General features: G+C 60.2%; 53 protein-coding genes (1 of these 53 only partly in view). 29 read left to right on the forward strand and 24 right to left on the reverse strand.

Going from position 1 to position 56,952, the window contains the following annotated elements:
- Nucleotides 1-45 precede the first annotated feature (45 nt).
- The 7 genes from tauD to KW838_RS22960 all read right to left on the reverse strand — a co-directional run bounded on the left by tauD (nt 46) and on the right by KW838_RS22960 (nt 8,474).
- Nucleotides 46-897 carry a taurine dioxygenase gene (gene tauD / locus KW838_RS22930; RefSeq protein WP_102700218.1) on the reverse strand — a complete coding sequence of 284 codons (852 nt, stop codon included), beginning with the start codon at nt 895-897 and terminating at the stop codon, nt 46-48.
- A gap of 145 nt (nt 898-1,042) precedes the next feature.
- Complete coding sequence (gene tauC, locus KW838_RS22935) at nt 1,043-1,876, reverse strand: taurine ABC transporter permease TauC (RefSeq protein ID WP_102700219.1); 834 nt, start codon at nt 1,874-1,876, stop codon at nt 1,043-1,045.
- Entirely contained in the window at nt 1,873-2,667 is a 795-nt protein-coding gene (tauB, locus tag KW838_RS22940; RefSeq protein WP_102700220.1) for a taurine ABC transporter ATP-binding subunit, read from the reverse strand. Before tauB ends, tauC begins: the two co-directional genes overlap by 4 nt.
- Before the next feature lie 16 nt (nt 2,668-2,683).
- Nucleotides 2,684-3,661, reverse strand: coding sequence for a taurine ABC transporter substrate-binding protein (gene tauA, locus KW838_RS22945; protein WP_102700221.1), 978 nt, complete (start codon nt 3,659-3,661; stop codon nt 2,684-2,686).
- Between the two features lie 234 nt (nt 3,662-3,895).
- On the reverse strand, nt 3,896-5,479 hold the full coding sequence (gene gshA, locus KW838_RS22950; RefSeq protein WP_218503679.1) for a glutamate--cysteine ligase: 1,584 nt from the start codon (nt 5,477-5,479) through the stop codon (nt 3,896-3,898).
- Nucleotides 5,480-5,766: 287 nt separating this feature from the next.
- Nucleotides 5,767-6,150, reverse strand: coding sequence for a PaaI family thioesterase (locus KW838_RS22955; RefSeq protein WP_007972875.1), 384 nt, complete (start codon nt 6,148-6,150; stop codon nt 5,767-5,769).
- Complete coding sequence (locus KW838_RS22960; RefSeq protein ID WP_102700223.1) at nt 6,150-8,474, reverse strand: Tex family protein; 2,325 nt, start codon at nt 8,472-8,474, stop codon at nt 6,150-6,152. Before KW838_RS22960 ends, KW838_RS22955 begins: the two co-directional genes overlap by 1 nt.
- A 361-nt stretch (nt 8,475-8,835) precedes the next feature.
- Between KW838_RS22960 and ompR the strand changes: the two genes are divergently transcribed.
- Both ompR and KW838_RS22970 read left to right on the forward strand, forming a co-directional pair.
- Nucleotides 8,836-9,576 carry a two-component system response regulator OmpR gene (gene ompR, locus KW838_RS22965; protein WP_007972873.1) on the forward strand — a complete coding sequence of 247 codons (741 nt, stop codon included), beginning with the start codon at nt 8,836-8,838 and terminating at the stop codon, nt 9,574-9,576.
- 115 nt (nt 9,577-9,691) lie between these two features.
- Nucleotides 9,692-11,005 (forward strand): ATP-binding protein, encoded by a 1,314-nt coding sequence (locus tag KW838_RS22970; RefSeq protein WP_218503680.1) that lies wholly within the window; start codon nt 9,692-9,694, stop codon nt 11,003-11,005.
- A gap of 85 nt (nt 11,006-11,090) precedes the next feature.
- Here the strand turns inward: KW838_RS22970 and rimK are convergent, their stop codons facing one another.
- Together rimK and KW838_RS22980 are read right to left on the reverse strand one after the other, a co-directional pair.
- Nucleotides 11,091-11,996 carry a 30S ribosomal protein S6--L-glutamate ligase gene (gene rimK / locus KW838_RS22975; RefSeq protein ID WP_007972871.1) on the reverse strand — a complete coding sequence of 302 codons (906 nt, stop codon included), beginning with the start codon at nt 11,994-11,996 and terminating at the stop codon, nt 11,091-11,093.
- On the reverse strand, nt 11,993-12,454 hold the full coding sequence (locus KW838_RS22980) for an ATP-dependent zinc protease (protein ID WP_172435679.1): 462 nt from the start codon (nt 12,452-12,454) through the stop codon (nt 11,993-11,995). The genes rimK and KW838_RS22980 overlap by 4 nt, the downstream gene beginning before the upstream one ends.
- Before the next feature lie 234 nt (nt 12,455-12,688).
- Between KW838_RS22980 and KW838_RS22985 the strand changes: the two genes are divergently transcribed.
- The 3 genes from KW838_RS22985 to KW838_RS22995 all read left to right on the forward strand — a co-directional run bounded on the left by KW838_RS22985 (nt 12,689) and on the right by KW838_RS22995 (nt 16,090).
- The gene (locus KW838_RS22985; RefSeq protein WP_007972869.1) at nt 12,689-13,096 is read left to right on the forward strand and encodes an RNA-binding S4 domain-containing protein; all 408 of its coding nucleotides are present in this window, start codon (nt 12,689-12,691) and stop codon (nt 13,094-13,096) included.
- A gap of 369 nt (nt 13,097-13,465) precedes the next feature.
- On the forward strand, nt 13,466-14,368 hold the full coding sequence (gene hslO, locus KW838_RS22990; protein WP_102700226.1) for an Hsp33 family molecular chaperone HslO: 903 nt from the start codon (nt 13,466-13,468) through the stop codon (nt 14,366-14,368).
- A gap of 180 nt (nt 14,369-14,548) precedes the next feature.
- Nucleotides 14,549-16,090 carry a phosphoenolpyruvate carboxykinase gene (locus tag KW838_RS22995; protein ID WP_015093023.1) on the forward strand — a complete coding sequence of 514 codons (1,542 nt, stop codon included), beginning with the start codon at nt 14,549-14,551 and terminating at the stop codon, nt 16,088-16,090.
- 136 nt (nt 16,091-16,226) lie between these two features.
- Here KW838_RS22995 and KW838_RS23000 read toward each other — a convergent pair whose 3' ends face one another.
- From KW838_RS23000 to KW838_RS23015, 4 genes are all read right to left on the reverse strand, one after another.
- Nucleotides 16,227-16,583 (reverse strand): DUF1493 family protein, encoded by a 357-nt coding sequence (locus tag KW838_RS23000; protein ID WP_218503723.1) that lies wholly within the window; start codon nt 16,581-16,583, stop codon nt 16,227-16,229.
- Nucleotides 16,584-16,876: 293 nt separating this feature from the next.
- A complete protein-coding gene (locus tag KW838_RS23005; RefSeq protein WP_218503681.1) occupies nt 16,877-17,176 on the reverse strand; it encodes a hypothetical protein in 300 nt (99 codons plus the stop codon).
- Between the two features lie 353 nt (nt 17,177-17,529).
- On the reverse strand, nt 17,530-17,868 hold the full coding sequence (locus tag KW838_RS23010; protein ID WP_104451210.1) for a hypothetical protein: 339 nt from the start codon (nt 17,866-17,868) through the stop codon (nt 17,530-17,532).
- Between the two features lie 395 nt (nt 17,869-18,263).
- The gene (locus tag KW838_RS23015) at nt 18,264-19,328 is read right to left on the reverse strand and encodes a S8 family peptidase (protein WP_218503682.1); all 1,065 of its coding nucleotides are present in this window, start codon (nt 19,326-19,328) and stop codon (nt 18,264-18,266) included.
- Nucleotides 19,329-19,591: 263 nt separating this feature from the next.
- Here KW838_RS23015 and KW838_RS23020 point away from each other — a divergent pair, with 263 nt between their 5' ends.
- The 3 genes from KW838_RS23020 (at nt 19,592) to KW838_RS23030 (ending at nt 23,582) form a co-directional block, all read left to right on the forward strand.
- A complete protein-coding gene (locus tag KW838_RS23020; protein ID WP_218503683.1) occupies nt 19,592-21,526 on the forward strand; it encodes an ATP-dependent DNA helicase RecQ in 1,935 nt (644 codons plus the stop codon).
- 230 nt (nt 21,527-21,756) lie between these two features.
- Nucleotides 21,757-22,983 carry a 3-hydroxyacyl-CoA dehydrogenase gene (locus KW838_RS23025; protein WP_218503684.1) on the forward strand — a complete coding sequence of 409 codons (1,227 nt, stop codon included), beginning with the start codon at nt 21,757-21,759 and terminating at the stop codon, nt 22,981-22,983.
- A gap of 176 nt (nt 22,984-23,159) precedes the next feature.
- The gene (locus tag KW838_RS23030; RefSeq protein WP_218503685.1) at nt 23,160-23,582 is read left to right on the forward strand and encodes a thioesterase family protein; all 423 of its coding nucleotides are present in this window, start codon (nt 23,160-23,162) and stop codon (nt 23,580-23,582) included.
- Nucleotides 23,583-23,648: 66 nt separating this feature from the next.
- Here KW838_RS23030 and KW838_RS23035 read toward each other — a convergent pair whose 3' ends face one another.
- The 4 genes from KW838_RS23035 to KW838_RS23050 form a co-directional block, all read right to left on the reverse strand.
- Nucleotides 23,649-24,140 (reverse strand): glycine zipper domain-containing protein, encoded by a 492-nt coding sequence (locus KW838_RS23035; protein ID WP_102700234.1) that lies wholly within the window; start codon nt 24,138-24,140, stop codon nt 23,649-23,651.
- A 283-nt stretch (nt 24,141-24,423) separates the two neighbouring features.
- Nucleotides 24,424-26,772, reverse strand: a complete 2,349-nt coding sequence (locus tag KW838_RS23040; protein WP_218503686.1) for an FdhF/YdeP family oxidoreductase — start codon at nt 26,770-26,772, stop codon at nt 24,424-24,426.
- Nucleotides 26,769-27,608: a formate dehydrogenase accessory sulfurtransferase FdhD gene (gene fdhD / locus KW838_RS23045; RefSeq protein WP_218503687.1), complete on the reverse strand. Its 840-nt coding sequence runs from the start codon at nt 27,606-27,608 to the stop codon at nt 26,769-26,771. The genes KW838_RS23040 and fdhD overlap by 4 nt, the downstream gene beginning before the upstream one ends.
- Before the next feature lie 92 nt (nt 27,609-27,700).
- Nucleotides 27,701-28,588 (reverse strand): LysR family transcriptional regulator, encoded by an 888-nt coding sequence (locus tag KW838_RS23050; RefSeq protein ID WP_116580868.1) that lies wholly within the window; start codon nt 28,586-28,588, stop codon nt 27,701-27,703.
- Nucleotides 28,589-28,717: 129 nt separating this feature from the next.
- Here KW838_RS23050 and lysM point away from each other — a divergent pair, with 129 nt between their 5' ends.
- Nucleotides 28,718-29,158: a peptidoglycan-binding protein LysM gene (gene lysM / locus KW838_RS23055; protein WP_218503688.1), complete on the forward strand. Its 441-nt coding sequence runs from the start codon at nt 28,718-28,720 to the stop codon at nt 29,156-29,158.
- A gap of 129 nt (nt 29,159-29,287) precedes the next feature.
- Here the strand turns inward: lysM and yrfG are convergent, their stop codons facing one another.
- Nucleotides 29,288-29,950: a GMP/IMP nucleotidase gene (yrfG, locus tag KW838_RS23060; protein WP_218503689.1), complete on the reverse strand. Its 663-nt coding sequence runs from the start codon at nt 29,948-29,950 to the stop codon at nt 29,288-29,290.
- Between the two features lie 88 nt (nt 29,951-30,038).
- Here yrfG and nudE point away from each other — a divergent pair, with 88 nt between their 5' ends.
- Together nudE and cysQ are read left to right on the forward strand one after the other, a co-directional pair.
- A complete protein-coding gene (nudE, locus tag KW838_RS23065; RefSeq protein WP_007972833.1) occupies nt 30,039-30,605 on the forward strand; it encodes an ADP compounds hydrolase NudE in 567 nt (188 codons plus the stop codon).
- A complete protein-coding gene (gene cysQ / locus KW838_RS23070) occupies nt 30,602-31,429 on the forward strand; it encodes a 3'(2'),5'-bisphosphate nucleotidase CysQ (RefSeq protein ID WP_218503690.1) in 828 nt (275 codons plus the stop codon). The genes nudE and cysQ overlap by 4 nt, the downstream gene beginning before the upstream one ends.
- A gap of 154 nt (nt 31,430-31,583) precedes the next feature.
- Here the strand turns inward: cysQ and KW838_RS23075 are convergent, their stop codons facing one another.
- From KW838_RS23075 to rfbC, 4 genes are all read right to left on the reverse strand, one after another.
- On the reverse strand, nt 31,584-32,039 hold the full coding sequence (locus tag KW838_RS23075) for a YiiD C-terminal domain-containing protein (protein ID WP_095964528.1): 456 nt from the start codon (nt 32,037-32,039) through the stop codon (nt 31,584-31,586).
- 41 nt (nt 32,040-32,080) lie between these two features.
- The gene (locus tag KW838_RS23080; RefSeq protein WP_218503691.1) at nt 32,081-33,475 is read right to left on the reverse strand and encodes a sigma-54 dependent transcriptional regulator; all 1,395 of its coding nucleotides are present in this window, start codon (nt 33,473-33,475) and stop codon (nt 32,081-32,083) included.
- Nucleotides 33,472-35,280, reverse strand: coding sequence for an ATP-binding protein (locus tag KW838_RS23085; protein WP_218503692.1), 1,809 nt, complete (start codon nt 35,278-35,280; stop codon nt 33,472-33,474). Before KW838_RS23085 ends, KW838_RS23080 begins: the two co-directional genes overlap by 4 nt.
- Before the next feature lie 93 nt (nt 35,281-35,373).
- Nucleotides 35,374-35,919, reverse strand: a complete 546-nt coding sequence (gene rfbC, locus KW838_RS23090) for a dTDP-4-dehydrorhamnose 3,5-epimerase (RefSeq protein ID WP_218503693.1) — start codon at nt 35,917-35,919, stop codon at nt 35,374-35,376.
- A 157-nt stretch (nt 35,920-36,076) separates the two neighbouring features.
- Here rfbC and KW838_RS23095 point away from each other — a divergent pair, with 157 nt between their 5' ends.
- The 3 genes from KW838_RS23095 (at nt 36,077) to KW838_RS23105 (ending at nt 40,828) form a co-directional block, all read left to right on the forward strand.
- Nucleotides 36,077-38,989 (forward strand): aminotransferase, encoded by a 2,913-nt coding sequence (locus tag KW838_RS23095; RefSeq protein WP_218503694.1) that lies wholly within the window; start codon nt 36,077-36,079, stop codon nt 38,987-38,989.
- A gap of 275 nt (nt 38,990-39,264) precedes the next feature.
- Nucleotides 39,265-40,371, forward strand: a complete 1,107-nt coding sequence (gene aguA / locus KW838_RS23100) for an agmatine deiminase (RefSeq protein WP_116580862.1) — start codon at nt 39,265-39,267, stop codon at nt 40,369-40,371.
- A gap of 244 nt (nt 40,372-40,615) precedes the next feature.
- Nucleotides 40,616-40,828 carry a hypothetical protein gene (locus tag KW838_RS23105; protein ID WP_007972820.1) on the forward strand — a complete coding sequence of 71 codons (213 nt, stop codon included), beginning with the start codon at nt 40,616-40,618 and terminating at the stop codon, nt 40,826-40,828.
- Nucleotides 40,829-41,005: 177 nt separating this feature from the next.
- Here KW838_RS23105 and KW838_RS23110 read toward each other — a convergent pair whose 3' ends face one another.
- Nucleotides 41,006-43,099 carry a TonB-dependent siderophore receptor gene (locus KW838_RS23110; protein WP_218503695.1) on the reverse strand — a complete coding sequence of 698 codons (2,094 nt, stop codon included), beginning with the start codon at nt 43,097-43,099 and terminating at the stop codon, nt 41,006-41,008.
- A 263-nt stretch (nt 43,100-43,362) separates the two neighbouring features.
- Between KW838_RS23110 and KW838_RS23115 the strand changes: the two genes are divergently transcribed.
- The 15 genes from KW838_RS23115 to rffA all read left to right on the forward strand — a co-directional run bounded on the left by KW838_RS23115 (nt 43,363) and on the right by rffA (nt 55,689).
- Nucleotides 43,363-44,034: a DsbA family protein gene (locus KW838_RS23115; protein ID WP_218503696.1), complete on the forward strand. Its 672-nt coding sequence runs from the start codon at nt 43,363-43,365 to the stop codon at nt 44,032-44,034.
- Between the two features lie 259 nt (nt 44,035-44,293).
- Nucleotides 44,294-45,580, forward strand: a complete 1,287-nt coding sequence (locus KW838_RS23120; protein WP_218503697.1) for an OprD family porin — start codon at nt 44,294-44,296, stop codon at nt 45,578-45,580.
- A gap of 166 nt (nt 45,581-45,746) precedes the next feature.
- Nucleotides 45,747-46,061, forward strand: coding sequence for a type II toxin-antitoxin system RelE/ParE family toxin (locus tag KW838_RS23125; RefSeq protein ID WP_218503698.1), 315 nt, complete (start codon nt 45,747-45,749; stop codon nt 46,059-46,061).
- Nucleotides 46,061-46,351 (forward strand): DNA-binding transcriptional regulator, encoded by a 291-nt coding sequence (locus KW838_RS23130; protein ID WP_218475718.1) that lies wholly within the window; start codon nt 46,061-46,063, stop codon nt 46,349-46,351. The genes KW838_RS23125 and KW838_RS23130 overlap by 1 nt, the downstream gene beginning before the upstream one ends.
- A 264-nt stretch (nt 46,352-46,615) precedes the next feature.
- Nucleotides 46,616-46,837: a 4-oxalocrotonate tautomerase family protein gene (locus KW838_RS23135; protein ID WP_007972813.1), complete on the forward strand. Its 222-nt coding sequence runs from the start codon at nt 46,616-46,618 to the stop codon at nt 46,835-46,837.
- Entirely contained in the window at nt 46,834-47,490 is a 657-nt protein-coding gene (locus tag KW838_RS23140) for a DsbA family oxidoreductase (RefSeq protein WP_218503699.1), read from the forward strand. Before KW838_RS23135 ends, KW838_RS23140 begins: the two co-directional genes overlap by 4 nt.
- 44 nt (nt 47,491-47,534) lie before the next feature.
- Complete coding sequence (locus KW838_RS23145) at nt 47,535-48,245, forward strand: SDR family NAD(P)-dependent oxidoreductase (protein ID WP_218503700.1); 711 nt, start codon at nt 47,535-47,537, stop codon at nt 48,243-48,245.
- A gap of 484 nt (nt 48,246-48,729) precedes the next feature.
- Nucleotides 48,730-49,953, forward strand: coding sequence for a hypothetical protein (locus KW838_RS23150; RefSeq protein WP_218503701.1), 1,224 nt, complete (start codon nt 48,730-48,732; stop codon nt 49,951-49,953).
- Complete coding sequence (locus tag KW838_RS23155; protein ID WP_102700249.1) at nt 49,950-50,642, forward strand: WbqC family protein; 693 nt, start codon at nt 49,950-49,952, stop codon at nt 50,640-50,642. Before KW838_RS23150 ends, KW838_RS23155 begins: the two co-directional genes overlap by 4 nt.
- Nucleotides 50,639-51,580, forward strand: a complete 942-nt coding sequence (locus KW838_RS23160) for a glycosyltransferase family 2 protein (protein ID WP_217836904.1) — start codon at nt 50,639-50,641, stop codon at nt 51,578-51,580. The genes KW838_RS23155 and KW838_RS23160 overlap by 4 nt, the downstream gene beginning before the upstream one ends.
- Entirely contained in the window at nt 51,577-52,239 is a 663-nt protein-coding gene (locus KW838_RS23165) for an acetyltransferase (protein WP_218503702.1), read from the forward strand. Before KW838_RS23160 ends, KW838_RS23165 begins: the two co-directional genes overlap by 4 nt.
- Before the next feature lie 30 nt (nt 52,240-52,269).
- Nucleotides 52,270-53,190, forward strand: a complete 921-nt coding sequence (locus tag KW838_RS23170; protein ID WP_218503703.1) for a hypothetical protein — start codon at nt 52,270-52,272, stop codon at nt 53,188-53,190.
- A 23-nt stretch (nt 53,191-53,213) separates the two neighbouring features.
- Nucleotides 53,214-53,606, forward strand: coding sequence for a GtrA family protein (locus KW838_RS23175; RefSeq protein ID WP_371317885.1), 393 nt, complete (start codon nt 53,214-53,216; stop codon nt 53,604-53,606).
- Nucleotides 53,607-53,674: 68 nt separating this feature from the next.
- Nucleotides 53,675-54,493, forward strand: coding sequence for a class I SAM-dependent methyltransferase (locus tag KW838_RS23180; RefSeq protein WP_371317886.1), 819 nt, complete (start codon nt 53,675-53,677; stop codon nt 54,491-54,493).
- Nucleotides 54,494-54,543: 50 nt separating this feature from the next.
- Nucleotides 54,544-55,689 (forward strand): dTDP-4-amino-4,6-dideoxygalactose transaminase, encoded by a 1,146-nt coding sequence (gene rffA, locus KW838_RS23185; protein WP_256358946.1) that lies wholly within the window; start codon nt 54,544-54,546, stop codon nt 55,687-55,689.
- A 322-nt stretch (nt 55,690-56,011) separates the two neighbouring features.
- On the opposite strand, the gene KW838_RS23190 is transcribed toward rffA, so the two are convergent.
- Nucleotides 56,012-56,952: the 3' portion of an Abi family protein gene (locus KW838_RS23190; RefSeq protein ID WP_218503704.1), read on the reverse strand. The gene runs 49 nt beyond the window's last position; the window shows 941 of its 990 coding nt (coding positions 50-990); its start codon lies beyond the right edge, outside the window — the gene reads right to left on this strand; it ends in the stop codon at nt 56,012-56,014.

The raw sequence follows: 56,952 nt of genomic DNA on the forward strand, positions 1-56,952 counted from the left end.
GGAGCGAGCTTGCTCGCGATGAGGCCTGAACAGGCAATGAAAATGTCAGGGATTCACCGAAAAAAACGGCACATCCCCCAACACCGTCGCCCGCTGCATCACCCGCCGCGCGGGCCGGTAATCATCCACCGCGTAATGCTGGGTCACGCGGTTGTCCCAGAACGCAATGTCGTCCTGCTGCCAGCGCCAGCGGATGGTGAATTCAGGTCGCGTGGCGTGGGCAAACAGAAACTTCAGAATCGCCTCGCTTTCGGTTTCCGACAATTCGTTGATCTTCGAGGTGAAGCCTTCGTTGACGAACAGCGAGCGGCGACCGCTCACCGGGTGTGTGCGAATCACCGGGTGTGACAGCGGCGGATTCTTGCGCCGTGCTTCTTCCCACTGGGCCAGCGCTTCCGGCGTGTTGCCATAGCGCTCCAGCGGGAACGAACGGGTGAAATCGTGGGTGGCGGTCAGGCCTTCGAGCAAGGTTTTCACCGGTGCCGACAGCGCCTCATACGCGGCAATTCCGCTGGCCCACAAGGTGTCGCCGCCAAACTCCGGCAGCAGCTTGGCGCTGAGCACCGCGCCCATGGCCGGGGTCGGCAGGAAGGTCACGTCGGTGTGCCAGATCGCGTTATCGCGTACGTCGGTGACGGCGGTGTCGAGGATCAGCACTTCCGGTTGTTCCGGCACATTGGGGTAGATCGGGTGAATGTGCAGGTCGCCGAAATTCGCGGCGAATCGCGCCTGTTGCTGTGGCGTGATCGGCTGGTCGCGGAAGAACAGGACCTGATGCTTGAGCAGCGCCTGCTCGATGGCGTCGCGATGTTCCGCGCTCAGCGGCTGGCTGATGTCGACGCCGCTGATTTGTGCGCCGAGGGCAGAACTCAAAGGGACGATGGTCAACTGGCTCATGGTGGTTCTCATTGATCCGGGGTGTCGAGCTTTTGTGGGAGCGAGCTTGCTCGCGATAGCGGACTGTCAGGCGACACAAGTGTTGAACGTGCAACCGCCATCGCGAGCAAGCTCGCTCCCACAGGGGTACTCACAGGGCAATTATTCAGTGGGCCTGGCCATGCCACGGCACCAGTTTGCGTTGCAGGGCGCGAAGGCCCATTTCCATCGCAAAGGCGATCAGTGCGATCACCAGAATCCCCAGCACCACCACATCGGTGACCAGGAACTGTGCGGCCGATTGCACCATGAAGCCCAAACCGCTGGTGGCGGCAATCAATTCGGCGGCGACCAGGGTCGACCAACCGACACCGAGGCCAATGCGCACCCCGGTCAGAATGTCCGGCAAGGCACTCGGCAAAATCACGTGGCGGATCAACTGTGCGCGAGTGGCCCCCAACGACTGCGCGGCACGCAGTTTGGCCGGGTCGACCGTGCGCACGCCGGTGGCGGTGGCGATGGCAATCGGGGCGAAGATCGCCAGGTAGATCAGCAGCACTTTCGACAGTTCGCCGATGCCGCACCAGATCACGATCAGCGGCAGGTAGGCCAGTGGTGGAATGGGGCGGTAGAACTCGATCAGCGGGTCGAGCACGCCACGGGCGATACGGTTGGCGCCGATGGCGATGCCCACCGGCACGGCGGTGAGAATCGCAAAGCCGAGGCCCAGGCCGATGCGGCTCAGACTCGCGCCGAGGTGCTGCCACAGGGTTGAGTCCATGTAACCCGAGGTCGCCAGCAGCCAGCCTTTTTGCAGCACGGCGGAGGGCGGCGGCAGGAACAGCGGCTCGATCAAACCGGTCGCCGTCACGGCCCACCAAATGACAATGAGCGCGGCCAGTGTCAGCACGCTGATCCAGCGCGTGCTCAAGCGGCGTCGTGCCGCAGGCACAGGCGTGCCTGGCTTGATCGCGGCGACGGGAATTTCGTAACTGCTCATGCGCGCTCCTGCCGCTGGGCGGCGCTGCGTTGGGAGAACACTTTGGCTAGTACGTGTTCGCGGGTTTCGATAAAACGCGGATCGGATTTGATCGAGCGGGCCGACTCACCGGCGGCATAACGCTGACCGAAGTCGAGGCTCAGGCGCTCGACGATTTGCCCAGGGTTTGGCGCCAACAGAATCAGGTCGGTGGCGAGGAACACGGCTTCTTCGATGTCGTGGGTAATCAGGAACACCGGCTTGGCGGTGCGTTGCCAGACTTGTAGTAACAGCTCCTGCATTTGCTCGCGGGTGAAGGCATCCAGGGCGCCGAAAGGTTCGTCCATCAGCAACACGCGCGGGTCGGCAGCGAGCGCGCGGGCCAAGCCCACACGCTGCTTCTGGCCGCCCGAGAGCTGCCAGATGCGACGTTGTTCAAAACCAGAAAGGTCGACCAGGGCGAGCATTTCCCGGGCACGCGCTTCGCGTTTGTCCCGGGCAATACCGGCCAGCTCCAGGCCGAAGCCGACGTTGGCCAGCACGTCCTGCCATGGCAGCAGCGCGTCGTCCTGGAACACCACGCCGCGCTCGGCGCTCGGGCCTTTGACCGGCACGCCGTCGAGGGTGATGCGCCCGGCGCTGGGTTCGACGAAACCGGCAATCAGGTTCAACAGCGAAGTCTTGCCACTGCCAGACGGGCCGAGGGCGACCAGCAATTGCCGGGGCCCCAGGCTCAGGGAGATATCCGCCAACACCGGTTCCGGGTTGCCGGGGTACTGTGCGCTGATACGCTCCAGCTGTAGCAAAGCCATCGCAGTCAACTCCCGATCAATTGGTGATGAACTTGGCGCTGACGTACGGCGCGTAGTCCGGCAGGACGGCCTCGACCTTGCCTTGTTCCTTGAGGAACGTCGCGGTGTCGGTGATGGCTTTGGTCGTCGGTGCGCCGAGGGTGAGCACCTGGTCAGCCGCCAGCGGGTAGACGTTGCCTTGCAGCAGCAGCGGAATATCGCTGGCCTTGGCGCCGGACAGTTTTACCAGCTTGTCGACGTTGCCCTGGTTGGCGAGCCAGGCTTGTGGGTCTTTGCGGTAGTCGGCGTAGGCGTCGAGGGTCACTTTGGCGAACGCGGTGACGATCTCCGGATGCTTCTCGGCGAAATCCTTGCGCACGATCCAGGCATCGAAGGTCGGCGCGCCGAACTTGGCCAGCTCGCCAGAGGTGATCAGGACCTTGCCGTTTTCCTTGGCCACGCCGAGGGCCGGGTCCCACACGTAGGTGGCGTCGATGTCACCGCGTTTCCAGGCGGCGATGATCGCCGGTGGCGCCAGGTTGAGAACGGTGACTTTCGAGGGATCGATGTTCCAGTGCTTCAGTGCCGCGAGCAGGCTGTAGTGGCCGGTGGATACAAACGGCACGGCGATTTTTTTGCCGATCAGGTCTTGCGGGGTCTTGATCCCGGAGCCGTCGCGGGCGACCAAGGCTTCGGCGGCGCCGATCTGGGTGGCGATGAGGAAAGTTTCCACCGGGACTTTGCGAGTGATGGCAGCGGTCAGGGGGCTGGAACCGAGATAGCCGATCTGCACGTCGCCGGAGGCGATGGCGGCGATGATATCGGCACCGTTGTCGAATTTGCGCCAGCTGATATCGGCCTTCGTGGCCTTTTCGTATGCGCCGTCGGCCTGGGCGACTTTCGCCGGGTCAACGGTGGTCTGGTAGGCGACGGTGACGTCGGCCGCCTGGGCAAAGAAAGTCGCGGTAGCCAGGGTTGCGGCCGCCAGCAAGCGTAGAGGGAAAGTCAGTTTCATCAGAAAGCTCCTTGTCAGGCGACCGAATGTCGGCGTGAGAAAGAGACTAAATGATCTAAGAATTCTAAAATAAATAACTTTTTCGAATTAGCTTATGAGCGGGCAATGTTAAAGGATCAAAAGATCGCAGCCTTCGGCAGCTCCTACAGAGGCAGCGTACGGCCAAAAAAAATCGCAACCTGCGAGACTCCGTGTAGGAGCTGCCGAAGGCTGCGATCTTTTCGGGGCTACGAATTAATTACTGATCGCCAGAATGCTCGCCTGGTAAGCCCCGACAAACACATCGAAATCACCGACTTCGTTCTGTTCCAGCTCAGCCTGCTCAGCCAGCGACGAACGCGCCCGCTCTTCAAACTGCGCTTGTTCCTCAGCCGCCAACGGCTCGCTGCGGAAGAACTCGGCGTGCACCTGGCTTTGGCGCAGGGAGAACTGGGCAAAGCTCTCCTTGTGCTCGGCCATGGCCGCCAACACCTGGGCCGACGGCGTCAGGGACGGGTCCCGGACCTTGGCCATCTGGGCGTCCAGCGCCTTGCTGTGGGCATCGCCGCCGTGGCTCTGGTCGAGCATCGCCGCCAGCGGAGCGATTTTTTCCAGCAGCTCACCGGCCCATTCCTTCAGATCAACCGGCTGACCGTCGCGTTGCAGTTGCAGGCCTGGACGACGACCTTCCTTGACCACGCTGAGGAAGTTCGAGGTCGCGTTGCCGCAGCTGGTGTTGGTCAGCAGCGGGCTTTCGTTGAGCGCGCAGTACAGCAGGAACGCATCGAGGAAGCGCGACTCGGTAAGGTCGATGCCCATCGGCAGGAACGGGTTGATGTCCAGGCAGCGTACTTCGACGTACTGGATGCCACGGGCCATCAGCGCCTGGATAGGGCGTTCACCGGTGTAGGTCACGCGTTTCGGACGGATGTTGGAGTAGTACTCGTTTTCGATCTGCAGGATGTTGGTGTTGAGCTGTACCCACTCGCCATCCTGGTGGGTGCCGACTTCGACGTAGGGCGCATATGGCGTGGCCACCGCTTTGCGCAGGCTGTCGGTGTAGCTGTTCAGATCGTTGTAGCACGGCGTCAGGCCGGCCTGGGCGTTGCTCTGGTAACCCAGGTCGCTCATGCGCAGGCTGGTGGCGTAGGGCAGGTACAGGGTGTGCGGGTCCAACTGTTCCAACTGGTGCGAACGACCGCGCAGGAAGCCGGCATCCAGCGCTGGCGACGCACCGAACAGGTACATCAGCAGCCAGCTGTAGCGGCGGAAGTTGCGGATCAGCGCGATATAGGACGACGACTGGAAATCGCGGTCGCTGCCGACAAAGCCTTCGGCCTGCCTGAGCAGCGGCCAGAGTTTTTCCGGCAGGGAAAAGTTGTAGTGGATGCCGGCAATGCATTGCATGGTCTTGCCGTAACGCAGGGCCAGGCCCTTGCGGTACACGTACTTGAGCTGCCCGATATTGGACGTGCCGTAATAGGCGATCGGGATGTCTTCCTCGGCCGGCAACGGGCACGGCATCGATGGGCTCCACAGGTACTCGTTGCCGAGCTTGCTGTAGGCAAAACGGTGAATGCTGTCCAGGCTCGCCAAGGTGTCCGCCGGGTCGGGCAGGGCCGGCGTGATGAACTCCAGCAGCGACTCGGAGTAGTCGGTGGTGATCTGTTCGTTGGTCAGCGCGGAACCCAATTCTTCCGGGTGCGGCGTTTGCGCCAGGCGACCTTCGCCGGTCACGCGCAGGCATTCACGTTCGATGCCGTGAAGGCACTGTTCGAGCAGAGAGAGGTTAGCGCGCTCGCCGAGCAGGGCCAGGCGGCGGTTGAGAAGTTCGCTCAAGTTGGATTCCTTCACGCGTCAGTCGCCCCAATATGGGGGTGGGCAAGACGGTCTACAAGGGTGAAGTTAAAACTGGCGTTTTCGCCTCGTTTTGGCGCCGCACAGGCCTCATGCCGATCGGTCAGGAATTGCACAATCCCTGTGGGAGCGAGCCTGCTCGCGAAGAGGGAGTATCAGTCAGCATCGACTTCGACTGACACATCGCCTTCGCGAGCAGGCTCGCTCCCACAGGAAACTCCGACGCTGCGGTCACAACGCCGAAATTAACTCAAATTGATGACGACTAGCTACAGGACAGCGAACGTGCCTTGTGCTTTTGCGACCAGTTTGTCGCCCTGCATCACATCAGCCTCGACCACCAAGGTGCGGCGACCCGGATGGATCACCCGCGCCGTGCACATCACCTCGCCGTCAGAGACGGCGCGGATGTAGTTGATCTTGCACTCGATGGTCGCGCTCTGCTGGTCAAAGCCGTGGGTGCTGGAGCAGGCCAGCCCCATGGCAATGTCCACCAGGCTGAACAAGGCCCCGCCGTGGAGCTTGCCGCCGCGATTGCGCAGTTCGGGCTCCAGTGCCAGGGCGACTTGCGCCACCCCGGTTTCCAGACTGTGCAAGCGGCAGCCCAACAGCTTGAAAAACGCGCTTTCGGTCAGCCCGGCGGGAATGTCCATCAGCGTTTCTTCAACTGCTTGGCATTGGCGAACAGCGAAGCCATGGCGTTGTTGCTCGGTGCTGCTGCCGTGGTTTCCTTGCGCGGTGCAGTGTTCTGGGATTGGCGTGGCGCCGACCCCGGACGCGCACCGCGAGCGCCGTCGATTTTCTCGCCCGGGGTGTCGCTCATGCGCATCGACAGGCCCACGCGTTTGCGCGGGATGTCGACTTCCATGACCTTCACTTTCACCACGTCACCGGCCTTCACCGCTTCGCGCGGATCCTTGATGAACTTCTCCGAAAGCGCGGAGATATGCACCAAACCGTCCTGATGCACGCCGATATCGACGAAGGCACCGAAGTTGGTCACGTTGGTTACCACGCCTTCGAGGATCATGCCCAGTTGCAGATCCTTGAGGTCTTCGACGCCTTCCTGGAACTCGGCGGTCTTGAACTCGGGGCGCGGGTCGCGGCCAGGCTTATCCAGTTCCTGAAGGATGTCGGTGACCGTTGGCAAGCCGAAGGTTTCGTCGGTGAATTTTTTCGGGTCCAGGCGCTTGAGGAAGCCACTGTCGCCAATCAGCGAACGAATATCGCGATCGGTCTCGGCGGCGATACGCTGCACGAGCGGGTAGGCTTCCGGGTGCACCGCGGAGGCGTCCAGGGGATTGTCTCCGTTCATCACGCGCAGGAATCCGGCGGCCTGTTCGAAGGTTTTTTCACCCAGGCGCGCGACTTTCTTCAGCGCAGCGCGGGTCTTGAACGCTCCGTGCTCGTCGCGGTGGCTGACGATGTTCTGCGCCAGGGTCGCGTTGAGACCGGAGATGCGCGCCAGCAGCGCCACGGACGCGGTGTTCACGTCGACGCCGACGGCGTTCACGCAGTCCTCGACCACAGCATCCAGGCCACGGGCCAGTTTCAGCTGCGACACGTCATGCTGGTACTGGCCGACACCGATGGATTTCGGATCGATCTTCACCAGTTCGGCCAGCGGATCTTGCAGGCGACGGGCAATCGATACGGCGCCACGGATCGACACGTCGAGGTCCGGGAATTCCTTGGAGGCCAGTTCCGACGCCGAGTAAACCGATGCACCGGCCTCGGAGACCATGACCTTGGTCATCTTCATCGCTGGATATTTTTTGATCAGCTCGGCGGCGAGCTTGTCGGTCTCGCGGCTGGCGGTACCGTTGCCGATGGCGATCAGGTCCACCGAATGCTTGGCGCACAGGGCGGCGAGTACGGCGATGGTCTGGTCCCACTTGTTGTGCGGCACGTGCGGGTAAACCGTGGCGTGATCCAGCAGCTTGCCAGTGGAATCAACCACCGCCACCTTGCAGCCGGTGCGCAGGCCAGGGTCGAGACCCAGCGTGGCGCGCGGGCCGGCCGGGGCCGACAGCAGCAGGTCGTGCAGGTTGTGGGCGAACACGTTGATCGCTTCGGTTTCCGCGCCATCGCGCAGTTCGCCCAGCAGGTCGGTTTCCAGATGGGTGTAGAGCTTGACCTTCCAGGTCCAGCGCACCACTTCGCCCAGCCATTTGTCGGCGGCGCGGTTCTGGTTCTGGATGCCGAATTGCTGGCCGATCATGCCTTCGCACGGGTGCATGGTGCCCGGCAGTTCGTCGCCGACTTTCAGCGCGGAGCTGAGGATGCCTTCGTTGCGGCCACGGAAAATCGCCAGCGCGCGGTGCGACGGCATGCTTTTCAGTGGTTCGTCGTGTTCGAAGTAGTCGCGGAACTTGGCGCCTTCCTCCTCCTTGCCGGCAATCACGCGGGCACTGAGGGTGGCTTCCTGCTTGAGGTAGTTGCGCAGCTTGTCCAGCAGGCCGGCGTCTTCGGCGAAGCGCTCCATGAGGATGTACTTGGCGCCTTCGAGGGCTGCCTTCACGTCGGCCACGCCTTTTTCCGCGTCGATGAAACGTGCGGCTTCGGTTTCCGGGCTCAGGGACGGGTCGTTGAACAAACCGTCGGCCAGTTCGCCGAGGCCGGCTTCCAGGGCGATCTGGCCCTTGGTGCGGCGCTTCTGCTTGTACGGCAGGTACAAGTCTTCGAGGCGGGTCTTGGTGTCGGCGAGCTTGATGTCGCGTTCAAGTTGCGGCGTCAGCTTGCCTTGCTCTTCGATGCTGGCGAGGATGCTGATGCGCCGTTCGTCGAGTTCTCGCAGGTAGCGCAGGCGCTCTTCCAGATGACGCAATTGCGTATCGTCGAGGCTGCCGGTCACTTCTTTCCGGTAACGGGCGATGAAGGGAACGGTAGAGCCTTCATCGAGTAGCGCGACGGCCGCTTCGACCTGTTGTGGGCGTACACCGAGTTCCTCGGCGATGCGGCTGTTGATGCTGTCCATAAAACCACCTGACAAATTGTGAAAGCAGGCTCGCAGGCGCAAGGATAAGGGCTCGGCGAGTCTGGTTGAGCGGCCTGGCCTGCGCCGCTACCTGGATCAAAAGGTATCCCGTTGACCCGTGAAATCGAACAATTACTGCCGACGCCATGAAAATAAATGGCGTCTGTCTGTAGTACCTGTCTGATGTTGCCTGACACAAAAGGCCGCGCATTATAACCAGCGTTCTGTCGTTCGGGGGCATCATGGGTTGCCGGTGCAATGGCCGGTTTTCTGGCACTAAAGGAAAAATCTGCTAACAATGCACACGGTGCGTATAACGGCAGCTACGCCATAATGCGCGCCGAGATCAAAGGAGCATCCAATGAGCAGCACTGCACAAACTGCTGAAGGCGAGAAAATTCTTATCGTTGACGACGATCCGGGGCTGAGCAGCCTGCTGGAACGTTTTTTCGTCAGCAAGGGCTACCGCGCCCGCGCCGTACCGAACACCGAGCAAATGGATCGCTTGCTGGCGCGCGAAGTGTTCAACCTGGTCGTCCTCGACCTGATGTTGCCCGGCGAAGACGGCCTGACCGCCTGCCGCCGCCTGCGCAACGCGAACAACCAGATTCCAATCATCATGCTCACCGCCAAGGGCGACGAGCTGAGCCGCATCAAGGGCCTGGAACTGGGCGCCGACGATTACCTGGCCAAGCCGTTCAACCCGGATGAGCTGATGGCTCGCGTCAAGGCGGTACTGCGTCGCCAGTCGGCGCCGGTGCCAGGCGCCCCGGGCAGCGAAGACGAAAGCGTGACCTTCGGTGACTACGAGTTGTCCCTGGCCACCCGCGAGCTCAAGCGCGGTGAAGAAGTGCACATGCTCACCACCGGCGAGTTCGCTGTGCTCAAGGCCCTGGTGATGAATGCGCGTCAGCCGCTGACCCGCGATAAACTGATGAACCTGGCCCGTGGCCGCGAGTGGGATGCACTGGAGCGTTCCATCGATGTGCAGATTTCCCGCCTGCGCCGGATGATCGAGCCCGATCCGTCCAAACCGCGTTACATCCAGACTGTCTGGGGCGTGGGTTATGTGTTTGTTCCGGATGGTACCGCCACCAAGTGATTGGCGATGTGTAGGAGCGGGTCATGCGGACACCGGATCAATCGATCCTGTCCGCAGACTCGCAAACCGCAATATGCGAGCATCGCTCTTTCCTGCAAGTGTTTAACGGTTATCCATGAAAACCCCCGTTTGGTTTCCCCAGAGCTTCTTCTCCCGCACCCTTTGGCTGGTGCTCATCGTCGTTCTCTTCTCCAAGGCGCTGACCCTGGTTTATCTGCTGATGAACGAAGACGTGCTGGTGGACCGCCAGTACAGCCACGGTGTTGCCCTGACGTTGCGCGCCTATTGGGCTGCCGATGAAGAAAACCGCGACAAGATCGCCGAGGCCGCGACCCTCATCCGGGTGGTGGGTGCCGGTGTGCCCGAAGGCGAACAACACTGGCCTTACAGCGAGATCTACCAGCGGCAGATGCAGGCGGAGCTGGGTGCCGACACTGAAGTCCGGCTGCGCATGCATTCGCCTCCGGCGCTATGGGTTCGGGCGCCAAGTCTGGGCGATGGTTGGCTGAAAGTACCGCTGTATCCCCATCCGTTGCGCGGCCAGAAAATCTGGAACGTACTGGGCTGGTTCCTCGCTATTGGTCTGCTTTCCACTGCTTCGGCCTGGATTTTCGTCAGCCAGCTGAATCAACCATTGAAACGTCTGGTGTATGCCGCGCGGCAACTGGGCCAGGGGCGCAGCGTGCGCCTGCCGATCAGCGATACGCCGAGCGAGATGACCGAGGTTTACCGCGCTTTCAACCAGATGGCCGAGGACGTCGAACAGGCCGGTCGCGAGCGTGAGCTGATGCTGGCCGGGGTTTCCCATGATTTGCGCACGCCGCTGACCCGGTTGCGTCTGTCCCTGGAACTGATGGGGGATCGCACCGACCTGACCGACGACATGGTGCGCGATATCGAAGACATGGACGCGATTCTGGATCAGTTCCTGGCGTTCATTCGCGACGGACGTGACGAGTCGGTGGAGGAGGTTGACCTGAGCGACCTGGTCCGTGAAGTCGCGGCGCCCTACAACCAGAATGAAGAGAAAGTGCGGCTGCGCCTGGAGCCGATTCAGCCGTTTCCATTGCGTCGTGTGTCGATGAAGCGACTGTTGAACAACCTGATCGGCAATGCGCTGCATCATGCCGGCAGTGGCGTGGAGGTGGCGGCGTACGTGTCCGGGGACACCAGCGCGCCGTATGTGGTGCTGAGTGTCATGGACCGTGGTGCCGGTATAGATCCGTCGGAACTGGAAGCGATCTTCAACCCGTTCACCCGTGGTGATCGTGCCCGGGGTGGCAAGGGCACCGGGTTGGGGCTGGCAATCGTCAAGCGTATTGCTTCGATGCATGGCGGTAACGTTGAACTGCGTAACCGCTCGGGCGGTGGACTGGAAGCACGGGTGCGCTTGCCGTTGGGGTTGATGTTGCCGCGGGATGCTGTTTAACGGCTGAAAAGATCGCAGCCTGCGGCAGCTCCTACATGGGAATGCGTACCCTGTAGGAGCTGCCGCAGGCTGCGATCTTTTGCTTTTACCCCTTGCCTTTGGTCCGCGTCATATTCGGCCCGCCATTCTTCTCCAGATGCTCAATGATGATCCCCGCCACATTCTTGCCAGTGGTGGTCTCGATCCCTTCCAGCCCTGGCGACGAGTTCACTTCCATCACCAGCGGCCCGTGATTGGAGCGCAGGATGTCCACGCCCGCCACCGCCAGCCCCATGACCTTGGCTGCGCGCAACGCCGTCATGCGCTCTTCCGGCGTGATCTTGATCAGGCTCGCGCTGCCGCCACGATGCAGGTTGGAGCGAAATTCGCCGGGTTTGGCCTGGCGCTTCATCGCCGCAATCACCTTGTCCCCGACGACAAAGCAGCGAATGTCCGCACCACCGGCTTCCTTGATGTACTCCTGGACCATGATGTTCTGCTTGAGGCCCATGAACGCCTCGATCACCGACTCAGCGGCGGTCGCGGTTTCGCACAGCACCACGCCGATGCCTTGGGTGCCTTCCAGCACCTTGATCACCAGCGGCGCGCCGTTGACCATTTCGATCAGGTCGGGAATGTCATCGGGGGAGTGGGCAAACCCGGTCACCGGCAAGCCGATCCCGCGACGGGACAGCAATTGCAGCGAACGCAGCTTGTCCCGCGAGCGGGCAATGGCCACCGATTCGTTGAGCGGGAACACCCCCATCATTTCGAACTGGCGCAGCACGGCGCAGCCATAAAAGGTCACGGACGCACCGATCCGTGGAATCACCGCATCGAAACCTTCCAGCGGCTTGCCGCGGTAGTGGATCTGCGGCTTGTGGCTGGCGATGTTCATGTAGGCGCGCAGGGTATCGACCACCACCATTTCATGGCCGCGTTCAGTACCGGCTTCAACCAGGCGGCGGGTGGAATACAGACGCGGGTTCCGCGACAGCACAGCGATCTTCATGCAACACCTGTGGAGGAGGTAGATACCGGGAACACCGGCTTGTCTTGTACATACTTGATGCCCGGATTGACCACCAACTGGCCGTGGATCAGGGCTTTGGAGCCGAGCAGCAGGCGATAACGCATGGACTTGCGGCAGGCGAGCGTGAACTCGACCCGCCAGACCCGATCACCGAGGGCCAGGGTGGTGCTGATCACGTATCGCACCTGCGCGTGACCGTTTGAGCTTTTAATGGTTTTCATCGTCACCAACGGTGCTTCGCAGCGCCGGTGGCGTAGTTGTACGACGGAACCCAGGTGGGCGGTAAAACGCACCCACTGCTCACCATCGCGCTCGAACAGCTCGATGTCGGTGGCGTGGAGGCTTGAAGTGCTGGCACCGGTGTCGATTTTTGCCCGAAGGCCGGCGACTCCCAAATCCGGGAGCGCCACCCACTCGCGCAGACCGACAACGGTCAAATGGTCAAATGTCTTCAAAAGTGCTCAACCGGTAGAAACCGCTCGGGCCGCACGCGGCCGGATTCGCGGTATTCACGCAGAATAATGATTAAAAGGCGACAGATATCTACGGCCCGGATTTCCAGCCTCGCAAGGAGGTTATGGAATGTCAGTATTGTAATCCGAGCCGGTGAAATTCTTGGTACGTCAGAAACGGTAGTACAGTTCACCAATATTTCAGAATGAGGAAATTCCATGGCACAAAAAAACGAAGAGGACGACAAAGTCCGCCTCGATAAATGGTTGTGGGCTGCACGATTCTACAAGACCCGCGCCCTGGCCAAGGCGGCGATTGAAAGCGGCAAAGTGCATTGCCGGGGCGAACGCTGCAAGCCGGGTAAAGAGCCACGGGTCGGCGACGAGTTTGTGATCCGTACCGGCTTCGAGGAGCGCACGGTGGTGGTCCAGGCGTTGTCGATCGTTCGCCGTGGCGCACCGGAGGCGCAGATGCTGTACGCCGAAACGGAAGCCAGCATCGCCAAGCGCGAAAACGCCGCCGCCGAGCGCAAGGCAGGCGCCCTGGGCGTGAGCACCGATGGCAAACCGAGCAAGAAACAGCGACGGGACCTGTTCAAGTTTCGTGGCAGCAGCAACGATGGCTAAAAGATCGCAGCCTGCGGCAGCTCCTACACGGGCCTGAGCGGACCTCTGTAGGAGCTGCCGAAGGCTGCGATCTTTTCAAGGGCTCTTGCAATTGCCCCGATCAGCAACCATATCGGGTGATTCGCCAGCGGCGCATCGAGCGGTTAAACAGCCACTCGTCGAAAATCACCACAGCCTCTGATCCATAGGCCATAACCAAAAGGCCGGTAGCATCTGAGGACAAGGCTTGCGCTTCGCCCCCTTGTTTGGAGCAAACCGCGGATTGCTCCTAAAATGCCGGACATGGCTGAGCTTGCGCACCCACCGGCGCTGCCAACGCGCGATTTTCACCGTTGTAACCCATTGTTACCCATTCAGATACCCAGACTTATGACTGACCTACCGGATAACGACTTCACCCAACGCTTCATCTTCGATGACAGCGACACCCGTGGCGAGCTGGTCTCGTTGGAGCTCAGCTACGCCGAAGTCCTGGCCAAACACGCCTACCCGCAGCCGGTCGCGCAACTGCTCGGTGAGCTGATGGCGGCCGCATCGTTGCTGGTCGGCGCGATGAAGTTCGATGGCTTGCTGATTCTGCAAGCCCGTTCCGAAGGCCCGATCCCGCTGCTGATGATCGAGTGCTCCAGCGAGCGCGACATCCGTGGCTTGGCCCGTTACGACGCGGACCGTATCGCACCTGACGCGACCTTGGCCGACCTGATGCCGGACGGCGTGCTGGCGTTGACCATCGACCCGACTCAGGGCCAGCGTTATCAGGGCATCGTCGACCTCGACGGCGCCACCCTGTCGGAATGCTTCACCAACTATTTCGTCATGTCCCAGCAAATCGGCACGCGTTTCTGGCTGTACGCCGACGGCCGTCGCGCCCGTGGCCTGTTGCTGCAACAACTGCCTGCCGACCGTTTGAAGGACGAAGACGAGCGCGCCGCCAGCTGGCAGCACCTCACCACCCTGGGCGGCACGCTGACCGCCGATGAACTGCTGGGCCTGGACAACGAAACCGTACTGCATCGCCTGTACCACGACGAGCAGGTGCGCCTGTTCGATGTGCAGAAGTTGCGCTTCCGCTGCAGCTGCTCGCGCGAACGTTCGGCTAATGCGCTGGTCAGTCTGGGTGTGGAAGATGCGCAGCAATTGGTGGTCGAACACGGTGGCAACATCGAAATCGATTGCCAGTTCTGTAACCAGCGCTACCTGTTCGATGCCGCCGATGTCACCCAATTGTTCGCCGGCGCGGGTATCGAGACGCCGTCAGATACCCGTCACTAAAACGGTTCAGCGCAGGTAAATTCACTGGCTACCGCCGGATTAACGCCGTTACGACAGGAGGGGCCTACTTTTTTTGGGCTTTTCTGGCATAATCCGGCCCACTTTTTTCGCGGTAGTAGTGCACGACTTTCTACTACAAAAACGTTTGGAGCACTCGGCCACTGGCCGACGGGGAACCTCATGACGCAAGCCAACAATGCCGTGTACACCGATCTGAGTGTTGATGATCTGGTTAAAGAAGCCCTCAATCGCGGTGAAGGCGAGCTTGCCGATACCGGCGCACTGGTTGTTCGTACCGGTCACCGTACCGGCCGTTCGCCAGTCGATCGTTTCATCGTTGATGAGCCGAGCACCACAGGCGCCATCGCCTGGGGCCCGATCAACCGCAAGTTCCCGGCCGACAAGTTCGACGCCCTGTGGGACCGTGTTGAAGCTTTCAACAACGCGCAAGAGCATTTCGTTTCCCACGTGCATGTAGGTGCGGCTTCCGAGCACTACCTGGCCGTGAAGATGACCACCCAGACTGCCTGGCAGAACCTGTTCGGCCGTTGCCTGTTCATCAACCCGGCTCAGTACAACCCGGCGGGTCGTGACGAGTGGCAGGTCCTCAACGTTGCCAACTTCGAATGCGTGCCAGAGCGTGACGGCACCAACTCCGACGGCTGCGTGATCATCAACTTCGCACAGAAGAAAGTGCTGATCGCCGGCATGCGTTACGCCGGTGAGATGAAGAAAGCCATGTTCTCGGTGCAGAACTTCCTGCTGCCGGCTGCCGACGTACTGCCAATGCACTGCGCCGCCAACATCGGCGAAGAAGGCGACGTGACCCTGTTCTTCGGTCTGTCCGGCACTGGCAAGACCACCCTGTCCGCCGACGAAAGCCGTTACCTGATCGGTGACGACGAACACGGCTGGGGCGAAGGCGTGGTGTTCAACATCGAAGGCGGTTGCTATGCCAAGTGCATCGACCTGTCCGAGAAGAACGAGCCGGTTATCTGGAAAGCCATCAAGCACGGCGCGGTATTGGAAAACGTCGTTATCGACGATGCCAAGCACGCCGACTACGCCGATGTCAGCCTGACCCAGAACAGCCGCGCCGCCTACCCGCTGGAGCACGTTGCCAAGCGTTCCGAGAAGAACCTCGGTGGCGAGCCGAACGCTGTGATCTTCCTGACCTGCGACCTGACCGGTGTGCTGCCGCCAGTCTCGATCCTCAACGAAGAACAAGCGGCCTACCACTTCCTGTCCGGCTACACCGCACTGGTGGGCTCGACTGAAATGGGTTCAGGCAGCGGCATCAAGTCGACCTTCTCCACCTGCTTCGGCGCACCGTTCTTCCCGCGTCCGGCCGGCGAATACGCTGAACTGCTGATCAAGCGCATCCGCGGCTTCGGCTCCAAGGTCTACCTGGTCAACACCGGCTGGACCGGCGGTGGCTACGGCGTCGGCAAACGCTTCAACATCCCGACCACCCGTGCGGTGATCGCAGCGATCCAGAGCGGCGCGCTGATCGGCACCGAGACCGAGCACCTGGACACCATCAACCTCGACGTGCCAGTGGCCGTACCGGGCGTTGAGACTGGCCTGCTGAACCCACGCAACACCTGGGCCGACAAGCCATCCTACGACGAAGCCGCCAAAGCACTGGCCGGCCTGTTCATCGAGAACTTCAAGAAGTTCGAAGTGAGCGACGCGATCAAGGCTGCGGGTCCAAAGTTGTAAGTGTTGGATTGAGCTAACGAAAAAGCCGCCCTTCGGGGCGGCTTTTTTGTGGGTGCGATTCGGAGGGTGTGAGGCGCAGCTACCATTATTCCAGCTGAAAAGGCTTCAAACGGCCAGAATAATGACACTTACGCGATCAATCGATCCCTTCCAGCTTTCGCGTATCCCAACGTTGCGCTTTTATCGCTTGGTAAAGCATTTCGATAGTCAGTGGAACCTTGTCGCCACGCCCCTTCGCCCGTCGCTTGAGAAACACATCAAAGCCTTCAGGCTGGAAGTAGCGATAGGCATCGTAGTCGACGAAGTCGATGGCGAACTGTTCTTCCAGTGCTTCCATCAGGTGCCGGGCATCAGCGCCTTCGCAGCCCAGATCAAAGTTGATCGAGGTGTTGAGGCTAATGGTTCTGCGTTCGGGTAGCCCGATTTCTTCGTGCAGCAACTGCATGAGCAGTTGCATGACGTGGTCGTCCGGGAAGTTGGGAGCGAGGTTCATTGCGGGGTGTCCGGTTGGGCTTGGGCGGATCTTATGGGTTGCCGAGCGCGAGAGGAAGGCGCGACTGACTTGATCGTTCCTGGGCGCAATGTTTTCAGGTCGCGGGGACGGCTGACGTTCATCCCGCAGGATCTCGTTCATCTGTTGCACGCTTTCCATTAGCTCATTAAAAAACTTGCTCATGGTTATCTCCTGCGCTCGATGACGGCTTTCCATGCGTTTTGTCCGTTGGATCAGATTTATTCTTTTTGATCGTTCCCATGCAGAACATGGGAACTGATCTTCACGCAACGTCAGACCGGGGCTTTCCAGTTGAGCATCCGTTGCTGGGCGACTTTGAGCAGGTCGCAGCCGTCCTGGGTCAGCAGGTAGAGCGCATGGGTGATGTGCGGGATGTCTTCGAGGTCGCCTTGGTCGAAGCTTTGGCAGTGCAGGGTTCGGAGCAGATCGCTGGAAGCCCGGATGCGCTGGAGGGCGGCTTCGAGGATGTCTTGGGGGTTGGCTTCTGTGTCGATGATCAGGGGCGGGGAATCGGTGAGGTTGGTGTGGAGTGGGAGATAGCGTTCGTTGGTGAGCGGGTTCCATTTGTTCATAGGGATTTTCTCTTTTAGTAGCCGATGAACCGCCGCTATCGTGACCAAGCGATGGGAGGCGGACTGTGTTCAGGTTGGTCAAACCAGGGAGAGATAACCCGGGTACGCCGAAGCGTCCCAAACACAGCCGCCATAAAGCGTGCCGACAAAAAGATGTCGGCAGCATACAAGCGCATGCATTAGTTTTCTCTCATTTTCAGGTGACCAAACCCGAGTCGCTGATTTGGCAGCGACAGCCCGGACTATAGGATTGACTGAATGGTTATCGATAGCCGACAAGGTGTCTTGTTTTGTAGGACCTTGCCGAAGCTTTCATAGGTCGTTGCTGACGGCGTTATCCACAGTGGACCGCGTTATCGTTTTTCGCGAGCAAGCCCGCTCCCACAGGGAGTTGTGGTGGGACAAGCAACATGTTTCGGCAAGCGCTGGCGGGCGATGTCGAGCAGGTCGTTGCCGTCCTGGGTCAGCAGGTACAGGGCGCTGACGATATTGGGGATGTCGCTCGCTTCGGCCTGTTTGAAGCAGGTGCAATAAAGGGTTTCGAGCAGGTCGCTGGCGGCGCGGATGCGTTGTCGGGCGGCATCGAGGATCTCGTAGGGGTCGGCCTCGGTATCGATGACCAGCACCGGGGTTTCGCTGTAGCGGGTCTTTAGCGGGTGGTAGCGGGCTGTCAGTGAGTCGGGGTTTTTCATTGAGTGCGTCCTGTGCGAAATCGGCAAGTGTTCCCGGCAGGCCGAGACACTGTTTTCAGCCGCGCAGGAAACTATAGGAGCGGATGGTGCTGGGGGACAAGACGGCTGAGATCGACAGGCTTTGTAAGGGTTTTGTCATATTTGGAGGAAGGGGACTACAGGTTGTTGGTGGGTTTTCAACGTGAAATGGCGAAAAGTAAAAATGCTTACAGCGTTCTCAGTCGCTTCGCAGTAAATCTCGGTAGAAGGTGCCTCGGACAATGTCGGGTGTTTCGAGTTTTACAGTGGCTGTGCTGGCCTCTTCCCAAGCAAGCCGCTTCCACAAGGAACTTGAGTCGTGTGGGTGGTTCAGACTGGCGAGGTTATCTCGACGCTGCCGAACGACCCATACAGACTTACTCGGTCATGACTTCTGGCGCTTGGCGCGAGGCTGCCTCCAGATCCATCAGGCCTCTACCGTACGCTTCACTGTTGGCATAGACGCCAGTCCGGTTCGCCGTCGCCAGCAGACGCTCGCGCACTTGCTGCGCAGTGAGCTCGGGGTAACGACTTTGCAGTGCCGCCAATGCGCCGCTGACCAGCGCGGCAGCAGGCGAGGTGCCAGCCGTCTGGGTGTAGGTGCCATCCTTGTTGGTGGTCAGCAGGCCTTGCCCTGCACCGGAGTCGCCACCCGGTACAGCAATGCACCAGGCTGCCGCCACGCCACAATAGTTGGATTTGGCATTGATGGCGCTGCCGTCGTTTTTCAACGCAACCACCGCGATCCAGCCTTTTTCCAGTTCGGGTAGGGCGACAGGCAAGCCGGGTTCAGCCAAGGGTTCTCGTTTCAGTTCATTGCCGGTAGGGAAAACAAAGACGGCGCCGTCCTCAACCAGTTTCCGCGCGGTCACCAGAGATTGCGGCATGACTTGCTTGTAACGCGCCTCGTTGATTTCGGTCGCAGGAATGGCGTTGGCCCACGAGTTGTTGAGGATGCGCGCGCCCTTGTCGAAACCTGCTTGCCAGGACTGAGCGATTTCACCGTCGAAGAAAAAGGGTTCGTTGTCGTCGCCGAAGCGATAGGGGATCAGCTGTGCGTTGAACGCGACGCCGTGCATGCCCTGGTCATCCTTGTTGGCTGCGAGGATGCCGGCCATCTGGGTGCCGTGGCCGACCCGATCAAAAGTACCGACCTGATTCTCGACATGGTCAAAACCCGGATCACGGAGCCTTCCTCGAAACGCCGGCAGGCTGCTGTTCAGACCCGAATCGATCAGTGCGACAGCCACACCCTGGCCGGTGCCGCCGCGGGCATAAAGACTTGATGCGTTGACAATCGCCAGGCCTTTCTGGGCCTGATACTCCGGCGTTTCAAAGGCTGCCGTGTCCAGGGAAGGCTGTTCCGGGACGGTCAGGCATCCGTTCAAAAGAAGGGGGAGTGCGAGCGTGCAGGCCAGCGGAAAAAAGTGTTTTTGGGGCATGGTCGTTCCTTGATAAGGATCCGCGTATCTCACGCTTCCTGCATGATGGACACCTGGCGGAAGTTGATGGCGGTAAACCATACCGGCTGACGGAAGGCCGAGATCAGTGGGCAAAGTGCCTTCTGTGTTTCAACCTATGGCCAGGGATCGGTGGGTTGGGACGCTGTATCATCCCGTATCGTTTTCGCCCCCGACCTTTTCTCGACTCGCTGCAATCGCCGGCTAGGCTTTTGACTCCGCAGCGGTCAATGGAGTGACAGCTTATGCACAACACCCTGGAACAGGTTTTCGGTTATCCACAGTTTCGACCCGGTCAGGAGGCGGCCGTCAGTGCCGTGTTGGCCGGGCGTTCGGCGGCGGCGATTTTCCCCACCGGTTCCGGCAAGTCCCTTTGCTACCAATTGCCGGCGCTGTTGCTGCCGCACCTGACGCTGGTGGTCTCGCCGTTGCTGGCGTTGATGCAGGATCAACTGGCGTTCCTGCAACGCCACGGCATCTCGGCGGGCAGTATCGATTCGGCCCAGAGCCGCGAAGACGCCAGCGACGTCATGGCTCGGGCAAAATCCGGCGAACTGAAGATTCTGATGATCTCGGTGGAACGCCTGAAGAACGAACGCTTCCGACATTTTTTGCAGCAAGTACCGATCTCGCTGCTGGTGGTGGACGAGGCGCATTGCATCTCCGAATGGGGGCACAACTTTCGCCCGGACTACCTCAAGCTTCCCGACTATCAACGCCAGTTCAATATCCCTCAGGTGCTGCTGCTGACCGCAACGGCGACACCCAAGGTCATCGCCGACATGCAGGCGAAATTCGCCATCGCCGCCGACGATGTGGTGACCACCGGTTTCTATCGTCCGAACCTCAATTTGCTAGTGGAGCCGGTTCGTGGAGCGGACAAGCGCCGACGCCTCGTCGAGTGGATGAGCCAGCGTGCGGACCAGCCGAGCATCGTCTACGTCACCCTGCAGAAAACGGCGGAACACATCGCCGAACACCTGAACCGCAACGGCATTCAGGCCGAGGCCTATCACGCCGGGTTGCCCCATGAGCAACGGGAAGCGATCCAGCGTCGCTTCATGGGCGGGCAGTCCAATTGCATCGTCGCCACCATCGCTTTCGGCATGGGCATCGACAAAAGCGATATCCGCAATGTGGTGCATTTCGACCTGCCCAAATCCATCGAAAACTACAGCCAGGAAATCGGTCGCGCCGGGCGTGACGGGCAGCCGTCGGACTGCCTGGTATTGGCCAACCGCGACAGCCTCAACGTGCTGGAGAACTTCGTCTACGGCGACACCCCCGAGCTCGATGGCATCCGTTGTGTGCTGGACGAGATGCTGGCCGCTGCACCCGAAGGGCAGTGGGAGTTTCTGCTGGGGCCGTTGGCGGATCAGAGCAATATTCGCCAATTGCCGCTCAAGACCTTGCTGGTGCAACTTGAATTGCGCGGGTTGATCGCCCCGCGTTACGCCTACTACGCCGAGTATCGATTCAAGTATCTGGAGGAGCCCGAGGCGCTGTTGGCGCGTTTTGAAGGCGAGCGCAGGGATTTTGTCGCTGCGATCATCCAGACCTCCAGCCGCGCCCGGACCTGGGCCACGGTGAATTTCGAGACGTTGCACGAGCAGCATCAGGCCGAGCGCAGTCGGGTGGTCAAGGCGCTGGACTACTTCCAGGAGAAGGGTTGGGTGGAGCTCGAAAGCAAGCAGATGACCGAGGTCTACAGCGTGCTGCAAAGCGGGTTCGACAGCGCCGCGTTGAGCGAAGAGCTGCACCGTTATTTCACTCGGCATGAACACACCGAGATCGCGCGGATACACGCGATGCTGGATCTGTTCGCCACCGACCGTTGCCTGGGCTATCGCCTGGCCGAGTATTTCGGCGACCACAATGCTCCGCAGCAATGCGGCCATTGTTCGGTGTGTCATGGGCAAGTCGCGCGGCTACCGGCACCACCGGAATTGCCGGCGCTTGTGGATAAAAATTTCGAGGCGTTGTGTGGCGACTTTATCCACAGGCACGAGCAGCACACGGGCAACGTGCCTTCGGCTGAACGCGTGACGCGGTTTCTGTGCGGGATCAGCGTGCCGCTGTTCACCAAACTCAAGGCGCGGGCGATTCCCGGGTTTGCGGCGCTGGAAGATTATCCGTATGCCGGGGTACGCAGTTGGGCCGAGCGGCATCTGGCAGGCTGAACCACAACCCTTGTGGGAGCGAGCTTGCTCGCGATGAGGCCGGCACATTCAACAGTGATGGTGACTGACAAATCGCCATCGCGAGCAAGCTCGCTCCCACAGTGATTTGCGGTGTTATCAGGGGCTCATCCATCCGCTGAATGTTGCTCATCACAGGAATAAATTTCAAAAAAACGCGGTGGCTGACTATGGTGATGGCTGTCTTCGGATCGCCAACAAGAGAACAAAACATGAGCCAGACACCGTCGAATATTCAGCGCGCCGCCGTCATCGGCGCGGGCACCATGGGCCGTGGCATTGTCATGTGCCTGGCCAACGCCGGGGTGGCCGTGCAGTGGGTCGACAACAATCCGCAAATGCTGGAACAGGCAATGGCAACCGTGGCGGACACCTATGCCCACAGTGTGCGTCAGGGCCGCATTGATCAGGCAGAAGCCGACGCCCGTATCGCGCGGGTAACGGCGGCCGATGGTTATGTGGCCATCCGCGATGTCGACCTGGTCATCGAAGCGGTGTACGAAAACCTCGAGCTCAAGCAGAAAATCTTCCGTGAACTCGATGGCCTGCTCAAACCTGAGGCGATTCTGGCGAGCAATACTTCGGCGCTGGACATCGACGCTATCGCGGCCGTTACACGCCGGCCACAGCAAGTGCTGGGCCTGCATTTCTTCAGCCCGGCGCACATCATGAAGCTGCTGGAAATCGTCCGTGGCGCACAGACTGCTCCAGCAGTCCTCGACGCGGCGCTGGCGCTCGGCCAGCGCATGGGCAAGGTCAGTGTGGTGGCGGGCAATTGCGACGGTTTCATCGGCAACCGCATGCTCAATACTTATGTGCTTGAGGCGCGGAAAATGCTGCTGGAGGGTGCCTATCCCTACCAGGTGGACGCAGCGCTGCAAGGGTTCGGTTTCGCCATGGGGCCGTTCCGCATGTTCGACGTGGTGGGCGTCGACCTGCAGTGGCGCGCGCGGCAACTGTCCGGTGTCGGGCAGGACGCGCCTGAAGTTCAGGTGGATAACCGACTGTGCGAGATGGAACGTTTCGGCCAAAAGAATGGCAACGGTTTTTACCACTATGAACCGGGCAGCCGTCAGGCCGAGTACGATCCGCAGGTCGATGCTCTGGTGCTTCAAGTCAGTGAAGAGCTGGGGTTTCAGCGTCGTGAGATCGGCCCGGAGGAGATTCTCGAGCGCTGCTTGCTGGCACTGGTCAACGAAGGCGCGAAGATCCTGCAGGAAGGCATTGCCGGATCGGCTCGGGATATCGATCTGGTCTACCTCAATGGTTACGGTTTCCCGGCGGACAAGGGCGGGCCGATGGCCTGGGCGGATCAGCAGGGGTTGGCGGACATCCATCGGCGCCTGATCGACCTTGAGGCGCGTCAGGGCGATCACTGGAATCCGGCGCGGTTGATTGGCGAGTTGGCGGCGGCGGGCAAGGGCTTTGCTGACCAGTGATTGATGTGGCGCCTGCAAGGGCGCCTTCGCGAGCAAGCCCGCTCCCACAGTGTTACTTCATTGTCTGCAAAATGTGTGTTCGGCGATGATCGAATGTGGGAGCGAGCCTGCTCGCGAAGAACGATAACGCAGTTTTCACCTTAGACTTGGTGAACCCATTCCAGGATGCAACGCTGATGCCCCAACGCACCGATTACCCCCACTTCCAGCCCATCACCACTCGTTGGCACGACAACGACGCCTACGGTCACGTCAACAACGTCACCTATTACAGCTTCTTCGATACGGCGGTGAACACTTACCTGATTGAAGTCGGCGGCCTGAATATCCATGACGGTGAGGTGGTGGGGTTCGTGGTGAGCTCCTCCTGTGATTACTTTGCTTCCATCGCGTTCCCGGACCGTATCGAGATCGGTCTACGCGTGGGCAAGTTGGGCAACAGTTCGGTGCAATACGAGCTGGCCGTGTTCAGGCAAGGCGAGGATGAAGCCTGTGCGGCAGGGCGCTTCGTCCATGTGTTTGTCGACCGCGGGTCGAATCAACCCGTGGCGATTCCTGCCGGGTTACGCGGGGCGCTGGAGCGTCTGGTGGTTCACTAAGGCAAAAAAAATCGCAGCCCTTGGGCTGCGATTTTTGTTGTACTGATCAGCGAGGCGCTCGAGGCCTTAGTCGCGGTAATGCTTGTGGTGGTGCTTGCGATGGCCATAGGCATGGCCGCGGCCTGGATGGCCGTCACGGTAGTAACGACGATCACCATGGCCGCGATACGAACGACGATCGTCGTCGTCATCATTATCGTATTCTTTGCCCATGTAGTTACCCAACGCGCCACCGGCACCGCCGCCTGCTGCGGCGCCGATCAGGCTGCCGGTGGTGCCGCCCACGCTGCGGCCGACCACGTTACCGCCCGCTGCACCCAGCGCACCGCCAATGGCCGCTTCGCCACGGCTGTGTTTGTTTGCGCCGACGGCACTACCACCCGCGCCACCCAGGGCCGCGCCGATGGTGGAACCTGTACTGCCGCCTAACGACTGACCGACGACCGAGCCTAGAACCCCGCCCAATGCGCCGCCTACACCGGCTTCGGTGGTGCCGCCAGCAGACGCGAAACCGCTGACCAGGCCAAGGGACAACAAGAGAATCGAGGAGAACTTCATGGAGGAACCTCAAGGGGATGACGGCGCGATCCTGAGGCTCTGGAATGGGCGTGACAATCGAAATCCGACGAATAACACGACTTGTATACAATATTGCAAGTTACTGTTTTTTGGGTGGAACTTAACGTTTTTTTGCCGGTCTTTTACTACTTCGCAAAGGCCGTTTCCATGAGGGAACGGCCTTTTTTGTGGGCGTAAGGAATGCTTTTGAGTGGGGCATTAAAGTCAAAAGATCGCAGCCTGCGGCAGCTCCTACAGTGCGGTGCGATCTCTTGATATTCGGTTAAGCAGACCTGGCCATGATCAACCCGGTCTCGCTCGCCGCTTCCAACCGGATCGCCACGAACTTCGATGTCGGGGTATGGCTGCCATCGCCGGTACTTTCCAGCGGCACCAGCGGATTCACTTCCGGGTAGTACGCCGCCGCTTGGCCGGCCGGGATGTCGAATGCCAGCAGGGTGAAGCCTTTCACCCGACGTTCAACACCATCGTCCCAGAGTGAAACGATGTCGGCCTTCTGCCCCGGTTTGAAGCCCAGGCGAATGATGTCGGCCTCGTTGACGAACAACACGTCGCGTTGTCCCTTCACCCCGCGATAGCGGTCATTCAGGCCGTAGATCGTGGTGTTGTACTGATCGTGGGAGCGCATCGATTGCATGATCAGGTCCGGCAGCACACCGGTGGCGCGGGTGCGTTCGTGCACCAGGTCTTTGGGCAGTGCGTTGGGGCGGAAATTGGCCCGGCCTGAGGGGGTGTTCCACTTGCGTGCGCCGGCACTGTTGCCCAGGTAGAAACCGCCGGGATTCTTGACCTTCTCGTTGAAGTCCGTGAAACCGGGAATGGTCTCGGCGATCAGGTCGCGGATGCGGCTGTAGTCGGCTACCAGCCAGTTCCAGTCCACCGGGTGGCTGCCCAGGGTCGCGGCAGCGATGCCGGCCAGGATCGCCGGTTCCGAGCGCATCTGGTTCGACAGTGGCTGCAACTGGCCATTGGAGGCGTGGACCATGCTGAACGAGTCTTCGACGGTGATCGCTTGCGGGCCTTCGTTCTGGATATCGATGTCGGTGCGGCCCAGGCACGGCAGGATCAACGCGTCCTTGCCGTGGGTCAAATGGCTGCGGTTGAGCTTGGTGCTGATCTGCACGGTCAGGTCACAGTTTTGCAACGCCTGGAATGTGCGCGGGCTGTCCGGCGTGGCCTGGGCGAAGTTGCCGCCCAGGCCGATGAAGACTTTCGCCCGGCCTTCGGCCATGGCATGAATCGCCTCGACCACGTTGTGGCCGTTGTGGCGTGGCACCTTGAACTGGAAGCGGCGTTCCAGGGCATCGAGAAAGGTTGCCGGCGGACGCTCGTTGATGCCCATGGTCCGGTCGCCCTGCACGTTGCTGTGACCCCGCACCGGGCACAGGCCGGCACCCGGGCGGCCAACGTTGCCGCGCAGCAGCATCAGGTTGGCGATCTCCTGGATGGTCGCCACCGAATGGCGATGCTGGGTGATACCCATGGCCCAGCACATGATGACGTTCTTGCCCTTGGCGTACATGCGCGCCGCTTGCTCGATCTCGACCAGGGTCAGGCCGGACTGCTCGACGATCTGCTCCCACGGGGTGTCGTCGATGACTGCCAGGTACTCCAGCACATTGGCGCTGTGCTCATTGAGGAAGTCATGGTCGAACACCGCGGGTGCGCCGGTTTTCTGTGCGTCGCGTTCCCACAGCAAGAGAAATTTCGCCATGCCGCGCATGATCGCCATGTCGCCACCGAGGGCCGGGCGGAAGAACGCGGTGTTGGTCGGCTTGTCGCCGTTGGTGAGCATTTCGATCGGGTGCTGCGGGTGCTGGAAACGTTCCAGGCCGCGTTCCTTGAGCGGGTTGATGCACACCACTTGCGCACCGCGTTTCACCGCTTCACGCAGCGGTTCGAGCATGCGTGGGTGGTTGGTGCCGGGGTTCTGGCCCCAGACGAAAATCGCATCGGCGTGTTCGAAATCGTCGAACGTCACGGTGCCTTTGCCGACGCCGACACTTTGCGACAGCGCCACACCGCTGGCCTCGTGGCACATGTTCGAACAGTCAGGGAAGTTGTTGGTGCCGTAGGCGCGCACGAACAGCTGATACAAATAAGCCGCTTCGTTGCTGGCACGGCCCGAGGTGTAGAACTCGGCCTGGTCCGGGCTGGACAAGCCGTTCAGGTGTTTGGCGATCAGCGCGAAGGCGTCGTCCCAACTGATCGGTTTATAGCGGTCCGTTTCGGCGTCGTAGCTCATCGGCTCGGTCAGGCGACCCTGGTATTCGAGCCAGTAGTCGCTCTGCTCCAGCAACGAAGTGACGCTGTGTCTGGCGAAGAATTTGGCGTCGACACGGCGCTTGGTCGCTTCCCAGTTCACCGCCTTGGCGCCGTTCTCGCAGAACATCACCATGCCCTTTTCCGGAGAATCGCCCCAGGCGCAACCCGGGCAGTCGAAGCCACCGTTCTGGTTGGTCTTGAGCATGATGCGCAGGTTTTTCAGTGCGTTGTCGCTGGTCAACCAGGCTTGGGCCACACTGATCAGAGCGCCCCAGCCACCGGCAGGACCTTTGTAGGGCTTGTAGCGAGGGACGGGGGTCTGGTCGGCTTGACGGTGTTGACTCACGCTTGATTCTCCAACGTTGGGCTGTAGACCCGCGGCGCATTCTTCTGTGGCAAATGGATGAGGTTGAGGTTGTGGCGCCGAGCCCATTGCACGGCAAGGCCCGTGGGCGACGACAGGCTGACCAGGGTCTGGATGCCGGCGCGCAGGACTTTCTGGATCAACTCGAGACTGCAGCGGCTGGTGACAATCGCCAGCCCGCCGGCGGTCGGAATGTTCTGGCGGACAAGGGCACCGATCAGCTTGTCGAGGGCGTTGTGTCGGCCTATGTCTTCGCGGCCCATCAGCAACTCACCCTGATCGTTCATGAACACTGCAGCGTGCACCGCACCGCAATGCTGGCCCAAAGGCTGGAAGGCGCCGATGCGCTGGCGCAGGCCATTGAGCCATTCAACGGGTGGCAGCGGGGCACCGGGCAATACCTGAAGGTCCGGCAAGGCCTGCTCGACCGCTTCCACGCCGCACAGCCCGCAACCGCTGGTGCCGGCCAGTTGCCGACGCTGCTGCTTGAGGTTCCAGAAGGCGCGATTGGCGATGGTCACTTGCGCGTATTGCGCCGAGCCCGAGCCGGTCAGTTGCAGGTCGTAGATGTCCGCGGCGTCCTGGATGATGCCGCTGCCCAGGCTGAAGCCGACAATGAAGTCTTCCAGATCCGTCGGCGTTACCAGCATGACCGCCTGGCTGATGCCGTTGTAGGCAATCGCCAGCGCGACTTCCTCGGCCAGCGCGGTGCTGTCCGATTCCAAGTATTCAAAGTTGCTGTAGCTGTACGTCTGGCTGGCGGCGGGCGCGGGCGTTTCGAGGGCAGGCGCCGCGCAGGCAGGGCGCTTGGTGTTCATGGCATCACCCACGGTCTGATCAGCTTTAAGACTAGGCGCGGCAAACTGTCGCGTCTAATCGCTAATACTGATCTACCGATAGATGCCGTCGATCAAGCGCTCGCCAGTGATTGCTGATAGATCGCGAAACAGGCTTCCGCCAGGGCCGAACGTGGCGCGCTGCGACGCATGATCAGCCCCAGGCGGCCAAGGGTCTGGGCGTTCTCGATCGGTTGCAGGCGCAAGTGCTCGGTCAGCCCTTCGAGGCCACCGTCCAAGGGCATCACGGCGCAACACAGGCCGCCGTGCACGGCTTGAAGCAGTTGATGGACGGCGTCGGTCTGCAGCAAGGGTTGCGGGGTGAGGCCGCGGCTATGGAAGTTATGGTCGATGGACTGGCGAAAGTGCATGCCGCTGGTGAGCATGCCCAGTGGCAGTTCGATCAATGATTCCCAGCTCAGCGGCGCCTCGCCAAAGGTGAAGAAACGTTGGTCGTAGAGCAGGCCCATGCGGGTTTCGCTGAAGGCCAGGGAGTCGAAATGTTCGGCGTCCAGGCGTTCCAGGTAGGAAACACCGAGATCCAGGCGATTGTTCGCCAGTTGTTCGAGGATCTGCTCCGAACTCAAGGCTGAAAGCTCGAAGCGCAGGTTCGGGTGTTCGGCGTGCAGGCGTTGCAGCAGCGGCAGCGGATCGAAGCTCGACAACGGCACCATACCCAGGCGCAACGTGCCGACCAGATTGCCGCGACAGGCGGCGGCCTCGGCATACAAGCCGTCATAGGCCGCCAACACCGTGCGCGCCCAGGCCAGCACCCGCTCGCCCGGCGCGGTGAAGCCTTCGAAACGCTGGCCGCGATTGACCAGCGGCAGGTCGAGTTCTTCTTCGAGGCTGCGCAGGCGCATGGACAGGGTCGGCTGGGTGATGTGGCAGCGTGCGGCGGCCTGGCCGAAATGGCGGGTTTCGTCGAGCGCGATGAGGAATTTCAGCTGCTTGATGTCCATCTTCGCTCCTGGGCGCGGGAAGGGTGCGGATTCTATCGCAAGCGGGGTCATTGGTCGGGTTGGATTCGCAAGTGGCGGCCGTGGTCTAGGCTTTTGCGTCTGGAACCCCAAACCCAAGGAGAGTGCACCATGAGTCTTTTGAGCTTTGTGAAGGAAGCAGGCGAAAAACTGCTGGATCTGCTGACGCCAGGCAACGCCAATGCCAGTGAGCAGTTGAAGGAGCACATCAACAAGGTCGGCCTGGGCAACCCGAATGTGCAAGCGACGGTCGATGGTGACAAGGTGACCGTGACCGGCGAAGTGGCAAGCCAGGAAGAGAAGGAAAAAATTCTGTTGGCCGTGGGCAATATTGCCGGGGTTGGCAGCGTGGATGATCAGATCACTGTGACCGGGCCGGTGGTGAAGGCCGCGGTGTTTGTCACCGTCGTGAAGGGCGACACCCTCAGCGCGATTTCCAAGCGCGTGTACGGCGATGCCAACAAGTACAACAAGATTTTCGAAGCCAACAAGCCGATGCTGTCGCACCCGGACAAAATCTACCCAGGTCAGTCGTTGCGAATTCCCGAGTAAGTCGTCAAACCGTGTGATGGCCATCGCGGGCAAGCCACGCTCCCACAGAATCTGAGCCGTTTCACAAAGGACGCGAACGACGCAGATCCTGTGGGAGCGTGGCTTGCCCGCGAAGCAGGCGCCTCGGTATCAAAGTCCTGCGATCAAATCCCGATAATCCCCGACCGCCGCAAACTCCGCCGTGTCCTTCGGACCCTTGCGACTATCCGGCTCGCGCACGGCCAGCAAATGCGCCACACCAAAATCCCGCGCACTGCGCAGGATCGGCAAGGTGTCGTCGATGAACAGGCTGCGCGCCGGGTCGAAATCGATATCGGCTTGCAGCGCATCCCAGAACTGCGGGTTTTCCTTGGGGAAACCATAGTCATGGGAACTGATCAGGCGTTCGAAGTAGGGCGCCAGTTCGATTTTTTCCAGCTTCAACGACAGCGCATCCCGATGGGCGTTGGTGATCAGCACCACGCGCTTTCCGGCCCGTTTGATGGCCGTCAGAAAGGTGTCGGCATCCGGGCGCAGGGCGATCAGATGCGCGGTTTCCAGTTTCAGGTCGCGCACCGACAGCTTCAGTTCGGCACTCCAGAAGTCCAGGCAGTACCACTGCAACTGGCCGGCATTGCTTTCGAACAACGGCTGCAATTCCATCTCGGCCATGGCCCGGCTGACCCCGTGCAATTCGGCGTAACGCTGGGGCAGGTGCTCCATCCAGAAGTGGTTGTCGAAATGCAGGTCCAGCAACGTGCCGTCCATGTCCAGCAGAACGGTATCGATGTCGGACCAGGGTAATGAAGGCATGGCAACGTCTCGGGCAGTAGAAAGATTTCTGGCGTAAACAAACGGGAAAGCCGCGTTATAGTAGCGCGTTCACGCCAAGGAGCTTTGCATGCGCCAGAAACCCACCATACTCGCCCGCGAAATTGTCGCCACCAGTCGATTGTTCTGCGTGGAGGAGCTGAAGCTGCGCTTTTCCAACGGCGTGGAGCGTACGTATGAGCGCCTGGTTGGCAAAGGGGCCGGGTACGGCGCGGTCATGATCGTGGCGATGCTCGATGCCGAGCATGCGGTGCTGGTCGAGGAGTATTGCGGCGGCACCGATGAATACGAAATGTCTTTGCCCAAGGGTTTGATCGAGCCCGGCGAAGACGTGTTGGCGGCGGCCGAGCGTGAGCTCAAGGAAGAGGCCGGGTTCGGCGCGCGACAGCTGGAGCACCTGACCGAGTTGTCGCTGTCCCCCGGTTACATGAGCCAGAAGATTCAGGTGGTGCTGGCCACCGACCTCTACGAAGCGCGCCTGGAAGGCGACGAACCCGAGCCGATGCGGGTGGACAAGGTCAATCTGCGTGAACTCTCGGCGCTGGCGCAAAATCCGCAATTCACCGAAGGCCGTGCCTTGGCGGCGCTGTACCTGGCCCGAGACCTGCTGACTCAGCGCGGAGCGTTCCAGTCATGAACTTCCCGCATCCGTTGATGGCACCGGTCATTGAGCTGGCCCTGCGGGCCGGTGATGCGATCCTGCCGTTCTGGCGTACAGGCACGGCCGTCACGGCGAAGGCTGATGATTCGCCGGTGACCGCTGCTGACCTGGCCGCGCACCACCTGATTCTGGCCGGACTGACGGCGCTGGATCCGGGCATCCCGGTGCTCTCCGAAGAGGACGCCAACATTGCGCAAAGCGTGCGGGCCGGATGGCAGCGCTGGTGGCTGGTCGATCCGCTGGACGGTACCAAGGAATTCATCAGCGGCAGCGAAGAGTTCACCGTCAACATCGCCCTGATCGAAAACGGTCGGGTGGTGTTCGGCGTGGTGTCGATGCCGACCAATGGTCGTTTCTATGTCGGCGGCGCCGGCCTCGGCGCCTGGCGTGGGGATAAAGGTGGTACGCCAGTGGCGATCAAGGTGCGTGATGCGCTAGCGCCGGGTGAGTCATTCACCGTAGTGGCCAGCCGTCGCCATTCGAGCCCGGAGCAGGAGCGTTTGCTGGCCGGGTTGAGCGCCAGTCTTGGCGAGCTGCAATTGGCCAACATCGGCAGTTCGCTGAAATTCTGTTTGCTGGCAGAAGGGGCCGCGGATTGCTATCCGCGCCTGGCACCGACTTCGCAGTGGGACACGGCGGCCGCCCAAGGCGTACTGGAAGGTGCGGGCGGTGAAGTGCTGGAGTTGAGCGGAGAGCCGTTCAGCTATCCGGCGCGGGAATCGCTGTTGAATGCGTTCTTTCTGGCGTTGCCGGCGAAGGCGGCGTGGCGGGAGAAGCTGCTGGAACTGGCACGCGCATAAGATCGTTCCCGCGCGCTGATGCAAAATCCTTGTGGGAGCGAGCTTGCTCCGGGCGGCGTTCCGACGATGGCGGTGGGTCAGGCAACTACAATGTGGGCCTGGACCACCCCATCGCGAGCAAGCTCGCTCCCACAGGTTTTGTGGTGGTCCCGATTTAGCGGTGCAACACGTACTGCCCGACAAACCTCACCGCATCCTCATCACGACCTTCATTGACGACCCGCGTATGCAGCGTCAACCGCGCTCGGCTGTACCGCTGGAACGTGGTCAAAAATTTCTTCCAGATCACCGGATCCGGCGCCTGGCAAATGGCGTTGGCATCGCCCGTCACCGGCAGCGGATAGCTGATCTGCCCTTCCTGAATCACGATGTGCCCGTCCGTGATGCCTTCTTCCTTGAGGCGCAGATGCAGCCAGCCCCAACCGGCCAGGACTGCGCCGCAATACAGGCTGCCGCCGAACATGGTGCTCTTGTGGTTGACGTTGGCGTCCAGCGGCAAGTGCAGGCGCAGTTGCTGGTCATGCCAGTCGAGCACTTTGAGGCCCATGTCCCGGGTGAGGGGAATGTCGTGATGGAGGACTGATTCCAGTTGTCGACTGTCGCGGCTCATTCAGGGGGCCTCTTGTTTGAAGTGGATGATTGGACGGTAGCTCAGTCGAGGTCCTCGGGGTGGGCCGAAGCGCCACTGTCCGAGAAGCTCAAACCGTGCTTGCGCAGTTTGTCGTGCAGGGTCTTGCGCGGAATGCCGAGGGCTTCGGCGACGCTGCGCACGGAGCTGTGCGAGCGTGCCAGTTCGGCGGCGATGAGGGTTTTTTCGAAGTTCTCCACTTGCTCGCTCAAACCGCCGCTGACCACTTCGACGCTATTGCCAGCGCCGCCTTCCGGCGTGCTGTTGTCGAGGGCCAGTTCCAGCCCGAGGGCAAAACGCTCGGCCGCATTTTGCAGCTCACGCACGTTGCCGGGCCAGGTGTGGCGCAGCAGCAAGGCACGTTGTCCCGGTTGCAGTTCATGGGGCGGCAAGCCGTGGCGGGCACTGGCTTCATCGGCGAAATGCTGGAACAGCATCAGTGCGTCTTCGCCCCGTTCGCGCAGGGGTGGAATCCGCAGCGGCGCGACATTCAGGCGGTAATACAAGTCGGCACGGAAGCGCCCTTGATCCGCTGCCTGGCGCAGGTCTTCCTTGGTCGCGGCGATGATGCGGATGTCCAGCGGGATCAGTTGATTGCCGCCCAGGCGTTCGACCACACGCTCCTGCAGCAAGCGCAGCAATTTGACCTGCACATCCAGGCTCATGCTTTCGATTTCATCGAGGAACAAGGTGCCGCCATTGGCGAATTCGAACTTGCCGATGCGGCGTTTCTGCGCGCCGGTGAAGGCGCCGGGCTCGTGGCCGAACAGCTCGCTTTCGACCACTGATTCGGCCAGGGCACCGGCATTGATCGCCACGAACGGACCGTTGCGACGGCCCGATAGATCGTGCAGTGCCCGGGCCACGACTTCTTTGCCGGCGCCGGTTTCGCCGAGAATCAGCACGTCGGCCCTGGTCGCGGCCAGGGCGCCGATCTGCTCGCGCAGGCGCAGCATCGAAGGTGAATGGCCAACCAGGCGGGCGCTCAGCTCGTTGCGGTCGCTCAAGGCCAACCGCAGGCTGCGGTTGTCCAGCACCAGCCGGCGCAGGGCCAACGCACGGCGCACGCTGTCGAGCAGGGCGTCGCTGGCGAACGGCTTCTCGAGAAAGTCATAGGCCCCGGCGCGCATGGCCTGCACCGCGAGTGGCACGTCGCCGTGGCCGGTGATCAGCAGCACTGGCAATTCAGGGTCCTGGGCGTGCAGCTCTGTCAGCAGTTCCAGACCGTCCATGCCGGGCATGCGGATGTCGCTGACCACCACACCCGGCCAGTCGCGCTCCAGTTGCCCGGCCAGGCCCTTGGCTTCGGCCAGCGGCAGGATCTTCAGGCCGGCCAGATCCAGCGTCTGGCTCAAGGCCTGGCGCAAGTGGGGATCGTCGTCGATCAACACGACCTGAATGCGGTTGTCGATGGTCATGCACTTCGGTCCTCGGACGGTTGCAGGCTCACGCCTGGTGCGCCTGCGCGCAGCTTCAGGGTAATCAGGGCGCCGCCTTCCTTGTGGTTGGCGAACGACAGTTCACCACCGAAGGCGCGCATCAGCGTTTCGCAAATCGCCAGCCCCAAGCCCAGGCCCTGGGTTCGGGTCTTGGTGGTGTAGAACGGCTCGCTGGCGCGTCCAAGGGCCTCCATGCAAAAGCCCGGGCCGTTGTCGCGAATGTACAGGTTGACGCCTTCGGCCGTGGATTGGGCACTCAACCAGAGTTTACGTGGCGGGCCTTTTTCCGTCAGGGCGTCCAGGGCGTTGGCCAGCAGGTTGCCGAGCACCTGGCGCAGGCGGGTTTCCCCGGCCTCGACCCACAGGGTGGCGGCGGGCAGATCACGGATCAGCTCGACGTCCATGCTGCGTCGGCGCTTGGCCAACAGGGCCAGGGCATCATCCAGCGCCGGTTGCAGGGCCACGCTTTCCGGGGCATGCCGGTCGCGCCGGGCAAAGGCGCGCAGGTGGGCGATGATCGAGGCCATGCGACCGGTCAATTCGCTGATCAGCTTGAGATTGCCGCGGGCATCGTCGGTGCGTTGGTGGTCGAGCAGCACCTCGGCGTTTTCCGCGTAGCTGCGAATCGCTGCCAGCGGCTGATTGAGTTCATGGCTGATGCTCGCCGACATGGTGCCCAGTGCCGACAGTTTGCCGGCCTGCACCAGATCGTCCTGGGCGCGTACCAGTTCCTGCTGGGCCTGTTCGCGTTCCAGTACTTCCTGTTTCAGGCGCCGGTTCAGGCCTTCGAGATCGCTGGTGCGCTCGGCGACCCGGCCTTCCAGTTCGCGGCGGGCCTTGGCTTCGAAAGCAATGCGTTCGAGGTAATGGCGGCGGCGCTGCATCATCAGGCCAAGCAACAGCATCAACACCAGCAGCGTTGCACCGCCGATGGCCACCACCGTGCGCACCGGCCGGTCGATCAAGGTGCGCGGGGCGAGGATACTGACATTCCAGCCGGTTTCGGCGATCTGCTGGGTCTGGGTCAGCCAGGCATTGGGATTGAGCTCCAGCGGTTTGGGCTCGCGGGTTGGATAGGGCTGGATCGCGGTGATGGCCTTGCTTTCCTCCTCGCTCAACGGACGGGTCGAGCGGAATCTCCACTCCGGTCGCGAGGTGAGAATGACCACGCCGTTATGGTCGGTCAGCAGCAGTTGTTCCGGGGTTTTGCCCCAGAGGCTTTCGGTGTGGTCGAGGTCGACCTTGACCACCAGCACACCGACGATTTTTTCGCCGTCGCGCACGCCGGCGGCGAAGAAGTAGCCGCGCTTGGCGGAGGTGGTACCCAAGCCAAAGAAGCGCCCGAGTCGCCCGGCCATGGCTTCACTGAAATACGGCCGGAAGGAAAAATTGCGCCCGACGAAACTGTCGTGCTTGTCCCAGTTGGAGGCGGCCAGCGTCTTGCCGGTGGCGTCCATCAGGTACATGACTTCGGCGCCGGTCTGGGTGGCGATATTTTTCAGCAGGCGGTTGGCATTGCCCTGGGTGACGCCATCGTCCGGCGCGCCGACAACGGCGCGCAGGGCCGGCAGGTCGCCGAGGATTTGCGGCAACACTTCATAGCGGTGCAGGGTACCCAACAGGTTGGCGACGTAGAGGTCGAGGGTCTGACGATTCTGGCTGGCCAGTTCGCTGCGGTAATAGCGCTCGGCCAGGTGCTCCAGCGGCCAAAGCAACGGCGCCAGGCACAGTGCCAGCAGGGCCAGGCTGCGCCAACGGGGTCTGGGGGGGAGAGTCGGTTTCATGAGCAGCATGCGCCTGTGGGTACAGGCGCATTATGCCTAGGCTTGCCCGCCTTGGGTCAGCGGCATCTTGATAGTCGAGCTTGCGCCGGCCTTTCAGGCAAAGACGTCGGCGTCCTTGAAAAACACGCCGGCCTGATCTTTGGCCGACAGCTGCGGCGTGCCTTCGAGTTGCCAGTCGATGGCCAGGTCCGGGTCGTCCCAGCGAATGCTGCGTTCGGCCGATGGCGTGTAGTAGTCGGTGGTTTTGTACAGGAACTCGGCAAATTCGCTCAGTACAACGAACCCGTGGGCAAAACCTTCCGGGACCCAGAGCTGCCGATGATTGGCGGAGGACAGCCGCACGGCGACCCATTGGCCGAAGTGCGGCGAGCTGCGACGAATGTCCACGGCGACGTCCAGCACTTCACCGACTGTGACGCGGACCAGTTTGCCCTGGGTATTTTCCAGCTGGTAATGCAGGCCGCGCAGCACACCCTTCTGCGAACGGGAGTGATTGTCTTGAACGAATTCAGTGTCCAGCCCGGTGGCCTCTTTGAAGGCCCTGGCGTTGAAACTCTCGTAGAAGAAACCACGCTCGTCACCAAAGACCTTGGGTTCGAGGATCAGAACACCGGGCAGGTCGGTGGTCACTACGTTCATGGTGGGCTCTCCAGTTGCATGCGTTTAATGGTCGCCATTCTTGCGCAAAGTGCTATTGGAGGCGAGACCCAGAACACCCATACCGGCTTGCGGGGGGTTGCGTATCGCCCGAAGCAGTGGCGATATAGGCGCCTAATAAAATTTCAGGGGTTGTTGTATGCCGCTCGCCACGTTGATTCATCGCGCCAGTTTGCCCAGCCCGCAGGTATCTGCGGAGCAAGCGCTAGAGCTGCTGGAGGAACATTACGGGTTCAGCGGCAGACTGCAGGCCCTCGGCAGCCAGCAAGACCTGAACTACCGCGTCGACAGCGAGCGGGGACGTTTCGTCCTGAAAATCTGCCGTGGCGACTACTCGGTCGTTGAGCTTCAGGCGCAGCATGCCGGGCTCAAGCACTTGGGCGCGCACCCCGATGTCCATGTGCCGCGTGTTATCGCGGCGAAAAACGGTGCAGAGCTGCTGTCTCTGGACGTGGGCGGCCAGGCAGTGCACGTTCGCCTGCTCGACTACATCGAAGGCCAGCCGCTGACGAGCCTTGGCCATTTCAACCCGACGGTGGTGTCCGGTTTCGGTCGCCTGTGCGGTGAAATGGACCTGGCCCTGGCGGACTTCGACCATCCGGGCCTGATACGAACCCTGCAATGGGACGCCCGCCACGCTCACGCCCTGATCGCGCACTTGCTGCCGGTGATCAAGGATGAAGCCCAGCGCAAACTGATCGTCGACGCGTCCGCACAAGCCGAGCGGCATTTGCAGCCGCTGGAAGCCAAACTGCCGGTGCAGGCCATTCATATGGACATCACCGACGACAACGTGGTGTGGCAGCGCGATGCGCAACGCCATTGGCAACTGCAAGGCGTGATCGATTTCGGTGACCTGGTGCGTACCTGGCGCATTACTGATCTGTCGGTCACCTGCGCCGCGCTGCTGCATCATGGCGAGGGCGATCCGTTCTGCATTTTGCCGGCAATCCAGGCTTACCACGCGGTCAACCCCTTGCAACACGAAGAGTTGCTGGCGCTGTGGCCGCTGATCGTCGCCCGTGCGGCGGTGCTGGTGCTCAGTGGCGAACAGCAGGTCAACATCGATCCGGGCAATGCCTACAGTCGCGATAACCTGGTCCATGAGTGGGAAATCTTCCGGGTGGCCACGTCGGTGCCGCTGGCCTTGATGGAAGCGGCGATCCTTACCGCCGTCGGCCAGAACCTGCCCACCATCGGCAGTGAAGGCTTTGCACCGCTGTTGCCAAGCCTGGTGGGGCGAGAGTTCGCCTTGATTGATCTGGGGGTGCTCAGCCCGCATTTCGAGGCCGGAAACTGGGAGCAGGCGGGTGTCGATCAGCGTCTGCTGGATGAAGCGGCCGCGGCGCATGGCCTGGCGGCCAGTCGCTATGGACAGTACCGCCTGTCCCACACCCGCCCGGACAGCGCCACTGAACCGGACACTTGCCCCTTGCACGTTGAACTGCGTGTCCCTCAGGGCACGACGGTCGAAGCACCGTTTGCCGGTGTGGTGCACCAGCCGTCGGCGGGCGTGCTGCAACTGGATGGCCCGCAATTGAGTGTGCGGCTTTGGGGTGTCACGCCGTCGCTGCACAACGGCGCGGCACTGGTCAAAGGCCAGGTGCTGGGTTCGGTCAGCGGGCCGTTGATCCTGCAGTTGAGCCGTGGCGCGTCGATCGATGCGCCGTTGTTCTGCACGCCATCGCGCGCTGCTGCCTGGCAGGCACTGTGCCCATCTCCTGCGGCATTGCTGGGGCTGGCCTGTGATGCCGAAGCAGAGCTCGACGGCGCGACCTTGCTGGCCCGGCGTGACGCCAGTTTCGCCCGTACGCAAAAACATTATTACGTCGACCCGCCGCGCATCGAGCGTGGCTGGCGCAACCATTTGATCGACATGCAGGGGCGCTCCTACCTCGACATGCTCAACAACGTCGCGGTATTGGGCCACGGTCATCCGCGCATGGCGGCGGTCGCCAGTCGCCAGTGGTCGTTGCTCAACACCAATTCGCGTTTCAACTATGCGGCCGTGGCCGAGTTCTCCGAACGCTTGCTGAAACTGTCCCCTGACGGCATGGACCGCGTGTTCCTGGTCAACAGCGGCAGCGAGGCCAACGACCTGGCGATTCGCCTGGCGTGGGCCTACAGCGGCGGTCGCGACATGCTCAGCGTGCTGGAGGCCTATCACGGCTGGACGGTAGGTGCCGACTCGGTGTCGACCTCGATCGCCGACAACCCCAGGGCCTTGAGCAGCCGCCCGGACTGGGTACACCCGGTGACCGCGCCAAACACCTATCGCGGTGAATTCCGTGGCCCCGACAGTGCGCCGGATTATGTGCGCAGCGTCGAGCACAACCTGGCGAAAATCGCCGAGCAGAAACGCCAACTGGCCGGTTTCATCTGCGAACCGGTGTACGGCAATGCCGGTGGTATCTCGCTGCCACCGGGCTATTTGAAGCAAGTCTATGGCATGGTCCGGGCCCAGGGTGGCGTGTGCATCGCCGACGAAGTGCAGGTCGGCTACGGACGCATGGGCGATTTCTTCTGGGGCTTCGAAGAGCAAGGCGTGGTGCCGGACATCATCACCATGGCCAAAGGCATGGGCAACGGCCAGCCACTGGGCGCGGTCATCACCCGCCGGGAAATCGCCGAGGCACTGGAGGCCGAGGGTTATTTCTTCTCGTCCGCCGGTGGCAGCCCGGTCAGCTGCCAGGTCGGCATGGCCGTGCTGGACGTGATGGAAGAGGAAAAACTCTGGGAGAACGCCCAGATCGTTGGCGGCCACTTCAAACAGCGCCTCGAAGCGTTGATCGATATTCATCCGTTAGTGGGCGCAGTGCATGGTTCCGGTTTCTACCTGGGCGTCGAGTTGATCCGCAACCGCGACACCCTGGAGCCGGCCACCGAGGAAACCACCGCACTGTGCGATCGCTTGCGCGAGCTGGGGATCTTCATGCAGCCGACCGGCGATTACCTGAACATCCTCAAGATCAAGCCGCCGATGGTTACTTCGCGCCAGAGCGTGGATTTCTTCGTGGACATGCTGTCGAAGGTGCTGGCGGAAGGCCTGTAAACACATTCCCCCTGTGGGAGCGAGCTTGCTCACGATAGCGGTCTTTCAGTCGAAAAATCTGTGACTGACACGGCCCCATCGCGAGCAAGCTCGCTCCCACAGAGGTGGTGGTGTTAATTCGATTGATATCGGCTTTCTGTCGGTTATTTTTGTAATCGTCGATTGAGGGTGCTTTAAAAGCCGATATTTATCGGATATAAAGTGACCAGTCCACGGCGTGTACCCATGCGCTTTCTTTTCTGTCAGGCATCAACGCCACTCCGGAGTCCTGAGTCATGACCACGTTGAACAGCACCCCTCGCGCCGACGGCTTCTACATGCCAGCCGAATGGGCCCCCCAAACCCAGACCTGGATGATCTGGCCCGAGCGCCCGGACAACTGGCGCCTGGGTGGTAAACCGGCACAAGCCGCGCACGTGGCCGTGGCCAAGGCCATCGCCCGTTTCGAACCGGTCACCGTGGCGGTCTCCGCCGGCCAGTACGAAAACGCCCGTGCCCGTCTGGACGTGCCGAATATTCGCGTAGTGGAAATGTCCAGTGACGACGCCTGGGTCCGCGACTCCGGTCCGACTTTCGTCATCAATAACAGTGGCGAAGTCCGTGGCGTGAACTGGGACTTCAATGCCTGGGGCGGTTTTGACGGCGGCCTGTATTCGCCGTGGAACCGTGACTCGCAGGTCGGCGGCAAGATCCTCGAGATCGAGCGCAGCCCGCGTTACCGCACCGAAGGCTTCGTACTTGAAGGCGGTTCGATTCACGTCGACGGCGAAGGCACGCTGATCACCACCGAAGAATGCCTGCTCAACCGCAATCGCAACCCGCACCTGAACCGCGAAGAAATCGAAGCGGTCCTGAGTGCGAACCTGGCTGTGGATAAAATCATCTGGCTGCCGGACGGCTTGTTCAACGACGAAACCGACGGCCATGTGGATAACTTCTGCTGCTACGTGCGTCCGGGTGAAGTGCTGCTGGCCTGGACCGATGATCCGCAGGACCCGAACTACCCGCGCTGCCAGGCGGCGATGAACGTGCTGCAAAGCAGCACCGACGCCAAGGGTCGCCCGTTCACGGTGCACAAAATGCCAATCCCGGGCCCGCTGTTTGCGACCGAGGAAGAATGTGCCGGCGTCGATCCGGTGGACGGTACTCAGGAACGTAACCCGACTGTGCGTCTGGCCGGTTCCTATGTGAACTTCCTGATCGTCAACGGCGGCATCATTGCGCCGTGCTTTGACGACCCGCAGGATGGCCCGGCAAAGGAAATCCTGCAGAACCTGTTCCCACAGCATGAAGTGGTGATGGTGCCTGGTCGCGAACTGTTACTGGGGGGCGGCAATATTCACTGCCTTACCCAGCAGCAACCCGCGCCGCACAAGGAGTGAGTGAGGTTGTAACATCTTGAGTTGACTGCGAAATTTCTCAAGCTGTAAATCAGCCTCCCGCCATGCACAGAACCCGCAGCCCTTCAGGGTTGCGGGCTTTTTTGTATCTGCCAGGCCACACTTCAGACACCTTGGCACAGCTCTTGTATCTCTGCGGTTGTAACTCGGGGAGGGGGAGAACTTCGATGTTCTGTCATAAACCTTGGATAAGTTAGCCGCTCACAAACCGGGAGAGAGCGCTGAAATGAACGCCGAAGTGAACGTAGTGAGCGACAAGGCGTTGCATCCCCTGGCCGTAAATAGCGAATCGCTCCAGATTCTGGCGCACTGGTTCAAGTCCAATGGAATGCGTCAGATCAGTGAAACTGATCCGCGCCGGACGATGATCGAGCGTTACCCTGCTGGTTTATTCAGCGAGGCGGAACTGGATGCGTTGTGGGATGTAATGGAAGGATAAGAAGAACAACAACGGATTGATCAAGAAAAAGCGCTGCCGGGATGGCAGCGCTTTTTTTTTCAGCACACTGAACCCTGTGGGAGCGGGCTTGCTCGCGAAAGCGGTGTGTCAGCATCGTTGCCATTGGCTGACACCACGCCTTCGCGAGCAAGCCCGCTCCCACAGGTTTTTTGGTGTCTAGAAGCTGTAGGTGCCCGTCACCACCAAACTACGCGGTGCCCCCGGCTGGATCTGGAATGCACTGGTCGCCGACGAGTAATACGTCTTGTCGCTGATATTGTTCAGCGCTGCGCGCAAATCCCAATCCTTTTGACGGAAGCCCGCCAAGGCGTCCCAGCGGCCATAACCCGGCAACACGACGGTGTTGAGGTTGTCGGCATAGCGGTCGCCAACCAGGGTCAAACCGGTTTCGGCATACCAGCCCATTTCCGGTTTCCAGGTCAGGAACAGGCTGCCGTTGTGCTTGGCCACGTTGTTGATGCGCTTGCCTTCCAGGCCGTTGTTGTCCTTTTCGATGGTTGCGTCCTGCAGACCCACGCCACCGCGCACGTACCAATTGCCGGTAATCCTGCCGGCGGCTGTCAGCTCGATCCCGCGTGAACGTTGCAGCCCGGAGAGCAGGGTAATGGTCGGGTTGTTCGGATCGCTGGTGCGGCGGTTGTAGAGTTCCAACTCGTAGATGGCCAGCGTGGTACTCAAGCGATCGTCGAGCCAGTCACTCTTGACCCCGATTTCCTTCTGTTTGGTCAGCTCCGGGCTCAGGTCATTGCTGTTGCCCGCAGCGCCCGGAGTGATGCCGATCAAGCCACCACCGACTGGCGAGAACGTCTTGCTCCAGGACGCGTAGAAGGAGTGATTTTGCAGCGGCGTCCAGACCACGCCAACGCGAGGGCTGGTGCTATGGCTGTCACTGTCTTCGGAAATGTTGCGCACCTTGTTGGTCGACTCGATATCGAACGTGTCGTAACGCAGGCCGGCGAGCAACTGCCATTGATCGTTCAGGCGCAGTTGATCCTGCACATACACCGCCCGGCTTTCGACCTCGGTATGGGTGTTGCTCGACACCACCATGCGCCCGGTATGACGCAAATTGCGGTCGGGGGTGTACAGGTCCAGCGCCGGCACCGGGGAGCTGCCCGGCCCGGAAGTGGCGGCGGTGTACAGCAGCGGGTCGCGGCGCTGGCTGCCGATCTCGATGCCGGTGAGCAGGCGGTGCTCCAGGCCGAAAGTCTCGAAGCCACCTTCCAGCTCGACGTTGTTGTAGACGTTGCGGGTATTCAGGTCCTGCTGCCAGTGCTGGCGCGTGACCTTGTTGGTGGCCGGGACATAGCCGCTCAAGTAAGTATTGTCGAAATCGCTGTCGAGCTTGAACACACCCAGGGTTTGGCGCAGCTGCCAGTTGTCGCTCAGTTCATAGGTGAGTTTCGAACGCAGGGATTGCGCCTTGTCGTCGATGAAATCGTTTTCACTGCCGTAGGTGGTATCGCGTCCTACGTCGGCCGGGCGACCGTCTACACCGGGGATGCCACGATCCGGCGTGCGGTTGTAGCGGCTGTATTCGTACTGCACCAACCAGTTCAGGTCGGGTGTCAGCTGCCAGCTCATCGAGGGTGCGAACAGCTGGCGATTGCCACTCACGCCATCGCGGAAGCTGTTCTCGTCCATGTTGCCCATGTTCAGGCGCAGGCTGATGTTCTCGGAAGGATCGGTACTGAGGTCGGCATACAGGCTGCGCAAGTCCTCGCTACCGCCTTGGGCCTCAAGGGTCGAGCGGCGACCGAACTCGGGCAGTTTGCTCACCCGGTTGACGATCCCGCCCTGGCTGCCACGGCCATACAACACGGCGGCAGGGCCTTTCAGGACGTCGATGCGTTCGATGTTGTGCAAGTCGCGCACGTACTGGCTGTCGTCGCGGATGCCATCGAGATAGAAATCGTTGCTGGCGTCGAAACCGCGGATGCGCAGGCTGTCGAAGCGTGTGTCGGCGCCGCTGCTGACGTTGGGGATGCCACTGAGCGCCGTGCCCAGATCGTTGGTGCCGTAATCCATCACGTTCGAGGTTTTGATCGAGTCGATGGCTTGTGGCACGTAGCGCACCGGCGTGGCGGTCCGGGTCGCTGTGTTGGTTTCTGTCACGCGCGGGTCGTCGGCTTCAGCTTCGGCGCTGATCGATGTCGCAGGCAAGGTGGTCGGTGCAGCATAGGAAAAACCGGCAGACAACAAGGCAGAGAGCCCAAGGCTGTAGGGCGCAAGGCGAAAAGGGGCAGGCATTGAAGAGCGCATCCGTAGGATTTTTAGGTTGAAGCATGTGGAAGGCGCGAATAGTAATGCTTGTCATTTGCTGTCGTTAGTAGTTATTGAGAACTGGTCTCATTTGATTGTTTCGAATTGTTTCTTGGTTGATACAAAGGGTTTACGCAGTCATTCGACCGATTCAAGCAACAGACTGAAAGCTGATACGGCGTTTTTCCGGGGTTGCTACGGCACTAATCTGTCGACATCGAATTTTCCTGAATTTCTGTCGGAGCTTTCCCATGATCCTGCATTACATCTACGACCCGTTGTGCGGTTGGTGCTACGGCGCCAAACCGCTGGTGCAAGCCGCCCAGGCTGTGCTGCCCGTGCTTGCCCACGGCGGCGGCATGATGACGGGGGCCAATCGGCAAAGGGTTTCGCCACAACTGCGCAGTTACGTCATGCCCCATGACCGGCGCATTGCCGAATACAGCGGGCAGCCGTTCGGTGAAGCCTATTTCGAAGGTTTGCTGCGAGACCACAGCGCTGTGTTCGACTCGGCTCCACCGATCGCTGCGGTGCTGGCTGCCGAGCAAATGGCGGGTCGCGGGCTGGAGTTGCTGGGGCGTTTGCAAAGTGCTCACTACGTGGAAGGGCGCCGCATCGCCGACGATTCGGTACTGTTTGAACTGGCCAATGATATGGGGTTGGACCCTCAAGCCTTCGAAAGAGCCTTCGGGGCAGCCGACACCGAAGGCCATATCAAGGACAGCCGGGCTTTGCTGGCCAAGGTGGGCGGGCAGGGGTTTCCGACCCTGGTACTTGAACACAATGGCCAATTCACCCTGATCGATATCGGACCCTGGCTGGGCAAACCCCAGGCATTTGCACAGTGGCTGGGTCAGTCGCTGCCGGAGCAGCACTCATCCCATTCCGTAGCAGCCTGTGGTCTCGAAGGCTGCGCCGATTGAATATTCCTGCCGCGTAAAGCAATTTCTTAGACGTTTTTCGCCTATTTCTAGAAGATTCATGAAATTGACACGTCGTTAAGGGCGCCGCTACGATTCGGCCCAACGCCTGTGGCCGACCGCCACGACTCAAAAACAATAAAAGGCCCGCCGCGAGAAATCGTGGGCGGGCCTTTTTGTTTTCGCCTCGAAATAAGAGCGCCATAGCGCCGTTTCGGCCATTCGACACAGCGCGTATCAACCGCATCAAGGAAAAAACAAAATGTTGAACAAGAGAATCAGCCTGATTGCTCTGGGGATGTTGAGCGCTACACAGGCCATGGCGAACGACCAGGCCGAATCCAAGGGTTTCGTTGAAGACAGCAGCCTCAAAGTGCTCCTGCGCAACGCCTACATGAACCGTGACTACAAAGACGGCAACCCGGATAAATCCGAGTGGGGCCAGGCCGCCATCGGCACGTTCTCGTCCGGCTTCACCCAAGGCACCGTGGGTGTGGGTGTGGACGCTTTCGGCCTGTATGCACTGAACCTGGAGCGCAGCGAAGACCGTAGCGGCGCGCAAGGCATCGACTTCTTCAAAAAGGGCGACAGCGGCCAGCCGGCTGACGACTTGTCCAAGGGCGGCGCAGCGATCAAGTTCCGCCTGTCCAGCACCACCCTCACCTACGGCGACCAGATGCCGGCCTTGCCGGTGCTGAGCTACGACAACTCGCGCCTGCTGCCGGAAAGCTACACCGGTACCCTGATCACCTCCAGGGAGATCAAAGGCCTGCAACTGGACGCCGGTCGCTTCACCGCCGAATCGCGTAAAAGCGCCGAAGGCCGTGACAGCGGTGGCTTGAAGTCGATCAACGTATTGGGCGGTAGCTACCAGTTCTCCGAACAATTCAAGGCCGCGCTGTACGCTTCCGACGTCGAAGACGTGCTGAAGAAGCAATACGTGAACGCCAACTACGTGTTCCCGATCGACAAGGATCAGTCCCTGACCCTGGACTTCAACGGCTACCGCACCAAGTTGGACGACTCCTACGTCCGCGAAAACGGTATCACCGGCGACGACAACAAAATCTGGAGCCTGGCGGCTACCTTCGTCACCGGCCCGCACTCGTTCACCCTCGCGCACCAGCGCAGCACCGGTGACAGCAACCTGGGCTACGCCTACGGCGGCTACCAGAAAGATCAAGGCCGCATCGGCGACGGTGGCAACACCATCTACCTGGCGAACTCCTACTGGTCCGACTTCAACGCCGAAGACGAACGCAGCTGGCAACTGGGCTACGGCCTGGACTTCAGCACCTTCGGTGTACCGGGCCTGAGCTACAACTTCGCCTACGTACGCGGTGACAACATCACCACGTCCACCAGCGAAGGCGGCACCGAGCGCGAGATCTTCAACCAGATCAAATACGTCGTCCAAAGCGGCCCGGCCAAAGACCTCAGCGTGAAACTGCGCAGCTCGGTCCTGCGCGTGTCGCAGAAGTCCAGCGAGTACAACGTCAGCGGCAATGAAGTGCGTGTGTTTGTGGATTACCCGATCAATATTTTCTGATGATGGGGTGTGGTGTCGAGGCCTGATGCAAGGCTGAGAAAGAAAAAGCCCCGACTGGTTCGGGGTTTTTTTTGAATAAAAACGCTGAAATGAAAGACTAATTGCCCTTAACTATCCTGACACCTAGAATTCATGCTATACGCCATTGACGCATAGCAGGGACTGCATGATCTTCATCGAGACGCCGATTTTTACCGCTGACCTTCCAGGTCATCTGGGCGATCACGAATATGGAGAATTTCAACAGTATCTCGCCGAACATCCCGAGGCTGGCGCTTTGATCGAGGGCACTGGCGGGCTTAGAAAAATTCGCTGGGCCGCGCATGGCAGGGGCAAGAGTGGTGGCGTAAGGGTGATCTACTATCACGTAACCTCTGCTTTTCAGATACGTTTGCTACTGATTTACCGGAAAGGGATTCAAGACACCCTTTCGGATAGAGAAAAAGCAGTTCTTTGTGCCATCAATAAAGGATGGAAATAATGGAAAAAAATCTCTTCGATCGTCTTGTTGAAAGCATGACGCAGATGGATGAGATCGACCGAGGTGAGCGAGAGCCCTCGCGCGAATTCCATGTCGATGCTGCACAGGTCAAAAAAATTCGCCTCGCCACGGGACTTTCCCAAGCCGCGTTTGCCAAGCGAATTGATGTTCCCGTGGGAACGTTACGCAATTGGGAGCAAGGACGGCGTGATCCTGAGGGGCCTGCCCGTGCGTTGTTGCGAGCGATTCATAACGACCCGGAACATGTACTTGCAGCGTTGGGTCACTGATCAGTCAATCTCAGTTTAATGATTGCGGCGTTTCCAGCCTCCGTCACAAAAAACGCAGCCTACCAAGGCTGCGTTTTTTGTTGGGCGCGGGTCGCCTTGACCCGGATGAGTCTTGCAGTCATGCATTTTCGGTATGCCATACTCATTACATCACGTAATGAATGAAGTTCCCGCCCCCACCTTTATCCCCTCCCGCCAACCCCATACATTCATCTCCAACGCCTCTCCCATCATCCCGACGGGAAGGTCACTGGAGTTGCCCTCATGCCTTTCGTAACCGTACGCATCACTCGCGATGGCGTTACCACTGAGCAGAAAGCTCAGGTGATCGCCGAAATCACTGAAACACTGGAACGCGTCCTCAACAAGCGCCCTGACCTGACCCACATCGTGATCGAGGAAGTCGACACCGATAACTGGGGTTACGCCGGTATCACCACCACCCAGTACCGCAAGCAACTGGCCGAGGCGGAGGGCAAGTCATGACGTCCTCGGTCACCATCGATTTCATCTCCGATGTGGTGTGCCCCTGGTGCGCGCTGGGGGCGACGGCGCTGGAGCAGGCGATCGAGAACGTGGCCGGGGAAGTCTCGGTCGAGCTGACCTACAAGCCGTTCGAATTGAACCCGAACATGCCGGCTGAAGGTGAGCCAGCGGTCGAGCACCTGATGCGCAAGTACGGGCGCACGGCTGAAGACGTCGCCGCCGGCAAGGCCATGCAGATCGCTCGCGGCGAGGCCATTGGCTTCAAGTTCGATCTGGAGAAGCGCACGCATTTCTACAACACCTTTGATGCGCACCGCTTGCTGCTGTGGGCGTTGCAGGAAGGGCGGCAAGTCGAGCTGAAGAAGGTGCTGCTGCGGGGCTATTTCAGCGAAGGCCAGAACCCGAGTGATCACCAGGCGCTGGTGAGTCTGGCGACTGAAGCGGGGCTGGACGGGGCAGCTGCACAAGAGGTGCTGGCGTCCGGTGCGTTCGCCGCTGAGGTGCGGGAGCTTGAAGCGTACTACCAGCAGCGCGGCATCAATTCGGTGCCGGCCATGGTGCTGAACGGTCGCCACCTGGTGTCCGGCTCGCAATCGGTCGAGTACTACGAACAGATGTTGAGAGAAATGGCCAAGGCACCGGCCGACGCCTGATTACAGATTTTCTACCCCACTTTTTATTGTCAGAGGTCTTCATCATGAGCATTTCGAAAAAAGTCATCGTTATCACCGGCGCATCCCAAGGTCTCGGCGACGGTATGGTCAAAGCCTTTCGTGAACTCGGTTACCGGATCGTCGCCACTTCGCGCTCGATCAAGCCGTCCACCGATCCGGACATTCTCACCGTGGCCGGTGACATCGGTGAGCCGGAAACCGCCCGCCGCGTCATCCGTGAAGCGATGTCCCGTTTCGGTCGCATCGATACCCTGGTCAACAACGCCGGGATCTTCATCGCCAAGCCGTTCACCGCGTACACCGCAGAAGACTACGCCAATGTGTTGTCGGTGAACGTCAATGGCTTCTTCTTCATCACCCAACTCGCCATCGCCGAGATGGAAAAGCAAGGCAGCGGCCACGTCGTCAACATCACCACCAGCCTGGTGGACCACGCCATCGACGGCGTGCCATCGGTCTTGGCTTCGCTGACCAAGGGCGGCCTCAACGCGGCAACCAAATCCCTGGCCATCGAATACGCCAAGCGCGGGATCCGGGTGAACGCGGTCAGCCCGGGCATCATCAAGACCCCGATGCACGGCGCAGAAACCCATGAAGCACTGGGCAATCTGCACCCGCTCGGGCACATGGGCGAGATAGACGATATTGCGCAGGCGGTCGTGTATCTGGACGGCGCCAAGTTTGTCACTGGCGAAATCCTGCACGTGGATGGCGGGCAGAGTGCAGGTCACTGAGGCCTGATTTTCCGGACGACAGAAACAACAAAGCCCTCGTATTTCTACGAGGGCTTTTTTTTAGGGCGCCGGCACCAGGAATCAAACCCTGGAACTACTGATTACAAGCGGCTTGTCCCGGCGTTTTTCCATGATTCGCCAGATAACTAAAACCAGAAAAATCCCTTGTATACGAAATAAGGAAAAGACCATTGGCAGCTTCGCCAACACCCGCCCACGACTGGAAAAGTACGATGAATCAATTCGCCATTCTCCAGGGGGAGCGCTTCACCAGACCGTACATCTAGATTATGATCGCGCTGCCGCCTGACCGTAATCCCCTATAACTACGGGCCATTCCCCCGATCGCTACCCGATTCTTACCTCGTTTGGCAGCAAATGCCGCGTTGGGCCTCCCGCACTGGCACCAATTATCCCAAGCGTATTGCGAATATTAGAAAAGATGATCTTTATAAAAAATAATAAGCTTTTCTCCTGCTTATACTTGCTGGCAGTCGTCATAACCATCGGCGTGGTGTACTCACTGGGCTTCCGGGAAGCGGCAAGCCAGATTGCGATGGCGCCCGAGCGCCTGAGAAACTTCACGTTCCCCATCTGGGAGCAACACGCTTTTTCGCAGCACGGTTTCCTCGTCTTCTATTCGATGGAGGACTACGCAAAAAAGATCGCGTATTCCAACCACTCCACGGCTTATCTGTTCTACATGTACGCCCTCTATAAAGTGGAAATGTATGTGTCGGCATTACCGATGAGAGTGACAGGGGCTTTCCTGAACATTATTTCGCTGGCAGGCGTTACGTTCTTTTTTCTGTCCCGTCTGGTGGAAAAGCGCCTGGCATTCGGTCAGGGGCTGCTGATTCTGTTATCGGTCGTATTCATGGTGTCGATGCCGGGATTCTGGATTACTTCGGCCAGATTCAACGTCGACAATACGTTCCCATTGATATTTGCGTTCCAGGCGCTGGCTGCGTTCTTGATCTGGAAAAATCCGGAACGGTCCGCAGCGGTCATGACCGTGATCGTGTTGTTTGCCGTGTTTTCTCCGATCTCGGCAGCGTTGCTGGGGCTCGCCTTGATGGTTTGGGCATGCCGCAGCGACGGTCTCGACAGACGGATGTGTCGTCTGGCATTGGTGGCCATCGTGGCGGCCGTTGCCTTCTATCTGCCGTCCCCACTGATATCGAAGGCACTGGGTTTCACCTCGTCGAACAGCGGCTGGCTGTTTCGCGCTGGCCTGGATGGCGACACCACTTATTTCACCAACATCCTGAAGTCGGTACTTGTTCCGCAGTTCCCGCGGCCATTTGGGACCATCGCCGTGCCGATCCTGTTCCTGGTAGCCCAGTTGGCCTGTTTGCGCATGATCAAACGGCGTGAACCTGCCGGTGTTGCGGCACCGACGGGGACCTCCCCGTTGGCCGGCATCGGCCTGTTCTACTTCCTGCTTTTTTCGCAATACGTGATGACCAGCCTGCTGTGGCCGCAGGCCGTTGCCATTCATCCGTACCTGTATGACTACCTGCTGATGGCACCGGTTTTCGTCGCGATTGTTCTGAATTTTGCGTTCAAACCTTCACCGGTTGCGTTGCGTTTCTGGGCGCTGGCGCTGTTGTTCTGCATTTCTTTCCATCTCCAGCAGGTCGCGCAGGCAAAATGCCAAGGGTGTTACTTCCCGGGCGCCTGGGACGCGAGCATCAAGCAACCATGAAGACGGTCGCCATTCTCCAGTCGAACTACATACCCTGGAAGGGCTATTTCGACATGATCGCGGCGGTCGATGAGTTCATCCTCTACGACGACATGCAGTTCACCAAGAACGACTGGCGCAATCGCAACCTGATCAAGACGCCGCAAGGCGTCCAGTGGCTCAGCGTGCCTGTCGGGCAAGGCATCAGCCGCCGCATTCGCGATGTCGAGCTGGCCCCTGCCTGGCAGGTCAAGCACTGGAAAACGCTGCAGAGCAACTATCGGCGTGCGCCTTTCTTCGATGAGGTCGCCCAGTGGCTCGAGCCGCTCTATCTGGCGGAGACCCACACGGGCCTGTCGTCGATGAACCGCAAGTTCATGGAAGCGATTTGCCGATACATCGGTATTGAAACCCGCATTACGAATTGCTGGGACTATGTGTCTGCCGGCGACAAAACCCGGACTGCCCGCCTGGTGGACCTTTGTCAGCAGGCCGGTGCGACGCAATACCTGTCGGGGCCGGCGGCAAAGGACTACATCGAGGCGCCGCTGTTCGACGACGCCGGCATTGCGCTGCAATGGTTCGATTACGCCGGCTTCCCCGAGTATCCGCAACTGTGGGGGGAATTCACCCATGGCGTCACCGTCCTGGATCTGCTGTTCAATTGCGGCAAGGACGCGCGCCGTTACATGAGGCATGTCAAAGCATGAAGCTGTCCATCGTCGCCACGCTTTACCGCTCGGCCAAGTTCATCGAGGAGTTCCATCTCCGTGCAAGCCAGGCGGCACAACAACTGGTCGGAGACGATTACGAGATCGTACTGGTCAACGACGGCTCGCCCGATTCAAGCCTGGAACTGGCCGTCCAGTTGAGCGAAGCCGATCACCACGTGGTGGTCGTCGATCTCTCGCGCAACTTCGGCCACCACAAGGCCATGATGACGGGCCTGCGACATGCCCGCGGTGAACGTGTCTTCCTGCTCGATAGCGACCTGGAGGAAGATCCGGCATGGTTGCTCTCGTTCAGCGAGCAGATGGAGCGCGAAAAGGCCGATGTGGTCTACGGTGTCCAGCAGCAGCGAAAAGGCAAGCACTTCGAGCGCTGGACCGGGCAGGTGTTCTACAAGCTCTTCCGTTTCCTCAGTGGGCTGGATATGCCCGACAATATCGTCGTCGCCAGGCTGATGTCGCGCCGCTATGTGGACGCGCTGATTCAGCACGACGAACGCGAGTTGTTCATGGCGGGCCTGTGGGTCATCACCGGTTTCGATCAGCGTGCGCAGACCATCGACAAGCGCAGTCGTGACGAGACGACCTACACGCTGGGCAAGAAAGTGGCGCAACTGGTCAATTCGATTACTGCCTTCAGCAGTGCACCGCTGGTGGGAATCTTCGTGGTGGGCTGCGCGATTTTCCTGCTGTCGGCCGCCTACACGAGCTTTCTCGTCGTCAACTGGCTGCTCCTGGCAAACCCACCCAGCGGCTATACGTCGCTGATGGCTTCGATCTGGCTGCTCGGCGGCCTGATCATCGCATTCGTCGGCGTGGTCGGGATTTATCTCGCCAAGATCTATTCCGAAGTCAAACAGAGACCCTACACTATCGTCCGGAACGTCTACCGTCAGGCTGAGACGCGGAGCATCGAATGAAAAAACTCATTATTTTTGGTCTCACCGACGCCGCCGAGCTCGCACTCTATTATTTTTCCAACGACTCCGACTATCAGGTCGAGGCGTTTGCCGTCGATCCCGCCTACATGCCGGACGACAAGAGCTTCATGGGATTTCCGGTGGTGGCATTCGATGAAGTCACCCAGATCTACCCGCCAGACCGGTATGTCTTTTTCGTCGCGCTCGGCTATTCCAAGCTCAACCAGATCCGCAAGGAAAAATATCTGGCAGTGAAGGCCCTGGGCTACGAAATGGTCAGCTACATCAGTTCCCGAGCCTCGGTGCTGACAGAGGACATCGGCGAGAACTGCTTCATCCTGGAAGACAATACCGTTCAGCCCTTCGTGCGCATCGGCAACAACGTGACCCTGTGGAGCGGCAACCACGTCGGACATCATTCGCGTATCGAGGACCACTGTTTCCTGGCCTCGCACATCGTCGTATCCGGCCGTGTGACGATCGGGGAAAGCTGTTTTCTCGGCGTCAATGCAACCCTTCGCGATCACGTCACCATCGGCGAGAAATGCATCATCGGCGCCGGTGCCCTGATTCTTGGAGATGCCGCTGCCGAAGGCGTGTACGTCGGACAAGCCACCGAACGGTCGCGCGTGCCGAGTACCCGCGTCCGGAACATCTGAAGACCCTCATCATTGGCGTGAAGACATCCCATGTGGAAAAAACTAGGCAAGATATTCTGCGCAGAAGGGCAGAGCGATTGGTTGCATTCTCACGCGATGATTCCCATTGCTGAGCAAGTGGACGGCGACCTGTATCGCATCTACTTCTCATCGCGTGACAAGCATAATCGCGGACACGGCGGCTTCCTCGAGATCGACATGCAGGACCCGACCAAGGTCTTGCGCGTCCATCCGGATCCGGTCCTCGAACCGGGCGACCTCGGATGTTTCGACGACAGTGGTGCCTTGCCCAATTCGATCGTCAACGTCGGTGGCCGCAAGCTGCTGTACTACACCGGGATCAACCTGGGCGTAACGGTGAAGATCCGCAATTCCATCGGCCTGGCCGAATGGAACGAGGCCAGCCAGCGCTTCGAGAAGCTGTTCCGCGGCCCCGTCATCGACCGCACCCGCGATCTTCCTCACTTCGTCGCCACCCCCGAGGTGCAGTTCGAGGCCGGACGATTCCGGGCCTGGTTCACCTCCTGTGTGCGATGGGAGCAAGGCCCTTCGGAAGCGAAGCACTTCTATCATCTCGAGTATGCCGAGTCCGCCGACGGGATCGAGTGGGAGCGCGACGGCACGGTTGCCATCGGGTTCCGTGACGAACACGAGTACGCCCTGGGTGTGCCGCGCGTGCTCAAGGATGCGGACATGTACCGGATGTGGTTCTGCTCCCGCGCCACGAAGGACTGCCCCACCTACCGGATCCGCTACGCGACCTCGTCCGATGGCGTGCAATGGACGCGACACGATGAGCAGGTGGGAATCGACGTATCGGAATCGGGTTGGGATTCGGAGATGATCTGCTACCCGTTCGTCTTCGATCATGCCGGTCGACGCTACATGCTTTATAACGGCAACGGCTATGGCAAGACGGGTTTCGGGATTGCCGTCTGGGGAGACGAGTGATTCTCATGCAGCGCTGGCGGCCCGTGATCAGGCCCATTCTGCGTTACGCAGTCGTCGGCGTCGCCTGCAATGCCATCGGCTATGCGGCCTACCTGGCATTGACGTGGCTGGGCATCCCCTTCAAGCTGGCCATGAGCTTCCTGTACGTGCTTGGCATCTGCATCAGCTTCCTGGGCAACCGCAACTGGGCGTTCGAGCATCGCGGCAACGTCGTGGGGACGGCCTGGCGCTTCGGCCTGGCGCACGCAGCCGGCTATTTGCTCAACCTGGCCTTGCTGACGGTGTTCGTCGACAAGCTGGGATATCCTCATCAGTGGGTCCAGGCCGCTGCCATTTTCGTTGTAGGAGGTTTCTTGTTCGTCGTCTTCAAGCTATTCGTCTTTCGTCATGACCAACCGGATGGGAACCAGGCGTGAAGATCTGTTCTGAATGCGAGACGCCGTACGCCTCGGAGCAATGGACATGTGCCCAGTGTGGACATCAGGTGGCTCGAAAGAACGGTTTTGCCGCGTTTGCGCCAGAACTCGAGGACAAGCAGGAAGGCTTCAAGGCCGACTTCTACGAGACCTACGCGCATCTTGAAAGCGACCATTTCTGGTTCCGGGCGCGTGGCAGGTTGATTACATGGGCGCTGACGAAATATGCGCCGCGCATGCGTTCATTTCTGGAAATCGGGTGCGGTACCGGCTTCATTCTGAGTCGGGTCGCCGTGGCGCTTCCGAAGGCCAGGTTGCTTGGCAGCGAGATGTTCTCGACCGGGCTGAAGTTTGCCTCCTCTCGCTTGCCCGGTGCGGAGTTCGTGCAGATGGATGCGCGCGATATCCCTTACATCGACGAGTTCGAAGCGATTGGCGCGTTCGATGTCATCGAGCACATCGAGGCGGATACCGTGGTGCTCCAGCAGATGCACCGTGCCCTGAAGCCCGGGGGAATCATGCTGTTGACCGTGCCCCAGCATCAGTGGCTGTGGAGCCAGGTGGATGAATATTCCTGCCACGTGCGGCGCTACGATGCCGCCGACCTGCATCGCAAGGTGGAAGAGGCGGGGTTTTCCGTCGTGCGCAGCACATCGTTCGTCTCGTTACTGCTGCCGGCAATGATGATTTCACGCGGCGCCAAGAAGCAACAGCGGGGCGATACGAGCGAGACTGCCGAATTAGCGGTACCCAAGGCGCTCAATGTGCTGTTTGGTCTCGTGATGTGGCTGGAGTGTTTGCTCATCAAGGTGGGCGTGAGTTTTCCGGTCGGTGCTTCCAGGCTGCTTGTCGCCCGGAAAAAGAGTGGATCTCCCCACTTGGCATAACGACGTAATGTCTAGTTCGACCCGACTAAAATCTGCGTGCGAAGGCCCAAATGGTGGAAGACAAAAAGATCCAGTTCAATCGCCCCTACATGACGGGGAAAGAACTTTATTACATCGCTGAAGCCAAGTTCGGCAACATCCTCGCCGGCGATGGCCCGTTCACCAAACGGTGCCATGAGTGGTTGACCGAACGTACCGGTTCGAGCAAGGCCTTGTTGACCCACTCGTGCACGGCAGCGCTGGAAATGTCCGCGTTGTTGTTGGACATCCAGCCGGGCGACGAGGTCATCATGCCCTCGTTCACGTTTGTTTCCACGGCCAATGCCTTCGTTTTGCGCGGCGGGGTTCCCGTGTTCGTCGATATCCGTCCGGATACCCTGAACCTGGACGAGACGCTGATCGAGGCGGCCATCACGCCGCGTACCAAGGCAATCGTGCCGGTTCATTATGCGGGCGTGAGTTGCGAGATGGATACGATCATGGAGATCGCCCAGCGTCACAACCTGAAGGTGGTCGAGGATGCGGCGCAGGGGGTCATGGCCGCTTACAAGGGCCGGGCTCTGGGCAGTATCGGTGACTTCGGCGCCTTCAGCTTCCATGAGACCAAGAACGTCATTTCGGGCGAGGGCGGCGCATTGCTGGTCAATGATCCTGCCTATGTGTTGCGCGCAGAAATCATCCGCGAAAAAGGCACTGACCGTAGCCGTTTCTTCCGCGGCGAGGTCGACAAATACACCTGGCAGGAAGTCGGGTCGTCATTCCTTCCAGGGGACGTGACTGCCGCGTTTCTCTGGGCACAGCTGGAAGAGGCCGAACACATCACGCAGTCGCGGCTTGCCATCTGGCAGCGGTATCACGATTTGCTGGCGCCGCTAGAAACCAGCGGGGCACTGCGCCGCCCTATCGTGCCGGCCGACTGCCAGCACAACGCGCACATGTACTACGTGCTGCTGCCCGCCGACGTGCCGCGACAACCGGTGCTCGATGGCCTCAAGCGAGAGGGCATCAATTCGGTCTTCCATTACGTGCCCCTGCACTCCTCGCCGGCTGGCCAGCGTTACGGCCGTGTCCATGGCGCCATGGACAACACGGTGAACCTCTCGGAACGCTTGCTGCGACTGCCGCTGTGGGTAGGCATGTCGGACGAGCAGCAGGAACGTGTGGTGGAAGTCTTGCGGGGCGAGCTGTGTCGCTGACTCGACAGGCACTCTTGCTGGAGCTTGGCACGATCTCGAGCCCGAGTTTTATCGCAGTCGCTTTCGGCTCGGCGCGTTCTTTGTAGCCCAGGAAGGCCAAGTACTCCGCCAGTGTGCGTGGTCTGAAGCGAGTTTCGGCTTCGTGGCGCTATCTGGGGAGTCCTTTCGACGTAAAACCAGCGCGGGAGCCCACCGAGCAGTGCAGCGAGGTTGTTGATCTATATGGTGCCGGCACCAGACGAACGGTATGTTTCGGGGGGGCGCGGACTTCGAAGGAGTGGCCGGGGGATAGTGCAGACGATGCTAGCAGTTTCTGGCTTCCTTATTCCAAACACCATTGCTGCTGATGTTTCCAGTCATTTGGAAATCCCATAAGTCTCAAATAACCCAGTTCCTGCTGATCCATGATTTCGGCCAGGCGAAGTTTCCACTGGCTGTCTGGACTGATCAGGTCGGTTAGATAGGCCAGTATCGTCAATACGATGTATAGCCGCTGCTTGGGCTGAGGCCGGTCAGCAGGTGCATTTTGGATGATCCACTCTTTGGGTAAGGCCGGTCGTATCGAGAGCTCTCGGTTCCATAGCCGTGAGTGATGGGCGCAGCAGTTTCGAATGAAAGTCAGGGTGTGTAGCCAGGAGGCCAATACATCGAAAGGCAGATTGAATCTGGCGGCGATAGCTTTCTTATCGGCACTTCTGCCTATGGCATTGAAGAGGGTAGATACCGTCCCAAGGCTGAGTTCTTCAAGAACCGCCCAAGCGGGCGGCAACTCAGGGTGGACATAGGTCGCTCCGTAATATCGGAAGTAGTTATCGCGCATGCGGTTTTCGATCCGCTGTTGTTGGAGCCCTTCGGCCTGTCGACCATTTTTTATGCGCTCAATATCACGTCTGAGTTTGTTGCGCTCTTTATTCAATTGCTCCCGCAGTGGGCGCAATAACTCGAGATGCGCGTATGACGAGGAGAACACTGACGCGTCAGCTATCCAGTCAGGCCCATATTTAGGGCACATGTGATTGCTGATAGTCGCTCGTATGGCGACTTCGACACGTTCGATGGCATCCATGGTTATGCGTCGCAACGAACCATCGAAGCGGTAGATGTCGACAACTGCTTTCAGGGTGCTACCGGGCTTGAAGGTATGTTCAGGGTCTGGCTCCTGGAAGGGACGCATATAGGGGCTCAGGCGAAACAGCGTGACCACTTCGAGAAAACGCATGGCCCGATCGTCGTTGGCGACGTGCAGGCCTCGTTGCTTTAGCA

It is taken from the genome of Pseudomonas sp. PDM27 (genome assembly GCF_019219205.1).
Lineage (GTDB): Bacteria > Pseudomonadota > Gammaproteobacteria > Pseudomonadales > Pseudomonadaceae > Aquipseudomonas > Aquipseudomonas laurylsulfatiphila.

Bases quoted from the DNA above. Each gene is read 5' to 3' on its own strand.
- tauD (WP_102700218.1), bottom strand. From the start codon at position 897: ATGAGCCAGTTGACCATCGTCCCTTTGAGTTCTGCCCTCGGCGCACAA.
- KW838_RS23135 (WP_007972813.1), top strand. From the start codon at position 46,616: ATGCCTTTCGTAACCGTACGCATCACTCGCGATGGCGTTACCACTGAG.
- KW838_RS23030 (WP_218503685.1), top strand. From the start codon at position 23,160: ATGCCCCAACGCACCGATTACCCCCACTTCCAGCCCATCACCACTCGT.
- tauA (WP_102700221.1), bottom strand. From the start codon at position 3,661: ATGAAACTGACTTTCCCTCTACGCTTGCTGGCGGCCGCAACCCTGGCT.
- KW838_RS23025 (WP_218503684.1), top strand. From the start codon at position 21,757: ATGAGCCAGACACCGTCGAATATTCAGCGCGCCGCCGTCATCGGCGCG.
- KW838_RS23075 (WP_095964528.1), bottom strand. From the start codon at position 32,039: ATGAGCCGCGACAGTCGACAACTGGAATCAGTCCTCCATCACGACATT.
- KW838_RS23080 (WP_218503691.1), bottom strand. From the start codon at position 33,475: ATGACCATCGACAACCGCATTCAGGTCGTGTTGATCGACGACGATCCC.
- KW838_RS23155 (WP_102700249.1), top strand. From the start codon at position 49,950: ATGAAGACGGTCGCCATTCTCCAGTCGAACTACATACCCTGGAAGGGC.
- KW838_RS23110 (WP_218503695.1), bottom strand. From the start codon at position 43,099: ATGCCTGCCCCTTTTCGCCTTGCGCCCTACAGCCTTGGGCTCTCTGCC.
- KW838_RS22985 (WP_007972869.1), top strand. From the start codon at position 12,689: ATGGCACAAAAAAACGAAGAGGACGACAAAGTCCGCCTCGATAAATGG.
- KW838_RS23105 (WP_007972820.1), top strand. From the start codon at position 40,616: ATGAACGCCGAAGTGAACGTAGTGAGCGACAAGGCGTTGCATCCCCTG.
- KW838_RS23145 (WP_218503700.1), top strand. From the start codon at position 47,535: ATGAGCATTTCGAAAAAAGTCATCGTTATCACCGGCGCATCCCAAGGT.
- nudE (WP_007972833.1), top strand. From the start codon at position 30,039: ATGCGCCAGAAACCCACCATACTCGCCCGCGAAATTGTCGCCACCAGT.
- KW838_RS23035 (WP_102700234.1), bottom strand. From the start codon at position 24,140: ATGAAGTTCTCCTCGATTCTCTTGTTGTCCCTTGGCCTGGTCAGCGGT.
- KW838_RS23020 (WP_218503683.1), top strand. From the start codon at position 19,592: ATGCACAACACCCTGGAACAGGTTTTCGGTTATCCACAGTTTCGACCC.
- KW838_RS23170 (WP_218503703.1), top strand. From the start codon at position 52,270: ATGTGGAAAAAACTAGGCAAGATATTCTGCGCAGAAGGGCAGAGCGAT.
- KW838_RS23115 (WP_218503696.1), top strand. From the start codon at position 43,363: ATGATCCTGCATTACATCTACGACCCGTTGTGCGGTTGGTGCTACGGC.
- yrfG (WP_218503689.1), bottom strand. From the start codon at position 29,950: ATGCCTTCATTACCCTGGTCCGACATCGATACCGTTCTGCTGGACATG.
- KW838_RS23120 (WP_218503697.1), top strand. From the start codon at position 44,294: ATGTTGAACAAGAGAATCAGCCTGATTGCTCTGGGGATGTTGAGCGCT.
- cysQ (WP_218503690.1), top strand. From the start codon at position 30,602: ATGAACTTCCCGCATCCGTTGATGGCACCGGTCATTGAGCTGGCCCTG.
- tauC (WP_102700219.1), bottom strand. From the start codon at position 1,876: ATGAGCAGTTACGAAATTCCCGTCGCCGCGATCAAGCCAGGCACGCCT.
- KW838_RS23130 (WP_218475718.1), top strand. From the start codon at position 46,061: ATGGAAAAAAATCTCTTCGATCGTCTTGTTGAAAGCATGACGCAGATG.
- rfbC (WP_218503693.1), bottom strand. From the start codon at position 35,919: ATGAACGTAGTGACCACCGACCTGCCCGGTGTTCTGATCCTCGAACCC.
- KW838_RS22995 (WP_015093023.1), top strand. From the start codon at position 14,549: ATGACGCAAGCCAACAATGCCGTGTACACCGATCTGAGTGTTGATGAT.
- hslO (WP_102700226.1), top strand. From the start codon at position 13,466: ATGACTGACCTACCGGATAACGACTTCACCCAACGCTTCATCTTCGAT.
- KW838_RS23160 (WP_217836904.1), top strand. From the start codon at position 50,639: ATGAAGCTGTCCATCGTCGCCACGCTTTACCGCTCGGCCAAGTTCATC.
- ompR (WP_007972873.1), top strand. From the start codon at position 8,836: ATGAGCAGCACTGCACAAACTGCTGAAGGCGAGAAAATTCTTATCGTT.
- KW838_RS22955 (WP_007972875.1), bottom strand. From the start codon at position 6,150: ATGGACATTCCCGCCGGGCTGACCGAAAGCGCGTTTTTCAAGCTGTTG.
- KW838_RS22970 (WP_218503680.1), top strand. From the start codon at position 9,692: ATGAAAACCCCCGTTTGGTTTCCCCAGAGCTTCTTCTCCCGCACCCTT.
- rimK (WP_007972871.1), bottom strand. From the start codon at position 11,996: ATGAAGATCGCTGTGCTGTCGCGGAACCCGCGTCTGTATTCCACCCGC.
- rffA (WP_256358946.1), top strand. From the start codon at position 54,544: ATGGTGGAAGACAAAAAGATCCAGTTCAATCGCCCCTACATGACGGGG.
- KW838_RS23085 (WP_218503692.1), bottom strand. From the start codon at position 35,280: ATGAAACCGACTCTCCCCCCCAGACCCCGTTGGCGCAGCCTGGCCCTG.
- KW838_RS23050 (WP_116580868.1), bottom strand. From the start codon at position 28,588: ATGGACATCAAGCAGCTGAAATTCCTCATCGCGCTCGACGAAACCCGC.
- lysM (WP_218503688.1), top strand. From the start codon at position 28,718: ATGAGTCTTTTGAGCTTTGTGAAGGAAGCAGGCGAAAAACTGCTGGAT.
- fdhD (WP_218503687.1), bottom strand. From the start codon at position 27,608: ATGAACACCAAGCGCCCTGCCTGCGCGGCGCCTGCCCTCGAAACGCCC.
- KW838_RS23010 (WP_104451210.1), bottom strand. From the start codon at position 17,868: ATGAAAAACCCCGACTCACTGACAGCCCGCTACCACCCGCTAAAGACC.
- KW838_RS23000 (WP_218503723.1), bottom strand. From the start codon at position 16,583: ATGAACCTCGCTCCCAACTTCCCGGACGACCACGTCATGCAACTGCTC.
- KW838_RS23005 (WP_218503681.1), bottom strand. From the start codon at position 17,176: ATGAACAAATGGAACCCGCTCACCAACGAACGCTATCTCCCACTCCAC.
- KW838_RS23015 (WP_218503682.1), bottom strand. From the start codon at position 19,328: ATGCCCCAAAAACACTTTTTTCCGCTGGCCTGCACGCTCGCACTCCCC.
- KW838_RS23125 (WP_218503698.1), top strand. From the start codon at position 45,747: ATGATCTTCATCGAGACGCCGATTTTTACCGCTGACCTTCCAGGTCAT.
- KW838_RS23140 (WP_218503699.1), top strand. From the start codon at position 46,834: ATGACGTCCTCGGTCACCATCGATTTCATCTCCGATGTGGTGTGCCCC.
- aguA (WP_116580862.1), top strand. From the start codon at position 39,265: ATGACCACGTTGAACAGCACCCCTCGCGCCGACGGCTTCTACATGCCA.
- KW838_RS22960 (WP_102700223.1), bottom strand. From the start codon at position 8,474: ATGGACAGCATCAACAGCCGCATCGCCGAGGAACTCGGTGTACGCCCA.
- tauB (WP_102700220.1), bottom strand. From the start codon at position 2,667: ATGGCTTTGCTACAGCTGGAGCGTATCAGCGCACAGTACCCCGGCAAC.
- KW838_RS23095 (WP_218503694.1), top strand. From the start codon at position 36,077: ATGCCGCTCGCCACGTTGATTCATCGCGCCAGTTTGCCCAGCCCGCAG.
- KW838_RS23165 (WP_218503702.1), top strand. From the start codon at position 51,577: ATGAAAAAACTCATTATTTTTGGTCTCACCGACGCCGCCGAGCTCGCA.